The organism is Polaribacter sp. IC073 (assembly GCF_007997075.1).
Lineage (GTDB): Bacteria > Bacteroidota > Bacteroidia > Flavobacteriales > Flavobacteriaceae > Polaribacter.
Genome location: NZ_VORS01000002.1, coordinates 1 through 57671, shown reverse-complemented (window position 1 = coordinate 57671; position 57671 = coordinate 1). Strand labels below are relative to the sequence as shown.

General features: G+C 31.8%; 51 protein-coding genes and 1 tRNA gene (1 of these 52 running past the window's edge). 33 read left to right on the top strand and 19 right to left on the bottom strand.

Features of this window, described 5'->3' with window-relative positions:
* Positions 1 to 668, top strand: partial view of a LytR/AlgR family response regulator transcription factor gene (locus ES045_RS03125; protein ID WP_147112279.1) — the 3' portion only. 82 nt of this gene lie to the left of the window's left edge; only the last 668 of its 750 coding nucleotides appear in the window; its start codon lies beyond the left edge, outside the window; the stop codon is at positions 666 to 668.
* 49 nt (positions 669 to 717) lie between these two features.
* Here the strand turns inward: ES045_RS03125 and ES045_RS03120 are convergent.
* From ES045_RS03120 to ES045_RS03110, 3 genes are all read right to left on the bottom strand, one after another.
* Positions 718 to 793 (bottom strand) — tRNA-His (locus tag ES045_RS03120).
* 54 nt (positions 794 to 847) lie between these two features.
* Positions 848 to 1564 carry a bacillithiol biosynthesis deacetylase BshB1 gene (gene bshB1 / locus ES045_RS03115; protein WP_147112277.1) on the bottom strand — a complete coding sequence of 239 codons (717 nt, stop codon included), beginning with the start codon at positions 1562 to 1564 and terminating at the stop codon, positions 848 to 850.
* A 92-nt stretch (positions 1565 to 1656) separates the two neighbouring features.
* Positions 1657 to 2811, bottom strand: a complete 1155-nt coding sequence (locus ES045_RS03110; RefSeq protein ID WP_147112275.1) for a trans-sulfuration enzyme family protein — start codon at positions 2809 to 2811, stop codon at positions 1657 to 1659.
* A gap of 73 nt (positions 2812 to 2884) precedes the next feature.
* On the opposite strand from ES045_RS03110, the gene ES045_RS03105 reads away from it, so the two are divergent.
* From ES045_RS03105 to ES045_RS03090, 4 genes are all read left to right on the top strand, one after another.
* Positions 2885 to 3583, top strand: a complete 699-nt coding sequence (locus ES045_RS03105; RefSeq protein WP_147112272.1) for a Rossmann-like and DUF2520 domain-containing protein — start codon at positions 2885 to 2887, stop codon at positions 3581 to 3583.
* A 62-nt stretch (positions 3584 to 3645) separates the two neighbouring features.
* Positions 3646 to 4170 (top strand): KdsC family phosphatase, encoded by a 525-nt coding sequence (locus ES045_RS03100; protein WP_147112268.1) that lies wholly within the window; start codon positions 3646 to 3648, stop codon positions 4168 to 4170.
* Positions 4171 to 4242: 72 nt separating this feature from the next.
* A complete protein-coding gene (locus tag ES045_RS03095) occupies positions 4243 to 4665 on the top strand; it encodes a DUF2147 domain-containing protein (protein ID WP_147112264.1) in 423 nt (140 codons plus the stop codon).
* A 41-nt stretch (positions 4666 to 4706) separates the two neighbouring features.
* Positions 4707 to 5939: an ATP-binding cassette domain-containing protein gene (locus tag ES045_RS03090; RefSeq protein ID WP_147112261.1), complete on the top strand. Its 1233-nt coding sequence runs from the start codon at positions 4707 to 4709 to the stop codon at positions 5937 to 5939.
* A 2-nt stretch (positions 5940 to 5941) separates the two neighbouring features.
* Here ES045_RS03090 and ES045_RS03085 read toward each other — a convergent pair whose 3' ends face one another.
* Positions 5942 to 6583, bottom strand: coding sequence for a protein-L-isoaspartate(D-aspartate) O-methyltransferase (locus ES045_RS03085; RefSeq protein ID WP_147112257.1), 642 nt, complete (start codon positions 6581 to 6583; stop codon positions 5942 to 5944).
* A 236-nt stretch (positions 6584 to 6819) separates the two neighbouring features.
* On the opposite strand from ES045_RS03085, the gene ES045_RS03080 reads away from it, so the two are divergent.
* The 3 genes from ES045_RS03080 (at position 6820) to ES045_RS16545 (ending at position 9573) form a co-directional block, all read left to right on the top strand.
* Positions 6820 to 7779 carry a Gfo/Idh/MocA family protein gene (locus ES045_RS03080; RefSeq protein WP_147113407.1) on the top strand — a complete coding sequence of 320 codons (960 nt, stop codon included), beginning with the start codon at positions 6820 to 6822 and terminating at the stop codon, positions 7777 to 7779.
* A 263-nt stretch (positions 7780 to 8042) separates the two neighbouring features.
* Positions 8043 to 8930 carry a 3-hydroxybutyryl-CoA dehydrogenase gene (locus tag ES045_RS03075; protein WP_147112254.1) on the top strand — a complete coding sequence of 296 codons (888 nt, stop codon included), beginning with the start codon at positions 8043 to 8045 and terminating at the stop codon, positions 8928 to 8930.
* A gap of 4 nt (positions 8931 to 8934) precedes the next feature.
* Positions 8935 to 9573, top strand: coding sequence for an acyloxyacyl hydrolase (locus ES045_RS16545; RefSeq protein WP_147112248.1), 639 nt, complete (start codon positions 8935 to 8937; stop codon positions 9571 to 9573).
* A gap of 48 nt (positions 9574 to 9621) precedes the next feature.
* On the opposite strand, the gene ES045_RS03065 is transcribed toward ES045_RS16545, so the two are convergent.
* Entirely contained in the window at positions 9622 to 10095 is a 474-nt protein-coding gene (locus ES045_RS03065; RefSeq protein WP_147112242.1) for a Dps family protein, read from the bottom strand.
* Positions 10096 to 10202: 107 nt separating this feature from the next.
* Between ES045_RS03065 and ES045_RS03060 the strand changes: the two genes are divergently transcribed.
* Entirely contained in the window at positions 10203 to 11141 is a 939-nt protein-coding gene (locus ES045_RS03060) for a hydrogen peroxide-inducible genes activator (RefSeq protein ID WP_147112239.1), read from the top strand.
* A 199-nt stretch (positions 11142 to 11340) separates the two neighbouring features.
* Here the strand turns inward: ES045_RS03060 and ES045_RS03055 are convergent, their stop codons facing one another.
* Complete coding sequence (locus ES045_RS03055) at positions 11341 to 12960, bottom strand: ABC-F family ATP-binding cassette domain-containing protein (RefSeq protein ID WP_147112236.1); 1620 nt, start codon at positions 12958 to 12960, stop codon at positions 11341 to 11343.
* A gap of 187 nt (positions 12961 to 13147) precedes the next feature.
* On the opposite strand from ES045_RS03055, the gene ES045_RS03050 reads away from it, so the two are divergent.
* The gene (locus tag ES045_RS03050) at positions 13148 to 14542 is read left to right on the top strand and encodes a hypothetical protein (RefSeq protein WP_147112233.1); all 1395 of its coding nucleotides are present in this window, start codon (positions 13148 to 13150) and stop codon (positions 14540 to 14542) included.
* A 139-nt stretch (positions 14543 to 14681) separates the two neighbouring features.
* Positions 14682 to 16517 (top strand): DEAD/DEAH box helicase, encoded by a 1836-nt coding sequence (locus tag ES045_RS03045; RefSeq protein WP_147112230.1) that lies wholly within the window; start codon positions 14682 to 14684, stop codon positions 16515 to 16517.
* Positions 16518 to 16611: 94 nt separating this feature from the next.
* On the opposite strand, the gene ES045_RS03040 is transcribed toward ES045_RS03045, so the two are convergent.
* From ES045_RS03040 to ES045_RS03005, 8 genes are all read right to left on the bottom strand, one after another.
* Entirely contained in the window at positions 16612 to 17226 is a 615-nt protein-coding gene (locus ES045_RS03040; protein WP_147112226.1) for a LysE family translocator, read from the bottom strand.
* A gap of 104 nt (positions 17227 to 17330) precedes the next feature.
* Positions 17331 to 18365, bottom strand: a complete 1035-nt coding sequence (locus ES045_RS03035) for a quinone-dependent dihydroorotate dehydrogenase (protein ID WP_147112223.1) — start codon at positions 18363 to 18365, stop codon at positions 17331 to 17333.
* A gap of 129 nt (positions 18366 to 18494) precedes the next feature.
* Positions 18495 to 20921 carry a phenylalanine--tRNA ligase subunit beta gene (gene pheT, locus ES045_RS03030; protein WP_147112220.1) on the bottom strand — a complete coding sequence of 809 codons (2427 nt, stop codon included), beginning with the start codon at positions 20919 to 20921 and terminating at the stop codon, positions 18495 to 18497.
* Positions 20922 to 21198: 277 nt separating this feature from the next.
* Positions 21199 to 21777 (bottom strand): phosphatase PAP2 family protein, encoded by a 579-nt coding sequence (locus ES045_RS03025; protein WP_223267167.1) that lies wholly within the window; start codon positions 21775 to 21777, stop codon positions 21199 to 21201.
* Positions 21767 to 22921, bottom strand: a complete 1155-nt coding sequence (locus ES045_RS03020; protein ID WP_147112217.1) for a peptidylprolyl isomerase — start codon at positions 22919 to 22921, stop codon at positions 21767 to 21769. The genes ES045_RS03025 and ES045_RS03020 overlap by 11 nt, the downstream gene beginning before the upstream one ends.
* Before the next feature lie 4 nt (positions 22922 to 22925).
* Complete coding sequence (locus ES045_RS03015; RefSeq protein WP_147112214.1) at positions 22926 to 23654, bottom strand: FKBP-type peptidyl-prolyl cis-trans isomerase; 729 nt, start codon at positions 23652 to 23654, stop codon at positions 22926 to 22928.
* 11 nt (positions 23655 to 23665) lie between these two features.
* Positions 23666 to 24199: a gliding motility-associated peptidyl-prolyl isomerase GldI gene (gldI, locus tag ES045_RS03010; RefSeq protein ID WP_147112212.1), complete on the bottom strand. Its 534-nt coding sequence runs from the start codon at positions 24197 to 24199 to the stop codon at positions 23666 to 23668.
* Positions 24189 to 25217, bottom strand: a complete 1029-nt coding sequence (locus tag ES045_RS03005; RefSeq protein WP_147112208.1) for a DHH family phosphoesterase — start codon at positions 25215 to 25217, stop codon at positions 24189 to 24191. Before ES045_RS03005 ends, gldI begins: the two co-directional genes overlap by 11 nt.
* Positions 25218 to 25369: 152 nt before the next feature.
* Here ES045_RS03005 and ES045_RS03000 point away from each other — a divergent pair, with 152 nt between their 5' ends.
* The 12 genes from ES045_RS03000 (at position 25370) to ES045_RS02950 (ending at position 43822) form a co-directional block, all read left to right on the top strand.
* Entirely contained in the window at positions 25370 to 26329 is a 960-nt protein-coding gene (locus ES045_RS03000; protein ID WP_147112206.1) for an alkaline phosphatase D family protein, read from the top strand.
* Positions 26330 to 26380: 51 nt separating this feature from the next.
* Positions 26381 to 26800 carry a nucleoside-diphosphate kinase gene (locus ES045_RS02995; protein ID WP_147112203.1) on the top strand — a complete coding sequence of 140 codons (420 nt, stop codon included), beginning with the start codon at positions 26381 to 26383 and terminating at the stop codon, positions 26798 to 26800.
* A 266-nt stretch (positions 26801 to 27066) separates the two neighbouring features.
* A complete protein-coding gene (locus tag ES045_RS02990) occupies positions 27067 to 28968 on the top strand; it encodes a BspA family leucine-rich repeat surface protein (protein WP_147112201.1) in 1902 nt (633 codons plus the stop codon).
* A gap of 323 nt (positions 28969 to 29291) precedes the next feature.
* A complete protein-coding gene (locus tag ES045_RS02985; RefSeq protein ID WP_147112198.1) occupies positions 29292 to 33590 on the top strand; it encodes a BspA family leucine-rich repeat surface protein in 4299 nt (1432 codons plus the stop codon).
* A 26-nt stretch (positions 33591 to 33616) separates the two neighbouring features.
* On the top strand, positions 33617 to 33796 hold the full coding sequence (locus tag ES045_RS02980) for a hypothetical protein (protein ID WP_147112196.1): 180 nt from the start codon (positions 33617 to 33619) through the stop codon (positions 33794 to 33796).
* Between the two features lie 132 nt (positions 33797 to 33928).
* Positions 33929 to 35470: a T9SS type A sorting domain-containing protein gene (locus ES045_RS02975; RefSeq protein ID WP_147112194.1), complete on the top strand. Its 1542-nt coding sequence runs from the start codon at positions 33929 to 33931 to the stop codon at positions 35468 to 35470.
* A gap of 9 nt (positions 35471 to 35479) precedes the next feature.
* Positions 35480 to 35650 (top strand): hypothetical protein, encoded by a 171-nt coding sequence (locus ES045_RS16305; protein WP_189663015.1) that lies wholly within the window; start codon positions 35480 to 35482, stop codon positions 35648 to 35650.
* 46 nt (positions 35651 to 35696) lie between these two features.
* Positions 35697 to 37064 carry a fibronectin type III domain-containing protein gene (locus ES045_RS02970; protein ID WP_147112192.1) on the top strand — a complete coding sequence of 456 codons (1368 nt, stop codon included), beginning with the start codon at positions 35697 to 35699 and terminating at the stop codon, positions 37062 to 37064.
* Positions 37065 to 37115: 51 nt separating this feature from the next.
* The gene (locus tag ES045_RS02965; protein WP_147112189.1) at positions 37116 to 37520 is read left to right on the top strand and encodes a hypothetical protein; all 405 of its coding nucleotides are present in this window, start codon (positions 37116 to 37118) and stop codon (positions 37518 to 37520) included.
* Between the two features lie 21 nt (positions 37521 to 37541).
* Positions 37542 to 40541: an FG-GAP-like repeat-containing protein gene (locus ES045_RS02960; RefSeq protein ID WP_147112188.1), complete on the top strand. Its 3000-nt coding sequence runs from the start codon at positions 37542 to 37544 to the stop codon at positions 40539 to 40541.
* A gap of 26 nt (positions 40542 to 40567) precedes the next feature.
* Entirely contained in the window at positions 40568 to 40747 is a 180-nt protein-coding gene (locus tag ES045_RS02955) for a hypothetical protein (protein WP_147112185.1), read from the top strand.
* Positions 40748 to 40804: 57 nt separating this feature from the next.
* Positions 40805 to 43822 (top strand): FG-GAP-like repeat-containing protein, encoded by a 3018-nt coding sequence (locus tag ES045_RS02950; protein ID WP_147112181.1) that lies wholly within the window; start codon positions 40805 to 40807, stop codon positions 43820 to 43822.
* 939 nt (positions 43823 to 44761) lie between these two features.
* On the opposite strand, the gene ES045_RS02945 is transcribed toward ES045_RS02950, so the two are convergent.
* Together ES045_RS02945 and recF are read right to left on the bottom strand one after the other, a co-directional pair.
* On the bottom strand, positions 44762 to 45058 hold the full coding sequence (locus tag ES045_RS02945; RefSeq protein ID WP_147112178.1) for a DUF721 domain-containing protein: 297 nt from the start codon (positions 45056 to 45058) through the stop codon (positions 44762 to 44764).
* Positions 45059 to 45169: 111 nt separating this feature from the next.
* Positions 45170 to 46249 carry a DNA replication/repair protein RecF gene (gene recF, locus ES045_RS02940; RefSeq protein WP_147112175.1) on the bottom strand — a complete coding sequence of 360 codons (1080 nt, stop codon included), beginning with the start codon at positions 46247 to 46249 and terminating at the stop codon, positions 45170 to 45172.
* A gap of 113 nt (positions 46250 to 46362) precedes the next feature.
* On the opposite strand from recF, the gene ES045_RS02935 reads away from it, so the two are divergent.
* From ES045_RS02935 to ES045_RS02905, 7 genes are all read left to right on the top strand, one after another.
* Complete coding sequence (locus ES045_RS02935) at positions 46363 to 47127, top strand: tetratricopeptide repeat protein (RefSeq protein WP_147112172.1); 765 nt, start codon at positions 46363 to 46365, stop codon at positions 47125 to 47127.
* Between the two features lie 82 nt (positions 47128 to 47209).
* Positions 47210 to 47716, top strand: a complete 507-nt coding sequence (ribH, locus tag ES045_RS02930; protein WP_147112169.1) for a 6,7-dimethyl-8-ribityllumazine synthase — start codon at positions 47210 to 47212, stop codon at positions 47714 to 47716.
* A 147-nt stretch (positions 47717 to 47863) separates the two neighbouring features.
* Positions 47864 to 48139: a riboflavin synthase subunit beta gene (locus tag ES045_RS02925; protein ID WP_147112166.1), complete on the top strand. Its 276-nt coding sequence runs from the start codon at positions 47864 to 47866 to the stop codon at positions 48137 to 48139.
* Positions 48139 to 49953, top strand: coding sequence for a DNA mismatch repair endonuclease MutL (mutL, locus tag ES045_RS02920; RefSeq protein WP_147112163.1), 1815 nt, complete (start codon positions 48139 to 48141; stop codon positions 49951 to 49953). The genes ES045_RS02925 and mutL overlap by 1 nt, the downstream gene beginning before the upstream one ends.
* A gap of 2 nt (positions 49954 to 49955) precedes the next feature.
* Complete coding sequence (locus tag ES045_RS02915; RefSeq protein WP_147112160.1) at positions 49956 to 50687, top strand: rhomboid family intramembrane serine protease; 732 nt, start codon at positions 49956 to 49958, stop codon at positions 50685 to 50687.
* Positions 50687 to 51541, top strand: a complete 855-nt coding sequence (locus tag ES045_RS02910) for a rhomboid family intramembrane serine protease (protein WP_147112157.1) — start codon at positions 50687 to 50689, stop codon at positions 51539 to 51541. The genes ES045_RS02915 and ES045_RS02910 overlap by 1 nt, the downstream gene beginning before the upstream one ends.
* Positions 51542 to 52552, top strand: a complete 1011-nt coding sequence (locus ES045_RS02905; RefSeq protein WP_147112154.1) for an endonuclease/exonuclease/phosphatase family protein — start codon at positions 51542 to 51544, stop codon at positions 52550 to 52552.
* Between the two features lie 6 nt (positions 52553 to 52558).
* On the opposite strand, the gene ES045_RS02900 is transcribed toward ES045_RS02905, so the two are convergent.
* Positions 52559 to 53728, bottom strand: coding sequence for an NAD(P)/FAD-dependent oxidoreductase (locus ES045_RS02900; RefSeq protein ID WP_147112151.1), 1170 nt, complete (start codon positions 53726 to 53728; stop codon positions 52559 to 52561).
* Between the two features lie 389 nt (positions 53729 to 54117).
* On the opposite strand from ES045_RS02900, the gene mtaB reads away from it, so the two are divergent.
* Genes mtaB through ES045_RS02885 form a run of 3 tightly spaced genes read left to right on the top strand, consistent with a single transcriptional unit; the run spans position 54118 to position 57114 of the window.
* On the top strand, positions 54118 to 55452 hold the full coding sequence (gene mtaB, locus ES045_RS02895) for a tRNA (N(6)-L-threonylcarbamoyladenosine(37)-C(2))-methylthiotransferase MtaB (RefSeq protein WP_147112148.1): 1335 nt from the start codon (positions 54118 to 54120) through the stop codon (positions 55450 to 55452).
* Between the two features lie 56 nt (positions 55453 to 55508).
* Positions 55509 to 56168: an alpha/beta hydrolase gene (locus tag ES045_RS02890; RefSeq protein WP_147112145.1), complete on the top strand. Its 660-nt coding sequence runs from the start codon at positions 55509 to 55511 to the stop codon at positions 56166 to 56168.
* A 43-nt stretch (positions 56169 to 56211) separates the two neighbouring features.
* The gene (locus tag ES045_RS02885) at positions 56212 to 57114 is read left to right on the top strand and encodes a lytic transglycosylase domain-containing protein (protein WP_147112142.1); all 903 of its coding nucleotides are present in this window, start codon (positions 56212 to 56214) and stop codon (positions 57112 to 57114) included.
* Between the two features lies 1 nt (position 57115).
* Here ES045_RS02885 and ES045_RS02880 read toward each other — a convergent pair whose 3' ends face one another.
* Positions 57116 to 57313: a YwbE family protein gene (locus tag ES045_RS02880; RefSeq protein WP_147112139.1), complete on the bottom strand. Its 198-nt coding sequence runs from the start codon at positions 57311 to 57313 to the stop codon at positions 57116 to 57118.
* A 92-nt stretch (positions 57314 to 57405) separates the two neighbouring features.
* Complete coding sequence (locus tag ES045_RS02875) at positions 57406 to 57597, bottom strand: cold-shock protein (protein WP_100945515.1); 192 nt, start codon at positions 57595 to 57597, stop codon at positions 57406 to 57408.
* Between the last annotated feature and the right edge of the window lie 74 nt (positions 57598 to 57671).

The following is a 57671-nucleotide window of genomic DNA, read 5'->3' as shown; positions in this document are numbered from 1 at the left end:
AAGAAATTGAAATTATTGGAACTGCAAAATCTGTTGTGGAAGCTGCAAAATTATTGCAAAAAAAGGAACCTGATATGCTATTTTTAGACATTATGCTAGGTGACGGAACTGGTTTTGATATTCTAGAAATTTTTCCAAATTTAAACTCTAAAATAATCTTTGTAACTGCCAGTGATGCCTATGCAATTAAAGCTTTTAAATTTGCTGCAATAGATTACATTTTAAAGCCTTATTCAGATGATGACTTAGCAAATGCTATAGAAAAAGCAAAGAATCAACTACAACCAGAAAATGCCCAATTAAGCGTATTAAAACAAGCTATTATAACACCAAATGTAACGTTAGAGAAGATTTCATTGCATACTTCAGAAAAAATAATTGTTGCCAGTATAAGCAATATTATTCGTTGTAAATCAGATAATAACTACACTACTTTCTATTTTAAAAATAACGAAAAGCTACTCGTTTCTAAAACATTAAAATTTTATGCCGATTTACTAAAGGAAGTTGGTTTTTTAAGAGTGCATCAAAGTCATTTGATAAACACAAAATACATTAAAGAATTTATAAAGTCTGATGGCGGTTATTTAATTTTAACCGACAATTCTAATGTACCCGTTTCTGTTAGAAAACGAAATGAAGTTTTAGAAGTTCTAAGTTCTTTTTAAAATGGCAGCAACAAAAAAATCCTTCTCAAATGAGAAGGATTTAATTTTTGGGTGGAAGACGGGATTCGAACCCGCGACCCTCGGTACCACAAACCGATACTCTAACCAACTGAGCTACAACCACCATGTAATTTCGGGTGCAAATATACTTCTTTTTTACAATCTAAAACAATAAAAACTTAAATTAATTTACTTAAATTTTCTACAGCAACGTAACGCTCTGACGTAAAACCTTCTGCGTATTCAACACCAATCAACCTTCCTAAATCTCTTGCGCGGTAATTAATACTCTCTATAAAGTTTTTACTTGTAATTGGTGTTTCTGGCTCACTACTCTTAGGATCGTAAAACTGAGACGAATACGCTAAAACCGCATCCGTTTTTTTATCAATAAAACCAGTTACATCCACTACAAAATGCGGTTCTATATTTTTCCATTGAATATAATGATATACTTGTTTTGGTCGCCATTTTTCTTGTTGCTCCCCTGCTACTTCCGTTTCAATCTTTAGCAATCCGCTTAAAAAACAAGCATCAGAAACCAATTTACTTCCTTTTCCATGATCAATGTGTCGATCGTCAATTGCGTTACATAACACCATTTCTGGTTTATATTTACGAATCATTTTTATAATTTCTAACTGATGTTCTTTGTCGTTGGTAAAAAATCCATCAGCAAAACCTAGATTTTCACGCACAGCAACACCCATTATTTTTGCCGCATTATTTGCTTCAATAATTCTTAATTCTCCAGAACCACGCGTTCCTAATTCGCCACGCGTTAAATCTATTATTCCTACTTTTTTACCTAAAGAAACTTCTTTAGTAATTGTAGCGCCACAACCTAATTCTACATCATCTGGGTGCGCGCCAAAAGCTAATATATCTAGTTTCATTTATTTATTTTTTAATCATTACAAATAAAGGAACACTAAAGTAATCTTTTAATTAAATAGAGATTACTTCATTCCTCGCAGTACGAATTATTTTATTTACACTTCTCTAATGCCTGCTCAATGTCTGCAATTAAATCTTTTGTTTCTTCAATTCCAACAGAAAACCGAATTAAACCGTCTTTTATTCCTTGGTTTGCTCTTTCTTCCGCAGATAATAGTGCGTGCGAAGTTAGTGTAGGACTTAGCATTGTGCTTTCTACTCCTGCCAAACTCATCGAAGGTTTTATCAATTTTAAATTATTTTGAAATTCCATGGCGTCTATTCCTTCTTTTAGTTCAAAAGACAACATTCCACCAAAATTTTTCATTTGCTTTTTGGCTAATTTATAATCTGGATGCCCTTTTAAACCTGGATAATACACGTAAGAAACTTCCTGATTTACAGCCAAGTATTTTGCCATTTTTAAGGCATTTTTACTCTGACGCTTCACACGTAAATTCAAGGTTTTTAAGCTTCTTTCTAGCATCCAAACGGTCATATCACTCAAACTTCCACCTAGATTTTTGGCAGTATTCCAAATCTTATCAATATGTTTATTGGATGCAGCCACTGCACCAGCTAAAATATCTGAATGACCTCCCATATATTTTGTTGCAGAGTGCAGCATAATATCAATTCCGAAATCAGTTGGCGTTTGGTTTATTGGCGATGCAAACGTATTGTCTATCATTGTTACAATTCCTTTGGACTTTGCCAATTTAGAAACTGCTTTCATATCTGTAATTGTTAATAACGGATTCGAAGGAGTCTCTATATATATAACCTTGGTATTTTTTTTAATCTCTTTCTGAAAAGAATCGATAGATAAATCACTTGTAAACGAATATTCAATTCCGAATTTATCAAACTCTTCTACCACCAAATTATACGTTCCTCCATACAACGTTTGTTGCAAGACAATATGATCTCCTTTCTGTAAAAAAGCAAATAAAGTGGTGCTAACAGCTGCCATTCCAGAACCAAAAATTAATGCATTCTCTGTTTTTTCTAAAGCGGCAATTTTTTTCACCAATGCTTCTTGATTTGGCGTGTTTAAATACCTCGGATACCGTTTTACAGCTACACCGTCAAAAGCATAAGAAGTAGACATGTATATCGGTGAAACGGCTCCTTTAAACTGTTCATCTTTAACTTCCCCTATGTGCGTACAAATGGTATTTATTCCTAGTTTTTTTTTATCTTTCATTTATTGAATTTACATCAGCTAATTTAGTAAAAGCAATTCTAAATTTCTATAAATTTTCAATATCTTCGCTATAATGATATCAATTGTAATTATTGGAGATGGAAATGTAGCAAAACATTTAGTAAATGCTTTCTTAAAAGTTGATACTATTAATGTTACACAAATAAATTCAAGAAAATTAGAAAATATTCCGGAAGCAGACATTACCATTCTTGCTGTTTCAGATGCTGCGATTGCAGAAGTTTCATCAAAAATTAAAAACTCTTTTGTTGTACATACTTCAGGTAGTTTTTCTATGGATGATTTAAAAAACACAACAAACAAAGGTGTGTTCTATATGTTACAAACATTTTCTAAAGACAAAGAAGTCGATTTTTCTAAGGTTCCTTTTTGCTTGGAAGCACAAAATGAAGAGGATTATCTTTTACTTGAAAAACTAGCAAATTCGATAGGAAAAAAGACGTACGCTATTAATTCTGAACAAAGAAAAGCCATACATGTTGCTGCTGTTTTTGTAAATAATTTTACAAATCATCTTTATAAAATCGGAAATGATATTTGTATTGAGAATAAGGTTCCTTTTGAAATTTTACACCCTTTAATTGATGAAACAGCACAAAAAATAAAAACGCTTTCACCTAAGAAAGCACAAACAGGGCCTGCCGTTAGAAATGATGAGAAAACAATTGAAAATCATTTACATCTACTAAATAACGAACAGCAGAAAATCTATACTATTCTAACAAAATCTATTACAGATTCTTTAAAGTAGCTTCAATAATAATTAAATTAAAACAACGCTTTTAAAATTTAAAAGGTTTATAAATAAAAAATATGGAAATTAGTTACAAACAATTACTCCCTAAAATTAACACGTTTATTTTTGATGTTGATGGAGTTTTAACAAACGGAACGTTAACCATAATGCCAGATGGCGAATTGGTAAGACACATGAATGTTAAAGACGGTTACGCAATGAAAAATGCTTTGAATAAAGGATACAGAGTTTGCATTATTTCTGGTGGCACCAATGAAGGCGTAAGAAAAAGATTGACTGCCCTAGGAATTGAAGATATTTATTTAGGTGCTCACAACAAAATACAGCAATACAGAGAATTGGTTAAGAAATACAATTTGAAGCCGGAAAACGTATTGTACATGGGAGATGATGTGCCAGATTACCCGGTAATGAAAATTGTAGGTTTGGCTGCTTGCCCAAATGATGCTGTGCAAGAAATACAAAGTATTTCTAAATACATTTCTTATAAAAAAGGAGGAGAAGGTTGTGTTAGAGATGTCATTGAACAAGTTTTGAGGGTTCAGCAAAAATGGGATGAAAATTTTGATGCGAGTTTATAATTATTTTAACGGTATCTTTCTTTAATCTTTTATACTTTTCACTTGATAATTTCTCATAAATACTTCCTAGCCATGAAAAAAATACTTTTTACACTTTTATTTACAGCTGTTACGGTTTCTATAAATTCTCAAACAATTTTTGGAAAATGGAATTCTAAAAATGAAGACGGTAAAGTTGATTCTGTTTTAGAAATTTATGAAAAAAACGGAAGAGCATTTGCAAAAGTAGTAGAAATAATGAATCCTGCTAGAAAAGACGCACTTTGTGTGGGGTGTGAAGGGGAGTATAAAGACAAACCAATTTTACATTTAGACATATTATCTGGTCTAGAAAAAAATGATGATGCCTGGTCTGGTGGTCAAATTATAGATCCTAGAAATGGAAACACCTATAAATGTTACATCAAATTGATAAAGCCTAATAAATTAAAATTAAGAGGTTATGTTGGTGTTTCTCTTTTTGGTAAAACGGCTTATTGGGAAAGAGTGAAATAGATTTCGATTTAATACTTCTTTGATACACTATAAAATTAATTATGGAGAACTTCCATTTTGCTATAAAAAATAAAAGTCTTTCTACTAAAAGTATTTTCTTAGAAAATATATTAAATGACAGACATAATTTATCCCATTTAAAAAATAAGAAAGGCTTGTTGTTTTCTAATTCAGTTTTAGAAAAATTCATAGAAAAAGAAGCTAGACATCAGACACTAACCCTTACCATTAAAGAAAATAGAGGTATTCGTACTTTTTCTAGCGGAGAACAAAAAAAAGCATTGCTTGCTTATTTAATTCAACAAAAACCCCATTTTTTAATTTTAGACAGTCCTTTTGAGAGTTTAGATTCAAATGCTATTTCTAATTTAGAAAAGACGCTTCTAACCCTAGCTTCAGAAATCGTTTTAATTCAGCTTTTTAATAGAGAAGAAGAAATAACTTCTATAATAACTCACGTTTTAGAGGTCGAAAAAGATGTAATTATTTCTACTACTCCCATAGAAAAATATAATTTCACAGAAAATAATGTTGTTTTTAAAGGAGAAGTTCCTAAAGCTATTAATTGCTATGACAACATACCAAAACAATTAGTATCATTTAAAAATGTAAGTGTAAATTATGATGAAAATTGTGTTTTAAAGAACATAAATTGGACAATCAATAAAAATGAATTTTGGCAATTAATTGGCCCTAATGGTTCAGGAAAAACCACCATTTTATCGATGATTTATGGCAATAATATAAAAGCATACGGACAAGAAGTATACTTATTTGGTAAGAAAAAAGGTTCTGGAGAAAGCGTTTGGGACATAAAACAAAAAATAGGTTATTTTAGTCCGGTTTTGCTAGAATTATTTGAAAGAAAAGTAACGATATTAGAAATGATGCTCTCTGGTTTTTTTGATAGCATTGGCTTGTACAACACACCCACTACTTTACAAGTTAAAATTGCCGAAGATTGGATGCTATTATTAGGCTTAGATAATAATAAAAATAGTTTTTTTCAGAATGTATCTACTACAAAACAAAGGTTGATTTTAATTGCAAGAGCGATGATTAAACATCCGCCTCTATTAATTTTAGATGAACCTTTAATTAATTTAGACAACCAAGGAACTGAAATTGTTGTGACTTTAATAAATAAAATAGCCTTAGAAAGTGATACAACAGTTTTATTTGTTTCTCACAGAAGTGTAAAAAACTTACAGCCGAACTATACATACGAGCTAATGCCTTCAAAAAAAGGTTCTTTAGGACGCGTAAAAAAATAAGATTAATTTTTTTCTTCTAACATCGGCACAAAAGCAAAGTCTCCTAATTCGTGTTTTTCGAATTCTTTGGCAGATTTTCTAATAAAAAGTGTCATTATTTGTGTTTTATCACCAACAGGAATTAACAACATCCCTCCTATTTTTAATTGTGCTAATAACGGATTTGGAACAAAAGGTGCACCAGCAGTCACAATAATTTTATCAAAAGGCGCTTGTTCTTTTAAACCGATATAACCGTCGCCAAAAATAAATCGTTTTGGCTTATAACCAATTTTCGGTAAGAATAATGAGGTTCTTTTAAACAATTCTTTTTGTCTTTCTATAGAATATACAATAGCTTTTAACTCTAACAAAACAGCTGTCTGGTACCCAGAACCTGTACCAATTTCTAAAACTTTATCACCCGGTTTTATTTCTAACGTCTGCGACTGAAAAGCCACAGTGTATGGCATAGAAATAGTTTGTTCTGCCGCTATAGGAAATGCCTTGTCTTGGTAAGCATGTGCTTCAAAACTTGAGTCTATAAACAGGTGACGCGGAATTTCTCGTATCGCATTCAGTACTTTATTATCTGTAATACCTTTTGCTTGTAGCACAGTAGCAAGTTGATTTCTAAGTCCTTGGTGTTTTGAAGTGTCTTTCAATTTTAATCATTTTCTAAAGTCTAAAAATAAGAATAATTTGAATTACATTCTTATAAAATTGTATCTTTGTTTTCGTTGATAATTTCTGATATTTCTTCAGGAAATTCAAAACACAAAATATAACGTCATTACTAAGAATTTTCTGCTATAAACAGAAAACAATGAAGCATTTTCTTCGTTTGAAGATTTCTTCTCGAGGTTTAAAAAACTTTAACAATGACAAAAAACATACATATATGCTAAAAGCTGGAGTTTTAGGTGCGGGTCATCTTGGAAAAATTCATTTACGTTTATTACAACAATCAGAAAAATACGAATTGGTTGGTTTTTTTGACCCATTTACAGAAAATGCAGAAAAAGTAGCCAAAGAATTTGGTTATAAATTATTCGATTCTATTGAAGAATTAATTGCCGCAGTAGAAGTAGTAGATATTGTTACACCAACATTGTCTCATTTTGAGTGCGCTAAAATGGCTATTGAAAAAGGACGTCATATTTTTATAGAAAAGCCAATTACTAAAACGGTTTTAGAAGCAGAGGCTATAAACACGTTGGCTAGCCAGTTTCATGTAAAAGGTCAAGTTGGTCATGTAGAGCGATTTAATCCAGCATTTACAGCGGTTAAAGATAAAATTGATTCGCCAATGTTTATTGAAACACATCGATTGGCAGAATTTAATCCTAGAGGAACCGATGTTCCTGTGGTGTTAGATTTAATGATTCATGATATTGATATTATTCTTTCGGTCATAGACTCTAAAGTTAAGAATGTACACGCAAGCGGAATTTCTGTAATTTCTGAAACTCCGGATATTGCAAATGCAAGAATCGAATTTGAAAACGGTTGTGTTGCCAATTTAACGGCAAGTAGAATTTCTATGAAAAACATGCGTAAAACACGTTTTTTTCAGAAGGATGCTTATATTTCTGTTGATTTTTTAGAGAAGAAATCTGAAATTGTTAGAATGAAAGAGGTTCCTAATAATCCGGATGAGTTTGCCATGATTTTGCAAAATGCAGAAGGTGTTAAAAAACAGATTTACTTTGACAATCCTGAAATTGAAAACAACAATGCTATTTTAGACGAATTAGAATCTTTTGCAGATGCTATAAATAACAAAACAAAACCTGTGGTATCTTTGCGTCAAGGTGCAGAAGCTTTAAGAGTTGCACAAATGATTATCGATTGTTTTTAGTTGATAATTGCAAAGAATAAACCATACTTTTAGATTTAAAAAAAGTACCTAAATAAGTGCGTTAGGGATTGAAGTGGAAATCCTTTTTTTTTATATCACGTCATTACGAGGAAGTATGACGAAGTAATTTCTTTTTAATTAAGAGATTGCCACAGAAAGTGAAAAAACTTTCTTTGTAATGACGGCAATAAAAAAAAGATTGTAACCTAAAGCCCGACCTTTAGGTAACGCCCAAAAAAATATAAATATTTAAATTATTATTGATGAAAAACATAGCTGTAATTGGTGCTGGAACGATGGGAAATGGTATTGCTCATACATTTGCTCAATTTAATTATAATGTACATTTAATAGATATTTCTGATGCTTCCTTGGCAAAAGGAGTTGCAACTATTTCTAAGAATTTAGACAGAATGGTTGCAAAAGAGAAAATCTCTGAAGCTGATAAAAAACAAACTTTAGCCAACATTACAAGCTTTACGTCTATTACAGAAGGTGTAAAAAACATGGATTTAGTTGTAGAAGCTGCTACTGAAAATTTGGATTTAAAATTGAAAATTTTTAAAGAATTAGATACTGCTTGTGCCGAGAAAACAATTTTGGCTACAAATACGTCATCAATTTCTATTACTCAGATTGCCGCCGTTACCAACAGACCAGAAAAAGTAATTGGAATGCATTTTATGAATCCGGTGCCAATTATGAAATTGGTAGAGATTATTAGAGGTTACAATACGTCGGATGAAGTGATGCAAACTATTGTAGATTTGTCTAAGAAAATTGGCAAATCGCCGGTTGAAGTGAATGATTATCCTGGTTTTGTGGCAAACAGAATTTTAATGCCAATGATTAACGAATCTATTGAGACGTTGTACAATGGTGTTGCCGGTGTTGCAGAAATAGATACGGTAATGAAGTTAGGAATGGCACACCCAATGGGTCCTTTGCAATTGGCAGATTTTATTGGTTTAGATGTTTGTTTGTCTATTCTAAATGTATTGCATGACGGTTTTAAAAATCCTAAATACGCGCCTTGTCCTTTGTTAGTTAACATGGTAATGGCAGGGAAATTAGGTGTAAAATCTGGTGAAGGTTTTTATGATTATTCAGAAAATAGAAAGGCCGAGAAAGTTGCTAAAATGTTTAGTTAATTTAATGAAAAACAAAGTACTATTCTTTTTATTATTTGCTAGTTTTTTAAGTGCTGCACAAGCATCTAAAAAAGGAGTTTTGAGCGTTAAAAAAATAGGCTTTTTGTATAATAATGCAAATGAAAAAAACTTTATTTTTGATGATGAAGATTATTCCTACACTACAAATACCTATAAATTACAAGCTTTTTATAATTTAGGAAATTGGAAGTCTTTATATTTTGAGTTGATTGTACAACCACAATATCAAGTTATAAACCATCAATTGGATAATTCTTTTTTTGTCTTACCAGACGAAGAAAATGCTACCATGAAAATAGCTGAATTTACAACTCCAAAAACAATGTATTTATATGCTTTTGAATTGGGGTTTGTTCTTAAAAAAGAGCTTTTTAAAAAGCTAGATTTTTTAGTAACCATTGGTTTAGGACTGGCAACTGTAGATACTAGAACAGAACGTTTGGCAAAAGGCTTTACGTTTATAGAAAACGGTTCTTTAGGCTTATCTTATAAAACGAGTAACAAAACGTATGTCTACTTAGGTAGTAATATTGGTCATGTTTCTAACTTTGACACGCAAAAACCGAACAATGGATATTCTTTTGTTGGTTATGAAATAGGCGTTTCTTACGTACTAAAATAAAAAAAGGAACTCTGTTAGAGTTCCTTTTTAAATTATATGCTTTTCTTTTTATTTACCCAACCAAGAATTCAACATCCAAATTGTTTTTTCTTGTTCTGCTATAAAATCGCTCATCATAGAGTTTGTACCTTCATCATTTGCTTCGTCAGACATATCTAAAATTTCTCTCTCTATTTTTAATAATTCAGATAAAGAATTTACAACTAATTCTACCGCCTCAACATCATTAGAGATATCTCTACCAACAGCTACTGAAGATGTTGCTAAATAGTCTGAGAAGGTGTGTAAAGGTTTACCTTGCAACGTTAAAATACGTTCTGCAATATCATCTATCTTTACTTGAGAATCTGTGTAAAATTCTTCAAACTTAATGTGTAAATCAAAAAAGTTTTTTCCTTTAATATTCCAGTGTAAACCTCTTAAATTCTGATAATATATTTGAAAATTAGATAACAATCCATTTAAATTATCTACTAAATTTGCACTTTCCTTTTTGTCTAATCCTAATATTGACTTGTTCATTTTTATATGTTTTTTTATTTGATACTTCAAATTTAATAGAAATTTTCGACATTAAACTATAATAATTATTGATAGTTTTAATATCTTTATCAAAATATTTTATACGCATGACAATTACCCAATTAAAATACGTTTTGTCTGTTGCAGAATACCAGAATTTTACGGTAGCCGCAGAACATAGTTTTGTTACTCAACCTACGTTGAGTATGCAAATTCAGAAATTAGAAGATGAATTAGGCGTTAAGATTTTTAATCGTTCTAAAAAACCAATTGAATTAACAGAAGTTGGGAGTAAAATAGTAGAACAAGCTAAAGTAATTGTAGATGAAAGTAATCGAATTTTAGATATTGTACATCAACAAAAGGGATATATTGGCGGCGAATTTAAAATAGGAATGATCCCAACGATAATGCCTACACTTTTGCCAATGTTCTTGCAGAATTTTACAAAAAAATATCCGAAGGTTAAATTGGTGATCGAAGAATTAACAACAGAAGATATTATAAGAAAATTAACAGATGGTCATATAGACGTTGCTATTGCTGCAACACCTTTAGAGAATGAAGCAATAAAAGAAAGACCTTTATACTATGAGCCTTTTGTTGGTTTTATTCCACAAAACCATAGACTTTTTAATAACAAACAAATTTCTCCGGATGAATTAGAAATGGAAGATATTTTATTATTAGAAGATGGCCATTGTTTTAAAGACAACGTTCTTAATTTATGTAGAAACCATAAAATTGACAATAAGAAAAAATTTCAGTTAGAAAGTGGAAGTTTTGATACCTTAATTAAATTATCTAAAGAAGGTTTAGGAATGACTTTGTTACCTTATTTACATACTTTAGATTTAAATGACCTTGATAAAACACATTTACGCGAGTTTAAGAACCCGCCACCAGCAAGAGAAGTGAGTTTAATTTACCACAAATCTCAATTAAAAATGCAATTAATTGAAGCGTTAAAGAAGACAATTGATGGCGTTGTAAGAGGTGCTATTTCTTTTTCTGATGTGAAGATTATCAGTCCGATTAAGAAATAAAAGAAATATCGATTCGATTCTTTTATTAATAAAACTCTTATGCTATTTTATAGTATTGCTATTTTACTTCAATTAAAATAATGAAAAAAGACCTCACAAATTTTAAACATTTGTGAGGTCTAATTATATTTAAGTACCTGCTAATAGCTTGTTATTTCAGAAAAACATTCGCGTAATTAGTGAAATTTGTACCTGTTATTTAAGCATACATTTTATCTCGTAATTCTTTAATTTTAGGATCTGATACATATTCTTCAAAAGTAGTATATCTATCAATTGCTCCTTTTGGTGTTAATTCTATAATTCTGTTTGCAACCGTGTGTGCAAACTCATGATCATGTGTAGAAAACAAAATGGTTCCTTTAAAATTAATTAAAGCATTGTTTAAAGACTGAATAGATTCTAAATCTAAGTGATTTGTTGGCTCATCTAAAATTAAAACATTTCCTCTTTTCATCATCATTCTAGACAACATACAACGTACTTTTTCTCCACCAGAAAGCACATTACTTTTCTTTAGCGCTTCTTCCCCAGAAAAAATCATTTTCCCTAAAAAACCACGAATAAAAACTTCTTCGCGTTCTTCTTCTGTTTGCGCATATTGTCTTAACCAATCTACTAAATTTAATTCTCCGTCATTAAAAAACGTTGAGTTATCTAAAGGTAAATAAGATTGTGTTGTTGTAACTCCCCAAGAAAATTTACCAGCATCTGCTTTTTCGTTTTCTGTTACCACTTGATAAAAAGCGCTAATTGCTCTAGAGTTCCTAGAAATAATTGCAACTTTATCTCCTTTATTTAAATTAATGTGTACATCGTCAAATAATTTCTCATCTTCAAAGTTTTTAGACAAACCTTCCACATTTAAAATTTGATCTCCAGCTTCTCTATCTCTATCAAAAATAATGGCAGGATAACGTCTACTCGATGGTTTAATATCTTCAACATTTAACTTCTCAATCATTTTCTTACGAGAAGTTGCTTGTTTCGATTTTGCAACATTCGCAGAAAAACGTCTGATAAAATCTTCTAATTCTTTCTTTTTATCTTCTGCTTTTTTATTTTGTTGTGCTCTTTGTTTTGCGGCTAACTGGCTAGATTCATACCAAAAAGTATAATTCCCAGAATAATGATTTATTTTACTAAAATCGATATCTGAAATATGTGTACAAACAGCATCTAAAAAGTGTCTATCATGCGAAACTACAATTACAGTATTTTCAAAATTTGCCAAGAAATTCTCTAACCAAGAAATGGTTTCAAAATCTAAATCATTGGTTGGCTCATCCATAATTAAAACATCTGGGTTTCCAAATAAAGCTTGTGCAATTAACACACGTACTTTTTGCTTACCATCTAAATCTTTCATTAAAGTATAGTGCAAATCTTCTTTGATACCTAAATTAGATAACATTGCAGCTGCGTTAGAATCTGCATTCCAACCATCCATTTCTTCAAAGACAATTTGCAACTCTCCTATTTTCTCTGCATTTTCATCTGTATAATCTGCATATAGCGCGTCAATTTGTTTTTTAATTTTAAACAAATCTTTGTTTCCCATAACAACGGTTTCTAATACAGGAAATTCGTCAAACGCATAATGATCTTGCGTTAAAACAGACATTCGTTTTCCTTTATCTAAATGCACTTGCCCCGAAGTTGGTTCTTGTACGCCAGAAATAATTTTTAAGAATGTAGATTTTCCTGCTCCATTTGCTCCGATAATACCGTAGCAATTTCCGTGAAGAAATTTTGTATTCACTTCATCAAACAAAATACGTTTTCCAAATTGAACAGATAAATTAGAAACTGATAACATAAATAGACTTTTTTAATTTTGTGCAAAAGTACAAATTCCATTTTTCTTTACAACCTATAAATTCAATACTTTTATAAGGTATGCTTTTAAAACTTAGTAGGTTCTGCCATACTATTTTAACAGTGAATTAACAACCTTACCTATTTCAAATTTCTACATTTGCTATATGCTTTGTGTAGCTCTAAATATGACAAAAAAACTATATTCTTTTATCGCTTTATCTTATCTATTAGTAGCTTTAACAAGTTGTACTAGCAAAGAAAAAACTAGTACATATTTCGGAGGGAAAATAATAAACCCGAAGACTAAGTTTGTTGTACTTTATGCTAAAGACAAAGTTGTCGATACACTTTTACTAAATGATAGGAATAAATTTTTAGGAACGTATGACAATTTAGATGAGGGTTTGTATTATTTTGAGCATGGTAACGAGAATCAATATATTTATTTGGAACCAAAAGATAGCTTAATGCTACGTTTAAATACCTGGAATTTTGATGAATCTATCGTTTTTGCTGGTAAAGGAGCTGAAAGAAATAATATTTTAATTGATATCTTTTTAGAAAATGAAAATGACAGAAAAGAATTTTATCAATTAAATAGATTAGAGCCTGCGGAGTATATTAATAAAATGGATTCGATTATAGGTTCTAGATTGATTACTTATAATGATTATACAGAAAGGCATCCAAATGAAACTAGTAAATATTTAGAAATCTTAAAAACATCTCTAACCTACTCTATTTATTCTAGAGTAGAAAGATATCCTATAAACCATGTTTACATTTCAAGAAAAGATAATTTCCCTGAGATTAATGCTTCTTTTTATAAATATAGAACTGAGCTAGATTACAACAACAATTCTTTAATGTATTATACACCTTATGCAAGATATATAACAAATTATCTATATAATGTTACGTATTCTATGGGCCATGAGCCTATGAAAGACGGGTTTTCATCTGATTTTACTGTAGACTTATTAAATACTATTGATGCTAAGATTAATTCTAAAGACTCTAAAAATGCATTCTTAAAAAGAACGGTTTTAGATCACTTTTACAGAAAGTCTAGCTGTAATATAAATCAGAAAGCTTTTGATGTTTTTTTCTCTTTATCTTCAAATAAGGAAGACAAAACTCTTGTTAAAGATATTTTAGCTGATAATAAAGTTATACATAAAGGTGATGAAATAAAAGGTTTTACAATTTCAGATTTCACAAATCAAGCAATAGATATTGAAGATTTTACAATTAATAAAAATTCTGTTTTATTATTTTGGAGCGAAGAGTACATGTCCAAATCTTTTATCAGTTCGAGAATTCCTTTTCTACAAAAAAAATATCCTTTGTTAAATTTTGCAGTTATAGAGATTGATGGAGACAATACAAATAGAATTAAAAATGTAGATATTAAAAATCAATATTTTATAAATTCTAAAGCGCTTAAAGATAATTTTCTTAGAAGTAAGATGAATCGAACAATTCTTGTAAATAAAAACGGAATTGTAGAGAATGGATATGCTGCAATTTCTTCTGGAAACATCTACAAACAGCTAAAAGAATTAAGTAAAATAAATTAAACCTACCAAAAGGCGATATTTCGTAATTTTCTTGTACCTTTGCACGATTTTAATTTTGAGGGAACTCAATAGAAAATCAAGTCGAATTTTATAATTGGATTTGCAGGTCGGCGTTCTGTGAATCTACAAAAACACAGTAATGTCAACATTTTTAGAATTAGGTTTAAAAGAACCGATCAACAAAGCATTAACAGATTTAGGATACGAAAAACCAACTGTTATACAAGAAAAAGCAATTCCACAAATTATTTCATCTAAGAGTGATTTAAAAGCATTTGCGCAAACAGGTACCGGTAAAACTGCTGCTTTTAGTTTGCCAATATTAGAGCTTTTAGATAGTAATAGCGGTAATGTACAAGCTATTATTTTATCACCAACAAGAGAACTTGCAGTTCAAATTGGTAATAACATTAAAGATTTCTGTAAATATTTACCAGATGTTAAAGTAACTACCGTTTATGGTGGTTCTAGCATGGAAGATCAAATTAGATCTTTAAAAAGAGGTTCACAAATTGTTGTTGGAACTCCTGGTAGAACAGTAGATTTAATTAAAAGGAGAGCTTTAAAATTAGGAAACGTTCAATGGTTAGTCTTAGATGAAGCTGATGAAATGTTAAATATGGGTTTTAAAGACGAATTAGATAAAGTCTTAGAAGCAACACCAGACACAAAGCAAACATTATTGTTTTCTGCAACTTTTCCTAGAGAGGTTGAGTCGATTGCAAGAAACTATATGACAGATCCAGTAGAAATTACTTCTGGTCAAAAAAATCAAGGTTCAGATAATGTAAGTCATGAATATTATTCAGTTACAGAAAGAACGCGTTACCCAGCTTTAAAAAGAATAGCAGATTTAAACCCTGATATTTATGCAATTATCTTCTGTAGAACTCGTAGAGAAACACAAGAAGTTGCAGATACCTTAATTAAAGACGGTTATAGTGCAGATGCTTTACATGGAGATTTATCTCAAGGGCAAAGAGATTCTGTAATGGGTAAATTCAGAAAGAAAACAATTCAAATCTTAGTTGCTACAGATGTTGCAGCTCGTGGATTGGATGTTACTGAATTAACACACGTAATAAACCATAAATTACCAGATCAGATAGAAAACTATACACACAGAAGTGGTAGAACTGGTAGAGCTGGTAACAAAGGTATTTCTATTGTTTTAGTGAATGGAAAAGAGAAAGGAAAATTACGTCCTATCGAAAAAATCATTCAAAAGAAATTTGTAGAAGCAAAGGTACCTTCTGGAAAAGATATTTGCCAAAATCAATTAATGAGTTTAATTGATAAAGTTGTAAATATCGAAGTAAATGAATCTCAGATTAATGAGTTCTTACCTAGTATTTATGAAAAATTAGAAACTTTAAATAGAGAAGAATTAATTCAGAAATTTGTTTCTTTAGAGTTCAATACCATGTTAGCATATTATGAAAATGCTAAAGATTTAAATGATTTATCTTCAAGAGATAATTCTAGAGCAAGAACAGAAAACGAAAATATGACTCGTTTTTTCATCAACATTGGTAGAAAAGACAATTTAAACCCAGGTAAATTAATTGGTTTAATTAACGAGCAAAATATTGGTGATAAAGTAGAAATAGGTTCTATAGATATTTTAGATACTTTTTCTTTCTTTGAAATTGATAAAAACTTCGAAGACAAAACATTAGAAGCTTTTTCTTCTAATCAACCAGATTTTGACGGAAGATCTGTAAACATCGAAATCACTAAAAAAGAACGTTCTGGTGGCGGAAGAAGAGGTGGTAAAAAACCTTTCGCTAAAAAAGAAGGCGGTGGCTTTGGTAGACGTAGAGAAGGCGGTTCTTCTTCTTCTTCTAGAAGAAGTGATTCTGGAAGCAGGGGCGGTTCTTCTGATAGACGTTCATCTGACAGACCAGACAGAAGTTCTGGTAGTGGAGAAAGAAAATCTTCTGGCGGTTTCGGTAGAAAACGTAGAGATAGCTAGGAATATAAGCTATAAAAATAAAAACCTCATAAACTGTAAATGTTTATGAGGTTTTTTTATGAAAAAAAATGAACTTAAATACTTGCGTAGTTACTTACAGTAAAATAAAAATAGCTATTAAAATAAAAACAACAATCTGTGTCCATTTTAGATAATGGCCTATTTTTTTATGCTCTTTTATGGTTTTAGAAATAGCACCTGCAAGTATTGCTATCATAAAAAAAATAATGAAAGAAACGATCATAAAAATAAAGCCTAAAACGTAAAATTGAAGTATTGTATTTAACGTTTCACTAAATAAAAACCCAGGAAAAAAGGCTAAGAAAAATATAGATACTTTCGGGTTTAAAACATTCATTATAAACCCTTGTTTAAATAACTGCTTTGTTGTTTTTTTTGGTACAATTTCTTCGGATAAAGAAATACTTACATCAGACTTGTACACTCTGTATGCCAAATACAGCAGGTAAATTGCTCCGAAAATTTTAATTGCAGTAAATAAGTTTTCAGATTCTTTTATAATTGCAGAAACCCCAAAAGCAAGCAATGTTGTGTGTATTAGACAACCAGATATTAGTCCGAAAACGGTTGCTAAACCATACTTTTTGCCATTCACAATACTTTGCGTTAAAACAAAAATATTATCTGGCCCTGGAGATATCGCTAAAATTGATGTTGCAAGTGCAAAAGATAAAAGTGTTTCTATCATTAAAGTAAAAGTACACTTTTTGGTTTTCTTGTGAAAACAAGAATTTCAACAAAATTTAAAGAAACTTCAAAACTAGGCAAAAACCAACAACCTAAATTATTCTATCAAGAATTCTTAAGAAGTGCCTTGTTAATTTTCTTAATCAAACTGGGTCCTTCATAAATAAAACCTGTATAAATTTGGACTAAATCTGCACCTGCTTCAATTTTTGCTAAAGCGTCTTCTGCAGAATGAATACCTCCTACTCCAATAATTGGAAAAGATTTATTAGAGGTGTCCGCTAAATATTTAATGACTTCGGTACTTTGATTTCGTATTGGCTGCCCACTAACACCACCGTTTCCTATTTGCTGCAACCGTTCTTTTGAAACTTTTAAATTGTCTCTTGTGGTAGATGTATTTGAAGCAATAACACCTTCTATTTTAGTTTCTGCAACCAAGGCTATAATTTCATCTAACTGAGCATTGTTTAAATCTGGTGCAATCTTTAATAAAATTGGTTTCTTTATTTTAAAATGATTGTTCTCTTTTTGACATGCTGTAATTAACGCTACCAAATATTCTTTGTCATTTAATTTTGCGTGACTCCCAACATTCGGACAACTAACATTTAATACAAAATAATCTACAAATGGGTGTAATTCTTTAAAAACTGCTAAGTAATCTTGCGTATAATCTGCTGGTGCTGTGTCTGTATTTTTACCAATATTACCTCCAATAATTACTTTATGCTTGTTCTTTTTTAAGTTTTTAATCGCCTCTTCTACACCATCATTATTAAAACCCATTCGGTTAATAATTCCTTGATCATCTTTTAAACGGAACAATCTTTTCTTCGGATTACCGACTTGTCCTTTTGGAGTTACTGTACCAATTTCTATAAAACCGAATCCGAAATTTGCCAACTCATTATATAAAACGGCATTTTTATCAAATCCTGCAGCTAAACCAACCGGATTTCTAAAAGTTAATCCGAATAAAGTACGCTCTAACTTTTTATCGTTTATTTGATATAGGTTTCTAAAAATTGAAGCTACAAAAGGAATTTTACATAAAAACCGAATCAGTGAAAACGTAAAATAATGAACCTTTTCTGGATCAAATAAAAATAAAATAGGACGGATTAATAATTTATACATAATTAGAATTTATAAGGTCGAGCGCAATCGAAACCTAAAAGTAGTTTTTAAATTTTAATAACCTCTCGACTGCGTTCAAAGAGACTTTATTGGTTATAAAAAAAGCCCCAAATAAATGGAGCTTTTAAATTATCTTAAAACAGCATCTAAATTCTTTTCGAATGTTTGCTGTAATTTTTGCATTATTTTATCAATCTGCTTGTCTGCCAAGGTTTTAGTTTCATCTTGAATTAAAAAACTAACAGCATATGATTTCTTACCTTCTGGTAGTTTGTCTCCTTCATACACATCAAATAAGTCTACTTCTTTTAACAAACTTTTTTCAGATTGAAAAGCCAAGTTATAGATTTCTTTAAATTCTATTTTTTGATCTAACAATAGTGCTAAGTCTCTTTTTACAGCAGGAAATTTTGGTAAACCAGCTACTTTTATGTTTTTATTACCAGTCAATTTTAAAATAGTATCCCAATTAAAATCTGCGAATAAAACCTCTTGTTTAATTCCGAATTCTTTTAACAAACTGTTCTTAACAACGCCAAATTCTACCAATTTCATTTTTCCCAAACTCAACGTAATTCCTTCAGAAAAAACATCTTGTTTTGTGGGTGTTGTTTTTAATTTATCGATTCCTAACCTGCTTAAAACATTGGTAATAATTCCTTTTAAATAAAAGAAATCTGAAGTTTTATTTTCATTTTTCCAATTATCACCTGTTCTGTTACCCGTTACAAATAAAGTTAAATGCTTGTCTTCTTGGTATTTTTCATTGTATTTATGATAGGTTTTACCAAACTCATAAAATTTTAATGACTTATTTTTTCTATTAATGTTGTAGGAAATAGATTCTAAACCACTAAATAACAAAGACTGTCGCAGAACTTTTAAATCGTTGCTTAACGGGTTTAGCATTGCTACATTTGCTTCTTCATTGATGTTCTCTGACAATGTTGCATAGGCAGGTTTTGTCAAAGAATTTGCCATGGTTTCATTAAAACCTAAGGCAGTTAATTGATTTGCAACAATATTTTCAATCTTAGTATCTTTATTAGAATCTAAAGAAATAGACGTATTTAATTTATGAGAAAACTCAATATTATTATATCCATAAACCCTTAAAATTTCTTCGATAATATCTGCTTCACGCTGAACATCTGTTCTATAAGAAGGGATCGTTAAACCTAAACCTCCTTCTGTTTCGCTATTAATTTTAATTTCTAAGGAAGCTAAAATTTTCTTAATCGTGTCTTTCGGAAGTTCCTGACCAATTAATCTGTATGAATTTTTGTACGAAAGAAAAACTTGATAATCTTCAATTCTCTCTGGATAGAAATCAGAAATATCAGAACCCATTTTTCCACCAGCATATTCTTTAATTAATAAAGCAGCACGTTTTAAGGCGTATTCTGTCATATTAATATCAATTCCTCTTTCAAAACGAAAAGAGGCATCGGTGTTTAGTGCATGCCTTTTAGCTGTTTTCCTAACAGATACAGGATTAAAATAAGCACTTTCTAAAAATATTGATGAGGTATGTTCTGTTACTCCAGATTTACTTCCTCCAAAAACTCCTGCAATACAAAGCGGATTCGAATCTGCATCACAAATCATAATGTCTTCCGAAGATAGTTCTCTTTCGATAGCATCTAAAGTTGTAAACTTAGTCCCTTCTTCTAATGTTTTTACAAGAATTTTATTTCCTTTAATTTTTTGAGCATCAAAAGCATGTAAAGGTTGTCCTAATTCATGCAGTACATAATTTGTAATATCTACAATGTTGTTTTTTGGTGTTAAACCAATTGCTTTCAATCTATTTTGAATCCATTCTGGCGAATCTTTTATAGTAACATCTGTAATTGTAATTCCGCAATACCTTGGTGCCAATTCTTTCTTTTCAACTTCAACATCAAAACGCAAGGTTCTTTCATCTACATGAAAATCGCTTACAGAAGGAGAAATTAACTCTAAATTAATGTCTTGCTGCATTAAACCTGCACGCAAATCTCTGGCAACCCCAAAATGGCTCATGGCATCAGATCTATTAGGTGTTAGTCCAATTTCAAAAATCTCATCCATTTCTATATTAAAAACTTCTGCAGCAGTAGTACCTACGGTTAAGTCTTCATCAAGAATCATAATACCATCATGACTAGAACCTAGACCTAATTCATCTTCGGCACATATCATTCCGTGGCTTTCTTCTCCTCTAATTTTTCCTTTTTTAATTTTAAAGCCTTCACCTTTATCATCGTATAAAGTTGTACCTATTGTTGCAACAGGCACTTTCTGGCCAGCAGCAACATTTGGCGCCCCACAAACAATTTGTACAGGTTCACCAGCCCCTAAATCTACCGTTGTAATCTTAAGTCTGTCTGCGTTTGGGTGTTGTATACAGGTTAAGACTTTACCTATAACAATACCTTTTAAGCTTCCTTTAATAGACTCTTTGATTTCAATACCTTCTACTTCTAAACCTAAATCGGTTAATAATTCACCTGTTTTTACAGCATCCCAGTCTGTTTGTAAAAATTGCTTTAACCAATTGTATGAAATTTTCATATACTTCTTTTGATATTTTCAACGGCAAATTTACTGATTTTTATGGTTTTTAGAGTCCCTTTTTTAAGTTAAAAACACAAGTTTGTTTTTAATAAACAAAGAAAATTGTTCCCTTGAATACAAACAAGATTTTCTTCACTCTTTAGATTTACTTCTATTTAAAATGATCATTAAAAAATTTCTGTTTTTCAATTTTTTCATTTCTGTAAAAGAGCTAAAGAAAACTAGTTCATAAATTATAATAACTACGCCGAATAAGTTAAAAGTGAAGTGCTTACTATTTTATAGTAGGAAATATTTTTTTATCAACCTTTTTGAAAAGATAATAATAAATAGTTGCAAAAAGTGTTCCTATAATAATTCCTACAAAAATATCTATAGGAAAATGTACGCCTAAATACAATCTACTGTAAGCAAATATTAAAGGAAATAATAATATGAAGTAAATATATTTGTATTTTTCTCTTAATAAAAGTACAACAAAAACAGAGAAAAAAGTTGATGTTGTTGCATGACCAGACGTAAAACTAAAACTCTGCGGTTTTATAAAGGTTCTTAATGAATATTTTATATCAAAATCGTTATTAGGTCTTAATCTTTCTACAGAATTCTTTATTAAGTTGGTAAATTGGTCTGAGAAAGCTACTAGAATAATCATGGCAAGTATCATAAAACCACCTCTTTTCCATCCAAAAGATTTTATCACTAAAAAAATAATGAAAATAAATAAGGGTGCCCAATTAAATTGATGCGTAATTGCCAACCAAAATGCGTCCCAATTTTCGTTTCCTAAATTGTTTAAGAAAATAAGTAATTCTTTATCTTTTTGAATAATGTCTAACAAATTATTTGCCAATTTTTAAGATTTCTATATCAAAAACTAAATCTGATTTTGCTGGGAATGGTCCGAATTTTTGATCTCCAAAACCAATAGTATAAGGAATAAATAATCTAGATCTCTCTCCTTCTCTCATCGATAAAACACCTTCTTTTAAACCACTTATCATGGGTCTTGCATCATCATTTAAATCAAAAACAATGGGTTTGCCAATATCTTCTGAAGATTGCATTCTTTTACCATCTGCAATGTACAACGTATAGTTTGCAGTAACTGTTTTAGAAGCTAAAACTCTTTTACCTTTCGTTTCTTTTATTTTTAAAATTCGCAAACCTGTACCTGTTTTTATAGCTTTAGATTCTTCTTTTTCTAATAAAAAAATTTTCTTAGCTTCTAGGTATTTAGCATATCTTTTTTCTTCAACTTTGTTTTCTTCTTTAACTTTATCTTCTTGAGATTTGTTAAAACTTGCTACTTCGGTATCAAAAACTTCTGCTGCATTAAAATCTTCTGCTTTAGAACCTATTCTAATAATATTTACGGTATTTATAGTATCATTTTGTGATATTTTAAAAACAACAGCCATTCTAGTAGAATCAATTGCATTTTTTAACAGCAAAGAATCTATGTAATTTTTCTGTAATTTTTTTAATTGAAAAGGGTTTACAATCGTTTTACCAAAAACACTATGCTTACCATTTAAATGTGGTATGCCTCTATGGGTTATAAAAAACTGACTATTATTTGTTTTTGGCCCTCCGTTTGCCATCGAAAGAATTCCTTGGTCATCATGTGTGTAAGTAAGTTTTCCGTTTGCTGTTCTAGGAAATTCGTCACCAAAAACATAGCCTGTACTTTTTCTTCCTTCCGAAGTAAAACCACCACCTTGAATTACAAAGTTAGAAACTACTCTATGAAAAATAATTCCTTCATAAAAGTTTTTTCCTTTTAAAGAATCTAACAATTCACTGTGTGTACCCTCAACTAAAGCAACAAAATTTGCTACAGTTTTAGGTACATCATCAGCATATAATTCTAACAAAATATTTCCTTTATTGGTTTCAATTTCTGCGTACAAACCTTCCTTTAAGTCTTTATACTTTTTTGGTGTACAAGAAATAAATACTGCAAATACTATGGAAACAAAGAAAATATTTTTCATCTTTTTATTTTATAACTTCTAATAATTCAATTTCAAAAATTAAAGTAGAAAAAGGTTTAATTTCTGCACTTTTTTGTTGCGGTCCGTAAGCCAATTCTTGAGGGATAAAAAACTTGTATTTTGCTCCTTCATTCATTAATTGCACACCTTCAGTCCAACCTTTAATTACTTGGTTTAAACCAAATTCAGAAGGTGTTCCTCTTTCAACAGAGCTATCAAAAACTTTTCCTTCTATGTTTGTACCGTGGTAATGTACTTTTACTCTAGAAGTTGGTCCTGCTGGTTTTTCCCCCGAACCTTCTTTAAGTACAATATATTGTATGCCACTTTCTGTAGTTTTTACACCTTCTTTAGATTTGTTGGCTGCTAAAAATGCTTCACCTGCTTTTTTATTTTCACCAAACTTAGCTTCTGCTGCTTTTGCTGCTTTCTCTTGCTGCTCTATCATTTGAGCTTGCTGTTTCTTTTGAAAATAAGAGCTTAAAATTTTTTGAATATCTTTTGTTTCTATTAATAAATTAGTAGAATCTAAACCGTTTCTAATACCTTGACTTAAAACATCTTTATCAACTTCACTAAAAGTAGATTTTAATTGACCAGACATACTTAGGCCTACTGCATAACTTACAGAATCTAATTCTGTATCTAAAGATTTTACTTCTTTCACTTGGTTTCCGCAAGAAAACATTGTTACTGTTATTGCTGCTACTGCTAAATTTTTTACAATTCTCATTTTTAATTAATTTATTTAATATTTAATAACGTTACTCTACTCTTTATTGTTTTGTTAATTCCTATTTTATTTCCATCACCGGAAATACCAAAAGCATTGTAAGACGGAAAGACAAATGTAATTGTTTCTCCTATTTTCATCAACTTTATTCCTTTCTGAATTCCAGCTATAAAATCTTCTTTGTCTACTTTGTAGTTTTTTGTTCCTAAGACTTCTTTACTGTATATAATAGTATTATTTAAATCTCTAATATCATACTGCAATTCAACAATATCACCTATTTTAGGCATTGCTAAATCTGCTTCAACTTTAGTTATATACGTGTACCAAAAACCGTTAGAAGACGTTTTGTACTCGTTGCTAGTGTCTTTTTTAATAAACGCTATAATTTCATTTTTTTCTAATTGAAATAATCTTTTGGTCGTTTCAATATTATCTTGAAAAATAGTAGTTGAAGGTTTTGGGTTGATTGGTCTTCTAGGTTTAGAAGTAGTACAACTTACTAAAAATAAAATTCCGAAAATTAAATAGCAACTATGCTTCATAAGAGTTATTTAATTCGGTTGTATAGCTTGGTAAAAGTTCTTTAAAGAATGTAGTCGATTCCTCTAAAGAGCCATCGAACCTGCCTCCTGCTGCATTGTCATGACCACCACCATTAAAGTGTTTTCTAGAAAATTCATTTACAGAAAAATTACCTTTAGATCTAAAAGATATTTTTATCATACTTTGTTCTGTATCTTCAATAAAAATAGCTGCAAAAATAATTCCTTTTAAAGAAAGCGCATAATTAACAACACCTTCTGTATCTCCTTTTTGAAAATCGAACTTCTTTTTTTCTGCTTCTGTTAACGTAATAAAAGCTGTTTTGTATGCTGGTAAAATTTGCAAATTGCTAAGTGCTTGTCCTAACAACAGCAACCTTCCGTAAGAATTTGAATCGTACACATTGTTATGAATCTTATTGTTCTCTGCGCCTTTATCAATTAAATCTGCAATAATTCTGTGTGTTGTACTAGTAGTAGATCGAAATCTAAAAGAACCTGTATCTGTCATAATACCCGTGTACAAACACGTTGCAATATCAGCATCAATTAAATCTAAATCATTATTCATTTCAATAAACTGATACACCATCTGGCAAGTAGAACAAATTTCTACATCAGAATACATATATTTTACATCGTCTGGTTGTTGATGATGATCTATCATTGCAAAATCATTCGGATATTTTTCGAGCGTCTTTTGCATGTCATGACCAACTCTGTGCAACGCATTAAAATCTAATAGAAAAATAATTTCTGATGCATTTATTGCCTTTTTAGATTGACTATTTTGCCAATCGAAACGATAAGTGTTCTCTGAACCTGGCAACCAGTGTAAAAATTCTGGATACTCATTTGGCACCACAACAGTAGCTTTATGACCTTTTTTTGACATATAATATTGCAAGCCTAAAGTAGCTCCCATTGCATCTCCATCTGGGTTTCTGTGCCCAATTATTACAATATTCCTTGGTTTTTTAAGAAATAATTTTAAATCGTCAAATCCTTTTAAAATCATAGTTTGCGAATATACAATTTAATAATAGTGTTCAAAATAAATTTCGCTTTACATTTGTAGTAATCTTAAACCATTTAGTCTTGAAGAATCTTATAAAAATTATCTGTTTCATCCTTCCAATTATTTTAACTTCTTGTACAAGTTCTAAAAGAATGAAATTTAATAAAAAAACTGATTTCACCATTGCTTTTGGCTCTTGCAGTAAACAAAATATAGAAAATATTTTATGGAAAGAAATCAAAAAGAATAAACCAGACTTGTGGGTTTGGGGTGGAGATAATATTTATTCTGATACCCATGACATGAATAAATTAAGAAAAGATTACGAAACTTTAAGAAACCAGAAAGGATATTTAGAATTGGTAAACAATTTACCAATAATGGCTACTTGGGACGATCATGATTACGGCAAGAACGATAGCGGTGTTGAGTCTCCTGTAAAAGAAGAAGCACAAGAATTATTTTTAGATTTTTTAAATATTGATAAAAATAGCCCTAGAAGAAGTCAAGAAGGCATTTATCATTCAGAAATTTTTAACACAGCAAAAGGAAGTATAAAAGTAATTGTTTTAGACACCAGATATTTTAGAACAGCATTAACCAGATCTTCAAAAAATAAAAAGAGATTTACACCAAATACGTACGGAAACGGAACTGTTTTAGGTAAAACTCAATGGCAATGGCTTACAAATGAATTAAATAATTCTAAAGCAGATTTTAATATTATTGTAAGTAGTATTCAAGTTTTAGCTGCCGAACATGGTTTTGAAACTTGGGGGAATTTCCCTCATGAAGTTGCTAAATTAAAAACAACTATTACTAAAAGTAACGCTAAAGGTGTTTTACTACTTTCTGGTGACAGACATATTTCAGAATTTTCTAAAACGGATGTTACAGGTCTTTCTTTTCCAATCATAGATTTTACTTCTAGCGGATTAACGCATTCTTACAAAGGTTTTACTTCAGAAAAAAACCAATACAGAGTACAAAATGTTATTTCTAAAATTAGCTTTGGTATCTTAAAATTTGATTTTAAAGCCCATAAAATCACAATGCAGATGCGAGGTAAAAATAATAAGCTATTACAAGAATTATCTCAAACTTACCCATAATTTATTGTTAATATAAAAAAGTGTACTTTTGCAAAAAATATAAAAAATACAATGGCAACAAATAGAACATTTACAATGCTTAAACCAGATGCTGTAGAAAACGGACATACTGGTGCAATTTTAGACAAAATTAACGCTGCAGGATTTAGAATTGTAGCTTTAAAGAAAACACAAATGACAAAAGCAGATGCTGAAACTTTTTATGCGGTGCATAATGAGCGTCCGTTTTTTGGTGAATTAGTAGAATTCATGACACGTGGACCAATAGTAGCTGCAATCTTAGAAAAAGACAATGCTGTAGAAGATTTTAGAACTTTAATTGGTGCTACAAACCCTGCGGATGCTGCGGAAGGAACAATTAGAAAAATGTTTGCAACTTCTATGGGAGAAAATGCTGTACATGGTTCTGATTCTGATGAAAATGCACAAATTGAAGGAAACTTTCACTTTTCTGGAAGAGAGCAATTTTAAGGATTTTTAATTCTTAGTTTACCATATATTTAAAAACTCACAACCTAATTGTTGTGAGTTTTTTTTTATTTAAAATTTTAAAGAGTAAAGTTTAAAAATTACATTCTAGTCTTCTTTCTTATAACTTTTACACTATTTTATCTTTTAAAAATAAAATGATGCCTTTCCGAATTAAAAAAAGTTATCGGTTTTTTAAGGCTCATAAAGAATATTCGCCTTACGTTTGTTATTAGAAATTCTCATAAGTACTTTTTTTCTTAAAATATATGCCCCTAAAATATTTAATATTTATAGTCGTTTTTACTTACTCTCTTTTTACAACCAATGCACAAAATAATAACTTTACGTCTTCTTGGAATATACCGAAGGGCACTTTTGAGCTGCCTCTAAAAGAGTACACAAATATTACAATTCATTGGGGAGACGGCAGCGCTACAACCCATAAAAACGGCGTTTTCCCAACACACACTTACAAAGTATCTGGCAGCTATAACATTAAAATTGGTGTAAATGATGCAGCCAAAGATATTGGAAGCATGTTTCTAAACGGGAATCATCCTTCTAGAACGATGCTTTTAGATATTTCTAATTGGGGCGAAGGAATATGGAATTCTTTTTTTGGCGCTTTTTTTGGAGCCAACTACTTAACAGTCTCCGCAACAGATGAACCAAACCTTTCTAAAACAACTTCGATGTTTAGAGCATTCCAAAATTGTTCTTCTTTAGTCGGAACAACTTTTAAGAATTGGGACGTAAGCACCATAACAAACATGAGGTATCTATTTGCAGGTGGCAGTAAATACAAGAATATTAATAATTTTATGATTTTTAACGGAGATGTTTCTGGCTGGAACACCGCCAATGTTGCCAATATGCGCGGAATGTTTGGTAACTGCATCGCCTTTGATGTTGGTGGAACTCAAAGTTTAAATAATTGGAATACTGCTGCGGTTACTGATATGCAATTTATGTTTTCAGTTGATGTTATAGATGTTTTATTTAAAGTAAATGTTTCAAGCTGGAATACAGCTAACGTTACTAATATGATGGCTATGTTTCAGGGTAGAGCGGCATTTAATTGTGACATAAGTAATTGGAGTACTCAGAAAGTAACGGATATGTCATACATGTTTTTTGAGGCGTCGGCATTCAATAAAAATATTAATAGAAACGGTAATTCCTGGAATACAGCTGCGGTAACTAATATGTATAGAATGTTTTATAGCGCCCACTCATTTAATGGAGATATAACAAATTGGAATACGACTTCTTTACTTAATACAGAGTCCATGTTTGAAAATGCCTTTACTTTTAACCAAAATATCCGAAGAGATGGAGATATTTGGAATACGGCTGAAGTAACTAATATGAAATGGATGTTTTATTATGCGGAAGCTTTTAATGGGGATATAACAAACTGGAATACCGCTAAAGTTACCGACATGGAACTGATGTTTTATGGAGCCAAAGCCTTTAAAGAAAAACTTGAGATAGTTTCTAATAGTTGGGACATGAAAAGGGTTAGAATTAAGGAAGTAAATAACAATCTTTTTCCATACAAAGGAGAAAATTTAAATAAAAAAAGTACTACGTTCATTTTTAAAGAATATCTAAATTATGTGCTAGTATTCGTCTTCATCCTTATAATTAGTATTCTTTATCTATTTCGAAAAAAAATATTATCAAAATATAAAAAAAATAGCCAGTATGTTTTTAGTGATTTAATTTTAACAAAAACCTGGTCAATTTCACCTTTAAATGCTGATTTATCAGAAATTGAAGCAAAAATATCCGAGCGTTACACTAAAAATGAAATAATTAAAGTGTTTCATCTATTTGAGCAAAACATATTTAAAGACAATATATTTGAAAAAAAAGGGGTCAACGTTAAAGAGTTTTCAAGAGTAACAGGTGTTCCATTAACGCATTGTTTTTATTTGTTAAAGTTTCATATTACTAGTCCTAGTTTTACAAAATTTAAAAATTATTCAAGAATTGAAGTTGCCGTTAAATTAATTGAAAATAGTTATTTGGTTAAAGGAACTTTTGAATCTTTATCTGTAGAAGTAGGGTTTGAATCTTATAGTACTTTTTACAATTCCTTTAAAATACACACATCATTAACTCCAAGCGAATATGTACGTTTAAACAAAATAGAGCTTACATAAAAATTCAAATTAAGTCAATTAACGCTTTTGCTTTTTCTGCTATCAAATAATTATATACTTGTTGTCGAAGCAATTTTTAACTTTAATAGATAGAATAAAACAAAACCACTTAATATTTAGCAGCATTTTTTCTATATTCATTTCTATAACACAAGAATTTCAAAATTTTTTAGCAGTATAAAATAAGTGAAGGCTATCCATTTCTTTTTTTATCTCTTTTTATACTTGTTGAAAACTCAATATATCTTTTGAAAACCCAATAGTGCACATAAAGTATTTTTTTTAGGGCTTAAATCCCGCTAGTTTAGCAAAAAGCCCTCATCATGAAAAGAATACTTCAACTACTATTTCTAGTTGCTATTTTAATTAATTCAACCTTAAATGCAAAAACAACAGTTTCAAAAACTTTAAGTTTTACCAAAGAAAACAAGTTTTACCATCTAGAAAGTGAGTCTATTAAAATTGATGAAGCAAAAGAAACTTCTATTTTAATAGCATTGCCATTTATTACAACTTGGGAAACAACTTCCCCAAACGAAGTGGTAAAAATACCCTTGTCTGGTTCTTATACTATAGACTGGGGAGACGGAACAACTGAATCTTTAACCGATACTGCAGAACACACCTATACAACAGCAGGAAGCTACGATGTTTCTATTAATGGCGCCGCCACTAAAATAGATTTTAAAAGCCTACCACACTCTAAAGATAAAATAAAAGACATTAAACAATGGGGAGATATTACTTGGGGAGCAGACTTAAGTTTTGCTTTCCAGGCATGTACCAAATTAAATAGTACAGCAACAGACGCGCCTAATTTAAATAATGTTACCAATATGAAAGGTATGTTTAACGCTGCTTCCGCATTTAATGGAGATCTATCGTCTTGGGATGTAAGTAGCGTTACCAATATGTCATTTATGTTTTTTAAAGCCACAGTATTCAATCAAGATATCTCTTCTTGGAATTTTAGTGCTGTTAACAATCTCTTCCTTTTCCTTGAAGACGCAACAAGCGTATCAACAAGAAATTATGATAAACTTTTAAGAGCCTGGGATGCGATTGCTCTTTCTTTACCTTCGGATGTAAATATAGGAAATGTCTCAACTTTAAAACATTGTACAGGTGCAAAGGCGAGAGCAACATTGGTAGGTAAAAAAGGATGGATCATTGATGATGGTGGTTTAGACTTCTCTTCTTCTTCCGCATTTATTACCACTTGGGAAACAACCTCCTCAAACGAAGAAGTACAAATACCTATGTCTGGCACCTCTACAGTAGATTGGGGAGACAAGACAAAACCTACTGAAGAAACGGGTGTCGCAACACATACTTATAAAGCAGCAGGAAGCTACAATGTCTCTATTAATGGAGAAGCTACAAGAATAGATTTTGAAAGTTTACCCCACTCTAAAGATAAAATTAAAGATATTAAACAATGGGGAGATCTTGATTGGGAAGCAAATTTAACGGGTGCTTTCTTTGAATGCACACAATTAAACAGTACCGCTACAGATGCACCTAATTTAAGTAAGGTTACCCTTATGACCAGTATGTTTTGGGGTGCTACAACATTTAATGCAGATCTTTCTTCTTGGGATGTGAGTACTGTTACAGATATGGCTCAAATGTTTCGTTTAGCTCCTGCATTTAATGGAGATATCTCTTCTTGGAACGTAAGTAAAGTTACCAGCATGTTCGCCATGTTTGACAAAGCAACTGTTTTTAATAGAGATATATCTTCTTGGGATGTGGGCGCAGTTACCTCTATGCAATATATGTTTGAGGGTGCTACAAAATTTAATGCAGATATTTCTTCTTGGAACGTAAGTAAGGTTGTTTATATGCACTATATGTTTCAAGATGCTACAAAATTTAATGCAGATATTTCTTCTTGGGATGTGAGTAAGGTTATTCGCATGCACTATATGTTTAATAATGCTTCCTCATTTAATAGAAACCTTGCTACTACAGCTAATTCTTGGGATGTTAGTAAGGTAACAAATATGAGCAGCATGTTTAGTGGTGCTTCCGTATTTAATGGAAATATCGCTTCCTGGGACGTAAGTAAGGTAACGAACATGAACAGAATATTTTATGAAGCTTCAGCATTCAATCAAGATATTTCTTCTTGGAATGTAAGCGTGGTTACCGATATGAGCAGGATGTTTCAAGACGCTTCTGTATTCAATGCAACTATTTCTTCTTGGGATGTGAGTGCGGTTACCGATATGCAATTCATGTTTCATAAAGCCTCCGCATTTAATGCTGATATTTCTTCTTGGAATGTGAGCAATGTTACCAATATGAGTAATATGTTTCATAAAGCCTCTGTATTTAATAGAGATTTATCTGCCTCTTCTACTGCTTGGAATGTTAGTAAAGTAACTAATATGAGTTATATGTTTCAAGATGCATCCATTTTTAATGGAGATATTTCTTCTTGGGATGTAAGTAAAGTTAACAATATGCAATGGATGTTTAGAGGAGCTTCCGCATTCAATCAGGATATTTCTTCTTGGAAAGTGAGTGATGTTATAAAGATGGAAGTTATGTTTTATGAAGCTTCAGCATTCAATCAAGATATTTCTTCTTGGAATGTTAGTAATGTTAATAATATGAGTTATATGTTTTTTGGAGCTTCCGCATTCAACCAAGATCTCTCTTCTTGGGATGTTAGTAATGTTACTAATATGTCTCTAATGTTTTACCAAGCTTCAGCATTTAATGGAAATATTTCTTCTTGGGATGTTGGTAATGTTACCAATATGTTTGGCATGCTTGCATCAAATTCAGCATTCAATCAAGACCTCTCTTCTTGGGATTATAGTGCTGTTACCAGTCTGAACGCATTCATTCAAGAAGCTACAAACTTATCAACAAAGAATTATGACAAACTTTTAATAGCTTGGGCTTCCAATGCTTCTTTACTTAATAATGTAAACTTAGGAAACGTGTCTACCTTAAAACATTGTGCAGGAAAAACGGCCAAAGCAACATTAGTAGCAAAAGGTTGGACTATTGGTGATGGAGGTTTGTCTACAAACTGTAATACTTGGTCTGGAACAACAGATACAGATTGGGCAACAGCAAGTAACTGGAGTTCGGGCGCAATACCAACAGCTGCAAACGCTGTTGTAATTCCTAATACGACAAAAAAACCTGTAATTGATGCAAGTACTATTGCGTTATCCAAAGATGTAACCATCCTAAAAGAAGCTACATTAACAGTTAATTCTCCCGGCGGACTTACTATAAGTGGTAACCTTAATCAAAACGGAACTTTTACTATAAATTCTGGTGGTTCTCTTAAAGTAAACGGAACTTCTACAGGAACTGTAATTTATAATAGAAATTTATCAACTACAAATTGGTATTTAGTGGCTTCCCCTTTTGCGGGCGAAACTATAGAAAACTTAAGAACGAATAACAGTCTTGCTGCCGGTAGTGATACCAATATTGGTTTAGCAAGTTATAATAATACATTAAACTCTAATAGATGGATATATCAAAATACGTCTTCTACAGGTAACATAAATGTTGGGCAAGGATATTCTGTAAAATTAGCAACTGCAGGTAATCTTTCTTTTTCAGGAACTTTAAATACGGTTAGCAAAATAAGTACAATAACACAAGCATCAAGTAATTTTAATTTAGTTGGAAATCCGTTTACTGCCTATTTAAATCTTGGTGATTTCTTTGCCGATAATGTTACTGATGGTATTTTATCCGAAGCTTCTGCCTGGTTTTGGGATCAAAGTTCTCGTGAATACGAGACAAAAACTTCTGGAGTAGATGGCAATTTTGAAATTGCGCCAGCACAAGCATTCTTTTTAAGTGCGGGTAGTGCATCAGCAGTTGCAACTTTTGATATTGCAGACATCACACATCAAAAAACAGATAACTTTCAAAAACAAGCGGATACAAGACCTCAAATTAAATTATTTGTAAAAGAAGGCAAGAACACCAAATACACACGTATTTTCTATATAGAAGGAACTACTACTAGTTTTGACAATGGGTATGATGGAACTATTTTTGGAGGTGCCAATAATTCTTTTCAACTATACACACATCTAGTAGCAAATAATAATAATAGCGGCCAAAAGTTAGGTGTACAAGTGTTGCCAAACTCAGATTATGAAAACATGCTTATTCCTTTAGGCTTAAAAGCCGATGCTGGAAAAAAAGTTACCTTTTCTTCGGAATCTTTAAACCTTCCTAATGGTATTAAATTATTCTTAGAAGACAAAGAAACGAACACATTTACACGTTTAGATCAAGTTGGTACTAACTATTCTTTTACTCCAAAAATCACTCTAAACGGAACTGGTAGATTTTATCTGCACACTTCAAATAGCGCTTTAAGTGTTAACGAAACGAGTGTCTTAAAAAATATTACAGTTTATAAATTGAATCCTGATACTTTAAGAATAACTGGGTTGCCAATAGGTACATCTTCTATAAAACTATTTAACCTTCTTGGTAAACACGTTTTAAATACTTCTTTTGAGTCCAACGGATCTTACAATGCGACTTTACCTAAAAGAACTGCTGGAGTTTATATCATTCAAATTGAAAATGAAGCAAGTAAACTGATTAAAAAAATAATCTTAGAATAAAACCCAAGACTTACAGACAAACCATCATGAAGAAAAAAATAAGACAGTCAGAAAATAATGTGGAAGAAATTACGCGTAAAGACGCCATTAAAAAGATAGGAAGTTATGGCAAGTATGCAGCATTAACTGCTTTGGGTACGTATCTAATTCTTAATCCTCAAAAAGCACAAGCTACAAGCCCCGAAGCTCCTGGAAAAGACTTTTAAATTTGATTGCATCCTAAATTCTTGAAATTTTTATTTTTTTGAGATGTACGCATAATAAAGAAAAACTATAAATTTATGTTTAAACACACCCTTATTCTAACCTTTTTGTGATCAAATAAAATTAACACAATTATGAAATTAAAAATAGTATACATTCTTTTATTTTTCCCCTTTGTTTTATTGGGGCAAAATTTAACAGTTGCCAGTGGTGGCAGCATTACGATACCCAAAGATAGTTATGTTTTTGTTGGCGGTAATTTCACCAACACCGCAGGCACAGTTACTTTAAATTCTGATTCGGATGAATTTTCGTCGTTATTGGCAAGTGGTGTTACCTCTGGTAATATTACCTATAATCGCTATGTAAATAGAGTGGGTGCTGGAGAGTGGGATTTAATAGGTGCGCCAGTATCTGGTATGGCATTTACTTCTCTAATAACAGATATCAATATTGCAACAAACGGAAGTTTTTACGCAGTAGGTTCTTATGACAATACCTTAGATACTTGGACAAACGTTACTAATATAATCACGGGTAATTTAGCATTAGGGCAAGGATACCAAATGGCAACCACAAGTGGTGGCACACTCTCTTTTACAGGAACTATTGCCAACGGAGACCAAACTGTTGCCATAAACAATAACGATGCAGCAAATTTAGGTGCAGGAAGGCGTTGGAATTTAATTGCCAATCCATTTGCGTCCTATCTTAATGGAAATAGTAATGCTGATGGAACTAACAATTTTTTAACGGTCAATACAGCAGCAATAGACGATAATTTTGAGGCTATCTATGGTTGGAAAGCTGATGGAACAGGATATGAAATTTATAACAATACAAGCACAGCCGCGCACATAGCTCCGGGGCAAGGTTTTTTTGTAGCCGCTGCAGGAAGTGGAGCGGATCAAACAATCACTTTTACCAAAGCCATGCAAACACTTACAGGAGTTGATGATTTTGTTACCGCAAAATCTGCTGGAACAAGTTACGAATTGGTTTTAGACATGCATAGTGATGCCGTTAAAGTGGCAGACACTAAATTTTATTTTAAAGAAGGATTGACTTTAGGGTTAGATCCAGGGTATGATGCAGGTGCATTCAACCAATCTTCAGGTTTCAGCTCAAGACTTTTAGAGCAAGACAACGGTGTTGGTATGGGTATCAATGCGATGCCTATAGAGGCTATAAGTAATGTAATAGTTCCTCTTTCGATAGACCAAGAAGCGGGTATTTCTCTTAAAATTCAAATAGCGAATAGTACGATGCCAGAGGATGTTAATGTGTATTTAGAAGACACAATAGACAACACGTTTACACTTCTTACCAATGAGAGTTTTGAGCTCTTAACGCAAACAACCTTAAGTGGTGTGGGTCGGTTTTTCCTTCACTTTACTGCAAGTACCCTTTCTACAGATACAGTAAGCAGTAGCTCATTATTAACCGCATATAAAGGAAAAGGAAACGCCTATATCTCTGTAGAAGGATTACAGCAGTTCTCAGAGCCAGCATTGCTTACTCTTTACAATGTATTAGGGATGAAAATACTTTCAAAAAACATCCAAAACCCTTCACAGAAAGAGATGCTTTCTACAGTAGGGATGAAGACCGGAGTCTATATCCTAAAAGTGCAGGCAGCAAACATTGTTTTCACTAAAAAATTAATAATAGAATAAGAACACTTTATGAAAAAAACAGAAAACACACCTGCCGGTACCAATGATATCAGTAGAAAAGAGGCCGTAAAGAAAATGGGCAAATATGCTGCATTAACAGCTATGGGCACATTTATGATTCTAAGTCCTAAAAAGGCACAAGCGACATCTGCACCTCCGGCGCCTGGTAGTAATTGGTAATAAAACAACGACTAAAAGATAAAACAAACTATTAAAAAATAAACCAATGAAACAAATATTTATATTTATAGCGGCAGTATTAGTAACTACAGCAACGTATGCCCAAGTGGGTATAGGCACAGCAACACCAGACGCTTCAGCAGCCTTAGACATTACTTCTACTACAAAAGGGTTATTAATACCAAGAATGTCCAATGCACAGCGTTTAGTTATTGCAAGCCCAGTTGCAGGGTTACAGGTCTTTGTTACAGATTTTGATGGAGGTAGATTTATGTTTTATGACGGGACAGAATGGGGTACACTTTCTTTTACAGAGAAACGTCCAGAAGCTCCCGCAATTACAGAGGTGGTATCAAGTATCGCACAAGCTACCGTTTCATTTACACCTCCATCAAGTGATGGAGGATCTGCAATAACCTCTTACACGGCAACGTCAACTCCAGGAGATTTAACTGGCACTGTAAGTCAAGCAGTTGGTGGTGATGTCACAGTAACAGGTTTAACCAATGATACCGCGTATACCTTTACAGTTACGGCTACCAATGCCATAGGTACAAGTGTTGCTAGTGCTACTTCAAGTCCAGTAACACCAGAGGCAGTAGCACCTTCTTCCCCAGCAATTTCAGAAGTGGTATCAGGTAACGCACAAGCTACCGTTTCCTTCACAGCACCATCAAGTAATGGGGGTTCTGCAATAACCTCTTACACGGCAACCTCAAGTCCAGGAGGTTTTACAGAAACAGTAAGCCAAGCAGGAAGTGGTACTATAACAGTAACAGGTCTTACCAATGGCACAGCCTATACCTTTACAGTTACCGCAACCAGCAGCATTGGAACAAGTTTGGCAAGTGCTGTTTCAAATGCAGTGACACCATGGTCGCCGTCGCCGTCAGGGCCTGTAACTTACACCATACTAGATGAATATACAGACCGAAAACCATCAGGAACTAGTTACACTAACCTTACATATTATAATCAATACATTGATGCAGGATCAATTGATGACTCTCCATTTGTTATCACAAAGCAAACAGCGCATGAAGGCGGAATTTTATTTTATGGTACTACAGAATTAAATTCAAGAAATTCAGAAAATACTTTTCGACTTAATGCTAGTACTGGCAATTTTGATTTTATTTCGTTTAATCTTAGTGATTTGGAATCAAATATAGATTACGGTACTGAAAGTATGACAACACTTCCAAGAATAACGCTAACCTCAAGTTCTGGATCAACGGTAACCTATGAAGCTACAGTTGATACTTATTTAAATCCAGGTGGATCTACTTATTATAGGTATATGTTTATGGAGAGTGGAGTTAAATCATTAAACTGGGATAACGTTGAATGGGTAGATATTAAAACACAATATTCAAAAGCTAAAACAAAAGATTTCATTCTGAAAAGACTGTAAGGGTTGTTTTTAAAAAAGTGTTACTGTATAGATACAATTAAAAAAAAACTAATGAAACATATATTTACATTTTTAGCGGCAGTATTAGTAACTGCAGCAACGTATGCCCAAGTGGGTATAGGCACAGCAACACCAGACGCTTCAGCAGCCTTAGACATTACTTCTACTACAAAAGGGTTATTAATACCAAGAATGACTAATGTGCAGCGTTTAGCTATTGCAAGCCCAGTTGCAGGGTTACAGGTCTATGTTACAGATTTTGATGGAGGTAGATTTATGTTTTATGACGGAACAGAATGGGGTACACTTTCTTTTACAGAAAAACGCCCTGACGCTCCCGCAATTTCAACAGTTAAACCTGGTGACGCACAAGCTACCGTTTCATTTACAGCTCCAACAAGTATTAGGTCTTGGTGTTTGTCATTCATTTCAAAACCCTCGATGACCAAATATTAATACACAAATATCAAATAATATATGAATACAATTACCTCTTTTCTTAAAGCATCTCTTGTGGTCTCTTTTTTTTGCACCCTATCTTTACAAGCACAATTTACATTCGACTCCAGCTCACCCGCAGCTGTGGCAAATAATATCGCTTTAGATGCGAACATTACCTTAAATTTTAGTGATAATACAAAAGCTACTAGTATTACGGCAACAAACATTCGTATTACAGGAAGATATACCGGTAGTATTGCGGGCGCCTTTTCTGGTGGTGGCACCAAAACTGTTGTATTTAACCCAACCACTAACTTTAAACCCGGCGAAGTAATTACGGTAACGCTTACGGCCGCTGTCTTAAACAGCACAGATGCTGTTTTAACAAACCCTACAAGTTTTAGTTTTACCACTAAAAGTGCGTTAAGTTCTTTTACACCCTCTTGGACTAAGAGCTTCGTTGAAGATATTCCTCAATACGTTACTGATGGGCCAGAGGGCACACTTTTTAGCATAACAGCCGACATAGATGGAGATGGAGATATGGATATTGTATCTTGTAATTTTTGGACTACTGAGTTAACTTTTCATAAAAACGATGGCAATGCAAACCCTAGTTTTACCTCTATAACTATATCAGAAGATAATGCGGGCGTAAAACCAATGGTTATTTTTGCGGCTGATATGGATGGAGATGGTGATTTAGATATTGTTACTGCAAATGGAGGTAATGGTCCTGTTATTATATCAGTAAGAGTGCATTTCAACCTTGCGGGTGATGGTTCTAAGTGGTCATGGGGTAGCGGTGGTACTGGAAGGAGAGGAGATTCTTATCTTTATTTTAAGCCTTCTGTTTTTGTAGCTGACATGAATAATGACGGCAAAATGGATATTATTGTTTCAAGTCAAGGTCAAAATCTTAATAGTAGAGGAGGACTCAAGTTGTATATACGTAAACCAGAGACGGCTTATAGATGGGAAAAAGTGAAAGATATTGAAACATCAGGTATAAATGGTTTTTTTGTCGCCGATATGGATAATGATGGTGATATGGATATTATTAGGGGAGGAAATGGAACTGTTTGGCATGAAAATGATGGCAGTTCAGATCCAAGTTTTACTAAAAGAAAAATTACAGATATAGGTGCGGACAATGTTTTTGCCGCCGATATGGATAATGACAATCATATAGATATTATTACAGTTAGTGGAGACCGTATCCGTTGGTATAAAAATGATGGGCTTGAAGACCCAACCTTTACCGCTGCAAATATTAATAGATTGGGCTACAAGACTATTTCTGCAGCAGATATTAACAATGACGGCCATATGGACATTCTTTCGGGTAAATCTTGGCATCTAAATGATGGGAATGCAAATCCGTCTTGGACTGCCGCACAATTTAGAAATGGTACAAATGACATAAGGTCTATTTCTGCCGCTGATATGGATGGCGATGGAGACATGGATATTCTTGCTACTTCGTATGACGATGAGAAAATATATTGGTATGAAAATAGCATCACCAATACTTGGGATGGTAGTGCTGGAAATGCTTGGGGTACGGGTGAAAATTGGGATACGGGTGTAATTCCAACAACCGTAGCACCTTTTGAAAAGATTGTAATTCCGGGTAATTTAACTAATTACCCAACAGCAGCTAATGCGGTAGTAGTTACTTCTGTGGATATGACTTCGGGTAGTTCTTTAATTGCTTCAAATACATTTTCGGGAGAAATCAACTATAAGCGGAGTATAGGGAGTACTAATTGGCAATTTATTTCTTCGCCTGTTAGCGGGCAAGATATTGACGCTTTTATAGGAGCGCAAAGTGTGGCTGCTGGTACTGATGACAATAGAGGTTTATCAGATTATAACAATACTACAGAAGCGTTTACTTATTGGCAAGCAGGAACTACCAATTCTGGAAATTTTGTTTTAGGCGATGGGCGCGCAATTAAACTATCAGAAACCGAAGACATTACTTTTACAGGCACTCTTTCTACTGAAAAAGTAGACATTGCAATAACATCAAACACAAACGGCTTTAACTTAATTGGCAACCCGTATCCTTCTTATATTGCTGCAAATACAGGTGCAGATGCAGTTAACAATCTTTTAACAATAAATGATGTAGATAATGATTTTTTAACTGAAGCTACATTGTGGTTATGGAACCAATCTAACGAATCTTACACAACCAAAAACTTAGCTTCTGCAGCTTTTTTTATTGCGCCTGGGCAAGGTTTTTTTGTAAGTGCTAATGGCGATAAAACGTTCCGTTTTACAGAAGCAATGCAAAGCCATCAAGGCACAGATACCTTCCTGAAAACAAACAACAACAGACCAGAAATAAAAGTATCAATATCTAACGGAACCGTTTTAAAACATGCAGAAATCTATTATATAGCAGGAACCACAACCAGTTTTGACAACGGATATGACAGTTCTATTTTTGGGGGAGCCAATCAAGATTTTAGTATTTATACGCATGCTGTTGCAAATAGTACGGGTAGAAAACTAGGAATTCAATCGTTACCAAACTCAAATTATGAAAGCATGGTAATTCCCATTGGTATAACAACTGCTGCCGATATAGAAATTACTTTTTCTATAGAAACTTTAAACTTACCAAAAGGTCTTAAAGTGTATGTAGAAGATAGAGAGAACAATACTTTTACGCAATTAGATGAGCTTCATAAAACGTACTCTTTTACAGCTACAAAAGCGCTAAATGGAACAGGTCGTTTTTACGTACACACCTCAAGTAATGCTTTAAGTTTAGAAGACTCCAAAAGTATCTCTAAAAAAATCACTACTTATCAATTAGATAAAAATACTTTAAGAGTAACAGGATTGATAGATGGAGAGTCTTCATTAAAACTCTTTAATTTACTTGGTAAAGAAGTTTTAAATACCACTTTTAATTCTAACGGAACTTACAATGTCTTTTTACCTAAAAGAGCAGTTGGTGTATACATCGTAAAAATTGAAAGTAAAAATAATAAACTTACCCAAAAAATAATTTTAGAATAACCCCCAAATCTTAAAGTTAACAGCACATGAAGACTTCTACAAAAAACACTCAAAATAAAGAGCAAGAAATTACGCGTAAAGACGCCATTAAAAAGATAGGAAGTTATGGCAAGTATGCAGCATTAACTGCTTTGGGTACGTATCTAATTCTTAATCCACAAAAAGCACAAGCTGCAAGCCCAGAAGCTCCTGGAAAAAACTTTTAAATTTGATTGCATCCTAAATTCTTGAAATTTTTATTTTTTTAAGATGTACACATAATAATGAAAAACTATAAATTTATGTTTAAACACACCCTTATTCTAACCTTTTTGTGCACACTATCTTTACAAGCACAATTTACATTCGATTCCAACACACCCGCAGCTGTGGCAAATAATATCGCTTTAGATGCGAACATTACCTTAAATTTTAGTGACAATACGAAGACTGCTAGTATTACTGCAGCAAATATTGTTATTACAGGAAGATACACTGGTATTATTGCAGGTGTCTTTTCTGGTGGTGGCACCAAAACTGTTGTCTTTAACCCTACAACTAACTTTAAACCCGGCGAAGTAATTGCCGTAACGCTTACGGCTGCTATCTTAAACAGCACAGATGCTGTTTTAACAAACCCAACAAGTTTTAGTTTTACCTCCAAAAGCGCGCTGAATGCTTTTACGCCTTCTTGGACCGATAACTATGTTGCAGATGATGCTATTGAGAGTAGCTATACTTTACCAGTTGATATTGATGGAGATGGAGATATGGATCTTGTTTCTGGTGGGTTTAGATATCAAAAAATAAGTTTACATAAAAATGACGGCAATGCAAACCCTAGTTTTACCACTACAATTATAGCAGAATACGGTGCGCCAACAAAACCAAGACAGGCTTTTGCCTCCGATATAGACAATGATGGAGATATGGATATTATTACACTTAATGTTAATACGGGTAAAACTATTATAGAGATAATAACTCTAAAGAATAATGGTGACGGTTCTTCTTGGGAAAAAAATTTATATCACTATTCCGGAAGAGTTCCTGCTGATCTAAAAGGCATCCCATCTATTTTTATGGCTGATATTGACAATGACGGAGATGTGGATTTAGCAGTTGCTTCAGCCAATTACGCAGGTAAAAGTTATTGTATGTGGTTTGAAAATATAAGTGGTACTTTTTTACAAGAAAATGCACATCGTATTAAATATAATTCTGATTATAAAAATTCTATTTCTCTAGCTGATATTGATAATGACGGTGATATAGATGTAATTGTAGCTTCTTCAAATACCAATACTATTTCTTGGTATAAAAATGATGGTAGTGCAGACTTTTCAAATCAAATAGACATTACAACCAGTGCAACTTTAGCGCAAGCTATTTATGCAGCAGATATGGATAATGATGGTGATATAGACATTATTGCCGTAAAAAAAAACACCATCTCTTGGTATGAAAATGATGGCAGTGCAGACCCAACCTTTGCGGAGGAAAATATTGCTACGGGGGTGCCAAGCAGTAGTGAAATGTGGCTTTTGCATAATAATTCCATAGCTATTTCTGCCGCAGATATTAACAATGACGGCCATATGGACATTCTTTCAGCTAAATCTTGGTATCTAAATGATGGGAATGCAAATCCGTCTTGGACTGCCGCACAATTTAGAACTAGCACAAACGACATAAGATCTATTTATGCCGCTGACATGGATGGTGATGGAGACATGGATATTCTTGCTACGTCGTTTGATGATAGCGAGATATCTTGGTATGAAAATAGCATCACCAATACTTGGGATGGAAGTGCTGGAAATGCTTGGGGTACGGGTGAAAATTGGGATACGGGTGTAATTCCAACAACCGTAGCACCTTTTGAAAAGATTGTAATTCCGGGTAATTTAACTAATTACCCAACAGCAGCTAATGCGGTAGTAGTTACTTCTGTGGATATGACTTCGGGTAGTTCTTTAATTGCTTCAAATACATTTTCGGGAGAAATCAACTATAAGCGGAGTATAGGGAGTACTAATTGGCAATTTATTTCTTCGCCTGTTAGCGGGCAAGATATTGACGCTTTTATAGGAGCGCAAAGTGTGGCTGCTGGTACTGATGACAATAGAGGTTTATCAGATTATAACAATACTACAGAAGCGTTTACTTATTGGCAAGCAGGAACTACCAATTCTGGAAATTTTGTTTTAGGCGATGGGCGCGCAATTAAACTATCAGAAACCGAAGACATTACTTTTACAGGCACTCTTTCTACTGAAAAAGTAGACATTGCAATAACATCAAACACAAACGGCTTTAACTTAATTGGCAACCCGTATCCTTCTTATATTGCTGCAAATACAGGTGCAGATGCAGTTAACAATCTTTTAACAATAAATGATGTAGATAATGATTTTTTAACTGAAGCTACATTGTGGTTATGGGACCAATCTAACGAATCTTACACAACCAAAAACTTAGCTTCTGCTGCTTTCTTTATTGCGCCTGGGCAAGGTTTTTTTGTAAGTGCTAATGGCGATAAAACGTTCCGTTTTACAGAAGAAATGCAAAGCCATCAAGGTACAGATACCTTCCTAAAAACAAACAACAACAGACCAGAAATAAAAGTATCAATATCTAACGGAACCGTTTTAAAACATGCAGAAATCTATTATATAGCAGGAACCACAACCAGTTTTGACAACGGATATGACAGTTCTATTTTTGGGGGATCCAGTCAAAACTTTAGCCTATACACGCATGCTGTTGCAAATAGTACGGGTAGAAAACTAGGAATTCAATCGTTGCCAAACTCAGATTATGAAAGCATGGTAATTCCCATTGGTATAACAACTGCTGCCGATATAGAAATTACTTTTTCTATAGAAACTTTAAACTTACCAAAAGGTCTTAAAGTGTATGTAGAAGATAGAGAGAACAATACTTTTACACGTTTAGATCTTACTGGCACTAACTATTCCTTTACGCCAAAAGAAGCTTTAAACGGCGTTGGCAGACTTAATCTACATACCTCAAACAGTACTTTAAGTACAGACGAAACTAGTGTCTTTAAAGATGTTACAGTTTATAAATTGAATTCTGAAGTCTTAAGAATAACAGGGTTGCCAAAAGGAAAATCTTCTATAAAACTATTTAATCTTTTGGGTCAGCAAATTTTGTCTACTTCTTTTCAATCTAACGGAACTTACAATGCGGCTTTGCCTAAAAGAGCGGCAGGAGCTTATATTTTTCAAATTGAAACAGAAAAAGGAAAATTAAATAAAAAGATAATCTTAGAGTAAAAAGTGATTAATATTTAGGTATACAAGATACGAAAGAAGAAATTACACGTAAAAAAGTTATTAAAAACACAGCACAGTTAACATAACTGTGCTGTATTTAAGCCGTTAAGCATCTATCTAATTTAAACCCTCAAAGAACACAAGTTGTACGCACCAAAGCTACTGGAGTAAGATTTTAAAGTACGCTAATAGAAAGTACACAAGAATTTGAAAACGATGAAAACTTTGCTCATTTAATTGTTTTCAGTTTTATGGCGTGTAACTCTAGACCTACTAGAACATTCATCATTAAATTAGAAAGAACATAATTTCTTAAAAGATGTTGCTGAAGAATGGCGAGGTTTTTTTGGCTGAATCAAAATATACTCAAAACTACAGTGACTTAAATGCTTTACTAACTGAAAGACTTACATCAGATAATACTGTTTCCTAAAAGGCTGGCTTATATATGTCATGCTATATTGATACAATAATTATTATGACGACTATTCTATTGTTAGAGTATATGCGAAGTATTTAAAATTTATATTTTAGAGTTTTCTAAAAAGGAAAACCAACAAAAGAAGAAAATAACAAACTCTCATTTAATTCAAGTGTTATTTCTCATTCACAACTTTTGAAAAATTATTGTCTTTGGAATTTTGTTTTTAGTAGAATCGTGGAAATTAATAATACACGATGTCTAAGTGATGCGCCACAGAAAAAAATAGCCGAAAAGATACTGAATAAGATAAAACGTATTTTAGAAAACAGGTACTAGAAAACCTATGATAAATGATTATAGGTTAAGAAATAAAGTCAGTGACCAAAACCATATAAATTAATTACAGGTTTTAGCCTATAAATAAAAGTCCTCGCAGCTTTTCTATTCGATTTTAATTTGCAAAATTACGTGCTTAAAACGTAAAAAATAGATACAAACCCATTCGCAAAAAAAACTTAAACCAATAACAATTTAGAAATCACTTCCTCTCCTATCTCTTCATTCATCATTTTTACAATTTTCTCTTTTCCGTAGCTTAATTCTTCCCGCAATACAGAAGATGTTAAGTGTATTACTAAGGTTTTGTTTTGCAGTTTTACAGAAGTTGTGTGCGTTGCCACACCTTGCCCCATCATTTTAGTCCAAGTTTCTTCAATTTTTAATTTTTGCATTCCTTTTGTCAAATTATTTTCTTTGATAAAAAGTTGCATTAAATCTTCTATAGAAAAAGAATCGTTTTCTCTTTTAGACATTGTTCTTTGGCTTTTGGCTGATTGTTATTTTTATAAAAATATTTATATTTTCAATTAAAAAGACTTCGACGAGCGCTGTCTGACTGACTTTAAAAATTTAAAAACTAAAAATTATAACTTAAATATTTGATACGGTTTGTTACTCTGTTTTACAATATTCTCGGTTCTTTCTGAATGCGTATCTGTAATAAAAATTTGTCCGAACTCATCATTATTTACTAAATTGATAATTTGTAAAACTCGTTTTTCATCTAATTTATCAAAAATATCATCTAATAATAATATAGGAACTACCTTATTTTGTTGCTTGATAAACTCAAACTGCGCAAACTTCAACGCAATTAAATACGATTTTTGCTGTCCTTGTGATCCAAATTTCTTAATAGGATATTCACCAATATCAAAACTTAAATCGTCTTTATGAATACCAGACGACGTGTACTGCAATATTTTGTCTTTTTCTAAAGACTTCTGTAATAAGTCTTTCATTGAAAAATCATGTAACTGACTTTTATACAAAAGATTCACATGTTCTTTGTCATCTGAAATCACCTGATACTTTTGGTTAAAGATAGGAATAAATCCCTCTAAAAAAGATTTTCTAACCTCATAAATTCTAGACCCGTATTCAGAAAGTTGCTCGTCATACACGCTTAAATTTAAAGCATCGAAAGTTCTATTTGCTGCAAAGTATTTTAACAACGCGTTTCTCTGACTTAATACCTTATTATAGGCTAATAAATCTTTTAAGTAATTCTTATTTTGTTGAGAAATGACACCGTCTATAAATTTTCTTCTCGTGTCACTTCCTTCTGTAACTAAATCTCTATCTGCAGGTGAAATAATAACCAAAGGTAATTGCCCAATATGATCCGAAAATTTCTCATAATTCTTCCCATTTCGTTTTAAAACCTTCTTTTGTCCTTTTTTTAAACTGCAAACAATTTTCTCATTTCTATCATTTAAAACATAGTCTCCTTCTATCATAAAAAAAGATTCACCATGTTTTATATTCTGAATTGCGACAGAATTAAAATAACTTTTAGCAAAAGACAAATAATAAATAGCGTCTAGCACATTGGTTTTACCAACACCATTATCTCCCACAAAACAATTTATTTTCTGCTGAAAATCAAAAGATTGCGATTCTAAATTCTTAAAATTAAGTAAAGAAAGTTTCTGTAAATACATGAATAAAAAAGGGTCTTTAAAAGGATTTGCAAATTATTGAAAATTTTGCGAATTATGTCCTTTTAAAATCCAATTAAAAAAACTATTTTTGCGGCACTAATTTTTAAGGAAACATGGCAACTTACAAGAAGAAATATAAAGCAGAAGGTAAAAAAGAACAACAACAGGTAGACGAATCTGAATTCGAAACTGCTGGTGTTTTAAACACTTTAGATGAAACTGCTTCGAGATCTGAAAAATGGATCGAAAAAAACAGCAAACCTTTATTCTATGCTTTAGTTAGTGTAGTAGTTATCTTTTTAGCATACTTAGGATATACTAAATACATCTCCGAGCCAAATGAAATTGAAGCTTCTAACGAATTGGCTTTTCCAAGAAAATATTACGACCAAGCTGCTACAGCAGGTTCTGGAATCGATTCTTTGTTAACTTTAGGTTTAGAAGGTGCAGATGGTAAATACGGTTTCTTAGACATTGCAGATTCTTTTAGCGGAACAAACGCAGGGAATTTAGCTAATTACTATGCAGGTGTTTCTTATCTAGAGATGAAACAGTATGACAAAGCAATTGAGTATTTAGAGAGATTTAATTCTGATGACGAAATGTTAGGTCCTGTTACTTTAGGTGCTGTTGGAGACGCTTTTGCAGACATCAACCAACCAGAAGATGCTTTAGACTATTATGTAAAAGCTGCGAATAAAAAAGACAACAACTTTACTTCTCCTTTATTTTTATACAAAGCAGGAATGACTGCCATGGAATTAAAGAAGTTTGATAAAGCGGAATCTTTATTTATTAAAATAAAAGAAAACTACCCAACATCTGACCAAGGCAGAGATGTTGAGAAATTTATAAATGCTGCTAAATACGCTCAATAATTAGTTTTGAGTTTTAAGTTATAAATTTTTAGTTAAACTTTATAACTAACAACTAAAGACTAAAAACTAAGAACTTAAAAATATGGCAACAACAAACTTATCATATTACGATAAAGATACAATCCCAAATGCGAAGTCTTTTCGATTTGGGATTGTTGTTTCTGAATGGAATCCAGAAATTACAAAGAATCTTCAAAATGGCGCAATTGAAACTTTACTAAACTGCGGTGCTTCCAAAGAAAATATTGTTTCTTGGGATGTCCCTGGAAGTTTCGAATTGGTTTATGGCTGTAAAAAAATGATTCAATCGCAGCAAGTAGACGCTGTCATTGCAATAGGAAATGTAATACAAGGAGAAACAAAACATTTCGATTTTGTTTGTGAAGGTGTTACACAAGGTATTGTAGATTTGAATATTAAATATGATGTTCCTGTAATTTTCTGTGTCTTAACAGACAATACAAAACAACAATCTTTAGACAGATCTGGCGGAAGCTTAGGTAATAAAGGAATAGAGTGTGCTGTTGCTGCAGTAAAAATGGCTGCCTTAAAAAATATAGATAGAAAAAACGAAAACATCGGTTTTTAACACCTATACATTCTTCATTTATTTAAGAATACTTTTAACATCAATTTTAGTAGGTTTCCTTTAAATTCTTTAAATTTGAAATGCTTTTACAATTGGTATGAAAATTGATTTATTTTAAAAATATATGCACCAATTATTTCTAAAATTATGGGATTTTTAAAACGTACAAATAAGAAATTTGATTATCAGCCTCTGTATTATAAAGGAAAAGGAAGTCCTTTTAAAATAGAGCACAAACTAGATCTATACAGAACTACAACAGGTAAAAACAAAAGCTTAAAAGGTAAGTTTGGTGATGCTATTGGCGATTTAAAAAATCCTAATAAAACAACTAACAAAACACTTTTAATTATTATTGCCGTTTTAGTTTTAATCTTTCTTTACATCATCGATTTCGATTTATCTATATTCATAAATAAATAATGTCTGATATTATTCAACTTTTACCAGATCATGTAGCAAACCAAATTGCTGCAGGTGAAGTGGTACAGCGTCCTGCTTCTGTAGTAAAAGAACTACTAGAAAATGCAATTGATGCAGGTGCAACCAATATAAAATTACTAATAAAAGATGCTGGTAAAACCCTTGTTCAAGTAATTGATGACGGCAAAGGAATGAGCACAACAGACGCTAGAATGAGTTTTGAACGTCATGCGACTTCTAAAATACAGAAAGCAGAAGATTTATTCAATTTAAATACCAAAGGTTTTCGAGGGGAAGCTTTGGCTTCTATTGCTGCCATTGCACATGTAGAGTTAAAAACAAAACCTACCGACGAAGAACTAGGAACGTGTATAAAAATTGAAGGAAGTAAAATAGTTTCTCAAGAATTTGTTTCTACCGGTAAAGGGACTAGTTTGGCGGTAAAAAACTTGTTTTATAATATTCCTGCAAGAAGAAATTTCTTAAAATCAGATACCGTAGAAACGCGTCATATTATTGATGAATTTCAGCGTGTGGCTTTGGCGCATTCAGATATTTCCTTTTTATTACATCACAATAATAACGAAGTATATCACCTTAAAAGCGGGAATCTTCGTCAGCGTATTGTGGCTGTGTTTGGAACTAAAATGAATGAAAAATTAGTTCCTATTGACGAAAAAACAGACATTGTCGCTATTGAAGGTTTTGTTGCAAAACCAGAATTTTCTAAAAGAAAACGTGGCGAACAGTTCTTTTTTGTAAATAACCGATTTATAAAAAGCTCGTATTTGAATCATGCTGTTGTAAGTGCTTTTGACGGTTTACTTGAACAAGGAGCACATCCTTCTTACTTCTTGTATTTAACCGTTCCTGCAAATACAATTGACATCAACATTCACCCTACAAAAACAGAAATAAAATTTGATAACGAGAAAGCTTTGTACGCCATGTTGCGTGCAACAGTAAAACATAGTTTAGGACAATATAATGTTGCACCAGTTTTAGATTTTAATAGAGACGCAGGTTTAGATACACCATATGCTTTTAAATCGGATGCTAAACCGGGAGCTGTGCCTAAAATTTCAGTGGATCCAGACTTTAATCCTTTTAGAGAAGAACATCAAAAAGAAATGAATTTTCCTTTTAAAAGGGAAAAGCAAACAGAAAGTTGGGAATCTTTATATACTTCTGTAGACAGCACTTTAGAGCAGCAAAATGCCAGTTTGTTTGAACATCAACAAGAAGAAAAAACACAAAAAACATTTCAAATTCAGCGTAAATATGTCATGAGTTTGATAAAATCTGGTGTGGTTTTAATAAATCAATCTTTAGCACATCAAAGAGTACTTTATGAGCAATTTTTAGAGAGTATTACCGTTAAAGAAGCAAATAGTCAGCAATTATTATTTCCTGTAAAAATATCTTTTTCTTCCGCAGAAATAGAAATGATTTATACAATAAAAACAGAATTAGAAAATGCTGGTTTTTCTTTTGATGAATTTACAAAAGACAGTGTGACTATTAAAGGGATTCCTGTCTCTGTAACCGAGAGTAAAATCACTATTATTTTAGAAGAATTGTTAAATGATATTAATTTAGAAGTACCAGATGCTAGTTTTAGTCATTTTGATGTAATGGCTAAGTCATTTGCAAAAACATTGTCTATAAAAACAGGCACACTTTTATCTGAAAGAGAGCAAGAAAGTTTGGTAAATAACTTATTTTCTTGTAAAGAACCAACTGTTTCTCCTTTCGGTAAAGCAACATTTAAAACACTAACATTAAACCAAATAGACAATCTATTTAATAGTTAAATATGGGTAAACTTACAGACGGTATAAAACACATTATCATCATCAATGTAATCTTATTTGTAGCTCCGCAATTGTTGCAATTAGATGTTACAAATATTTTGGCACTCCATTTTCCTAAGAATGAACATTTCGGAATTTGGCAATATGTTACACACATGTTCATGCACGGTAGTTTGCCGCATATCTTATTTAACATGTATGGTTTATGGGCATTCGGAACACCTTTAGAGCAAATGTGGGGGAGAAAAAAGTTCTTATTCTTTTACTTTTCTGCAGGTCTTGGTGCAGGCCTAATTTATACCTTGGTAAACTATTATCAGTTTAATGGTATTTACGACCTTTTTATAAATGCAGGACTTAACAATGCTGATGTAATTTCTATCTTAGAAAAAGGAACTACTGCTGGTTACAATTTAAACGATGCCATTACACAAACTCAGTTTGATAAAATTTACAGCTTATACCACACACCTGCCGTTGGTGCTTCTGGTGCAGTTTACGGAGTTTTAGTAGCTTTCGGACTATTTTTTAAAGACGCAAAATTAGCTTTGATCTTTTTACCAATTCCAATCGCTGCAAAATACTTTATTCCTATTATGATTTTAGGTGATTTATTCTTCGGAATGACAAAGTATTCTGTTGGTAATATTGCCCATTTTGCACATATTGGTGGTGCTTTAATAGGATTTATTATTGCTTACTATTGGAAAAGAAATCAATTTAAAACGAATTAATGAGTTTTATAGACACCTTAAAATACAAGTACAAATCGGGTACAATAATTGAGAAATTAATATACCTAAATGTTGGTGTTTTTGCACTTACGCTATTAATTACCGTTTTTCAAGGCTTATACAAAGGGCAACAGAATTTTTTGATGCAATGGTTTTCTTTAGATGATAATCTAAATGAATTCATAACAAAACCTTGGTCTATCATTTCCTACGGATTTTTACATGCAGACTTTATTCATCTTCTTTTTAACATGATTACGTTGTACTTTATTGGCAATCTTTTCATTCAATATTTTACACAGAAACAAGCCTTAACTTTCTATATTTTAGGAACTTTATTTGGCGGAATGTTATATTTAATAAGTCAGAATTATTTTCCTCTTTTTGAAGGAATGAATACAACTTTAGTGGGCGCTTCTGCAGGTATTTCTGCAATATTTATTGGTATTGTAACATACATGCCAAATTATCAAATTAAAATTCCCTTGTTAGGATTTTTAAAAATATGGCATTTGGCAGTAATTTGGTTGGCTTTTGATGTCATAGGACTTGTTGGTGAAAATGCTGGTGGTAGTTTTTCACATTTAGGCGGAAGTTTATTTGGTTATTTATATGTAAACCAAGCTAGTAATAAAAAAACAGTGTTTTCTAACATGTTTTCATCCTTTTTCAAAAGAAAAGAGAAACCATTAAAAACAGTTCATAAAACTGCTAAAAGAAAACAAAATACAGTTAAAACTCCCGGACCAAACCAAGCACAAATAGATACAATTTTAGATAAAATCAGTAAGTCTGGTTACGATACGTTGACCAAAACTGAAAAAGAATTTTTATTTAAACAAGGAAAGAGATAAATGAAGAACTTATCCTTTTTAGACAAAATTCTTTATCTAGCAAACTCATTAATTGCAACGCTACTTTTATTATCTTTTCTGTTGCCTTTTGTTTCTCCAAGAACAATACCTGCTTTTGCAATATTAAGTCTTTTTGTTCCAATTTTATTGATTATAAATGCTGCTTTCGCAATATATTGGCTTGTTAAATTAAAAAAACAGTTTCTTTTATCTGCTATTATTTTAACCGCAGGATGGCTTTTTTCAAGTCCGTTTTATAAAATTTCTGACAATAATTCTTCATTGAATTCAGACTTAAAAGTGATGAGTTACAATGTGAAAACATTTGACCTTTTCAATAAAAAAAATGATACCGAAGAATCTAAAAATGGTTTCGATTTTATAGCTACCAAAAACCTTGATGTTTTAGTCCTGCAAGAATATTATCAATCTTCAAAAGTAAAGCTATCTTTTCCATATAAATATGTACAATTTAAATCTAAAAACGGAAAATATGGATTGGCAATTTATTCGAAACACAAAATAATAAATTCTGGTTCTTTAAATATTCAAAGCAAAGGTAATAACATTATTTTTGCAGATATCTTGAAAGGAAAAGACACGATTCGCATATACAATGCGCATTTCGAATCTTTAAGAATTAAGCCGAATGAAGAGAATTTTGGACAAGAAAATTCTGAAAAATTAATAAAAAGAATGGCTAGTTCATTTAAAAAACAAGCAGCACAAACTGCCTTATTTTTAAAGCATGAACAACAATGGAAGGGTAAAAAAATAATTTGTGGAGATTTTAATAATACTGCCTATTCTTGGATGTATCATGAGATTTCTAAAAACAAAAAGGATGCTTTTATAGAAGCTGGTAAAGGTTTTGGAAAGTCATACAATTACTGGTTTCCGTTAAGAATAGATTTTATTTTAACAAATGAAAATGCCATTGTAAATCAGTTTTTAACTTTTTCTGAAGAATATTCAGACCACTTCCCTATTCAGGCTAAAATAAACTGGTAGGAAAAATTAGTAACTTCTTTTCTTTATTATTTTATATGATTTTAGCTGAATTATTTTTTTAGACAAAATTACAATTCCTAAAAAAATACTTTTAAACCTTGCCATTCTTAAAGAAAAATGACTAAATTTTAATAATTTTCCAAATTCTTTATGAAGATCAGCTTCATATTTCTTTAGTGAAGATTTAGAGAAATTATTGTCTTCTAAACACCTTTCTATATTTTTTGCAGCAATTATACCAGACATCATTCCTGTACCTACGCCTTCTTTGTAAAAAGCATTTGCCAAACCTGCTGCATCCCCTACTAGTAAAAAACGATCTCCAATAATATTTTTATTTCCGAAATAAAATGGAATTGTACCACCTCGCCAAGAACCAACCTTAGTGGCATTGGCAAATTTATTTTTTATATTTTTGTTTGTTTTTATAATATCTTCAATTTCTGCCACTAAATTAATGCCCGAATTCTTAATTAGATCTGAACGACCACCAATACTAACATTTACTTGTCCGTCAATTAATGGAAAAATATAGAAAAATAAGAGCGTTTTCTTATAAATCAACCGTATCTCTGCTTCGTTTTCTAAAGGTATATTTTCTACATCTTTAAAATATGCACTTATAAAAGTTGACATTAATTTTGAATCTAGCTTATTCTTTGCTAATTTTCTAGATACAATAGATTTTGCCCCATCTGCTCCAACAACTATCTTAGAAAAGATCTCTTTACCGTTTTTTAATTTAATAGAAATACCATCTGGCTTTGTCTCTATCTCTTTTACACCATTACCAAAATCTTTAGATGCATACGTATTAGATAAATGATGAACCAAAAAATAATCGAAATCTATACGTTTTGCATAAGTAATAATTATATTTCTATTTTCACTTTCCTTAAAATCTATATGAACATTACTATTTATATGCAGCCTTACTTTATTACTATGTAAAAACTTAGGATGTTCTAGGAAACTACTAAACAGTTCTTCTCCTAAAATCTTCATCGCTTTATAAGCATACAGAATTAAACCATCTCCACAGGTTTTATCACGTGGAAAAATCGATTTATCTACAATATAGTGTGGTATCTTTAACTTCGTTAACATTAAGGAAGTTGCCGCTCCAGAAGGTCCTGCTCCAATAATACAAACATCTGTTTTATAAACTTGACTCATAGTAACAACAAATATAATACATATCAATTTTTCAAAACTATAATTGCACTCAACATTGCAATATGTAATTGATAGTTTTATTTGTTTCAACCAATATTATTCGCTTTCTTTTTAAAACTGTGCATAACATCATTTAAATTAGTGTACCCAAGTTTACCTTAGTACTTTCTGTTTAAACTAGTTTTCTTCCTCCTTACAATTACAAATTGACTCATTATTTTTATTAATTCACTTTATAATAAAATAGGATAATTTTAAAACATACTACTTCAAAAAAAATATTCACAAAAATCTTAGAACCTATCTAAACTCAATTTACTAATAAGTAGTCTTTCTCTTTCAAAAATCCTGAATAAAACCGTACTTTTGCCAATGCAAAATACCCCAAAATGAACGCAGAAAAAAAAGTTGCTTTTTATACTTTAGGTTGTAAGTTAAACTTCTCTGAAACATCTACTATCGCTAGAAATTTTGTAAATGAAGGTTTTGAGCGTGTAGAATTTGAAGAGAAAGCAGATGTTTATGTTATAAACACTTGCTCAGTTACAGACAATGCAGACAAACGTTTTAAGACGATTGTTAAAAATGCGTTGAAAAAAAATGAAGACGCTTACCTAATTGCTGTTGGGTGTTATGCGCAATTAAAACCAGAAGAATTAGCTGCAGTAGATGGTGTAGATTTGGTTTTAGGAGCTACAGAAAAATTTAATGTAACTTCTTACATTAACGATTTAACTAAAAATGATATTGGCGAAGTCCATTCTTGTGAGATCTCTGAGGCAGATTTTTACGTTGGTTCTTATTCGATTGGAGACAGAACTCGTGCCTTTTTAAAAGTACAAGATGGCTGCGATTATAAATGTACCTATTGTACAATTCCTTTGGCAAGAGGAATATCAAGATCAGATACCTTACAAAATGTTATCGATAATGCCATAGAAATTTCTTCTAAAGGAATTAAAGAAATAGTCTTAACAGGCGTAAATATTGGCGATTATGGGAAAGGTGAATTTGGTAATAAAAAACACGAACATACTTTTCTAGAATTAGTAAAAGAATTAGATAAAGTAGCAGGAATTCATCGTTTACGAATTTCCTCTATAGAACCAAATTTATTAAAAGATGAAACCATCGATTTTGTTTCGAAATCTTCTTCATTTGTACCTCATTTTCATATTCCTTTGCAATCTGGTTCTGATGAATTGTTAAAGAAAATGAAACGGAGGTATTTAAAAAACACCTATACAAACAGAGTATCAAGAATAAAAGAGGTAATGCCAAACGCTTGTATTGGTGTAGATGTTATTGTTGGTTTTCCTGGTGAAACTGAAGAACTTTTCTTAGAAACATATAATTATTTAAACGATTTAGAAATTTCTTATCTGCATGTTTTTACTTATTCTGAAAGGCCTAATACTGAAGCTGTAGAAATGGACGGCGTTATTCCTAAGAAAGTAAGAGCAAAAAGAAGTAAAATGTTACGTGGTTTGTCTGCTAAAAAAAGACGCGCTTTTTATGAATCTCAACTAGGAAATACGTTAACGGTTTTATTTGAAAGTGAGAATAAAGAAGGTTACATACATGGTTTTACAGAAAATTATGTAAAAGTAAAAACACCCTGGAATCCCGAATTAGTGAATACTTTACACGAAATAACGTTAACCGAAATTGATGAAGATGGTTCGGTACGTTTGAATTTTGTAGAAGAATTAGTTAAAAATTAACACCTCAGTGCACTTAAAATAGCACCTCTTTTTATACTTTTACCGAAAAACATCACTTGAAGAAAATCCCTATTTACTTTATGCCTGGTTTGGCAGCTGGACCAGAAATATTTGAGAACTTAGAATTAGATTTAGAAAAATATACGCTTCATTATTTAAAATGGATAAAACCTCTTGCAGTAGAAGAAGATATCGACAATTATGCGTGTAGATTAAGTGATGAAATCAAAGAGAAAAATCCTGTGTTGGTAGGCGTTTCCTTTGGAGGAATTTTGGCACAAGAATTGGCCAAATTTGTAAACCCAAGAAAGGTTATCATTATCTCTAGCGTTAAAAATCAAGATGAATTGCCAAAAAGATTCAAATTTGCAAAATTCACAAAAATTTATAAATTTTTTCCAACCAAAGTTATCGAAAACTTTGAAGATTATACCGTCTATTTTTTAGGTAAATCTCTAACAAAAAAAGCGAATTTGTATAAAAGATATCTTTCTGTTAGAAATAAAAGATATCTAAAATGGTCTATTTATAATGTTATCAAATGGCAACAATTAAAACCAGTTGAAGACATTGTTCATATTCATGGCACAGAAGACACCGTTTTCCCTATTAAAAACATTAAAAATGCAATAGAAATCGAAGGAGGAACGCATGTAATGATTTTAACAAAGGCTAAAAAAATATCAAAAATTATTGATGACGTTTTAACTTGTTAATACACGTCGCTTTTCATACATTTATATCATAAAATTGCAAAACATGAAATATTCTCAACGTATTCTTTCGCTATTAAGTGTAACTATTGTAACACTACTTTTTTACAATGGCATTCACAAATCGGACTCAGATCCTGAAACACAGACACATAAAACATACAAAATTAAGACACTAGGAATTCCTAACGGACTTAATTTAGCAGGAGAAAGGGTTCCTATAGAAATTAATGATGTAAAAGAAAGAATGGAAAGAGAGTTGTTGGTAAATACGTACTGGCAATCTAACGGAATTTTACTTATTAAAAGAGCCAACAAATACTTTCCTATTTTAGAACCTTTATTAAAGAAACACAACCTACCAGATGATTTTAAATTTTTAGCCTTGGCAGAAAGTGGTTTTACAGATGAAACATCTTCTGCAGGTGCAGCAGGAATGTGGCATTTTATGAGAACCACTGGTAAAGAATATGGTTTAGAGATTAATGATAATGTAGATGAACGTTATAATATAGAAAAATCTACTGAAGTGGCTGCAGAGTATTTAAAAAAATCGAAAGCACGTTTGGGTTCTTGGACCTTGGCAGCTGCCGCTTACAATGCTGGTAATTATGGTATTTCTAGAAGAATAAAAGCACAACAAGTAGATAACTATTATGATGCATTGTTGCCAAATGAAACGGAAAGATATATTTTTAGAATATTAGCTTTAAAAGAAATTATAACGAATCCTAAAAAATATGGTTTTGTTTTCGAGGAGAAAGACTTATACACTTTTGAAGAAACTAAAACCGTAAAAGTAGATACTGTAATTTCTAATTTAACGGTATTTGCTAAGAAGTTTGGTATGAATTATAAAGAGCTTAAGATTCATAACCCATGGTTACGTGAGAATAAATTAAACAACCGAAGTAGAAAGTTGTACGAAATTAAGGTTCCTGTAAAATAATTTATTCAATAATATTTTGAACTCTACCAACTAAACCAGATTCTAACTGAACTTTAATTCCATAAGGATGGTTTAAAGATTTTGTTAGAATCTTGCTTACTTTCCCTTGACTTAATTCACCAGAAATTTGATGATGTTTTTGTACTATTTCTACAAATAATCCTATTTGTATATTTTTTCTTTGTCTTCCGTCAATCATACTTAAACTTTAAAATGATAAAATAAAAAAAGCCTATCAATTATTGATAGGCTTTTAGATAAAAAATTAACTAGTAATAAAATAATATATAATTATATAACTCTTACGTTTACTGCGTTTAATCCTTTTTTACCATCTTGTAAGTCAAATTCAACTTCATCGTTTTCACGAATTTCGTCAACTAATCCTGACACATGTACAAAATGTTCTTTGTTGTTTCCTTCTTCAGTAATAAATCCGAATCCTTTAGACTCATTGAAAAATTTTACGGTACCTTTATTCATAATAGTAATATTAAATGTGTTGCTTGTTTAATTACTAACAACGTTTATTGAACTGCAAATGTAATGCCATTATT

Coding starts and splice junctions, on each gene's coding strand:
- ES045_RS03090 (WP_147112261.1), top strand. CDS start 4,707: ATGGAGAACTTCCATTTTGCTATAAAAAATAAAAGTCTTTCTACTAAA.
- ES045_RS03015 (WP_147112214.1), bottom strand. CDS start 23,654: ATGAGAATTGTAAAAAATTTAGCAGTAGCAGCAATAACAGTAACAATG.
- ES045_RS02950 (WP_147112181.1), top strand. CDS start 40,805: ATGAAAAACTATAAATTTATGTTTAAACACACCCTTATTCTAACCTTT.
- ES045_RS03095 (WP_147112264.1), top strand. CDS start 4,243: ATGAAAAAAATACTTTTTACACTTTTATTTACAGCTGTTACGGTTTCT.
- ES045_RS02990 (WP_147112201.1), top strand. CDS start 27,067: ATGCCCCTAAAATATTTAATATTTATAGTCGTTTTTACTTACTCTCTT.
- ES045_RS03020 (WP_147112217.1), bottom strand. CDS start 22,921: ATGAAAAATATTTTCTTTGTTTCCATAGTATTTGCAGTATTTATTTCT.
- gldI (WP_147112212.1), bottom strand. CDS start 24,199: ATGAAGCATAGTTGCTATTTAATTTTCGGAATTTTATTTTTAGTAAGT.
- ES045_RS03110 (WP_147112275.1), bottom strand. CDS start 2,811: ATGAAAGATAAAAAAAAACTAGGAATAAATACCATTTGTACGCACATA.
- ES045_RS03045 (WP_147112230.1), top strand. CDS start 14,682: ATGTCAACATTTTTAGAATTAGGTTTAAAAGAACCGATCAACAAAGCA.
- ES045_RS03040 (WP_147112226.1), bottom strand. CDS start 17,226: ATGATAGAAACACTTTTATCTTTTGCACTTGCAACATCAATTTTAGCG.
- ES045_RS02875 (WP_100945515.1), bottom strand. CDS start 57,597: ATGAATAAAGGTACCGTAAAATTTTTCAATGAGTCTAAAGGATTCGGA.
- pheT (WP_147112220.1), bottom strand. CDS start 20,921: ATGAAAATTTCATACAATTGGTTAAAGCAATTTTTACAAACAGACTGG.
- ES045_RS02980 (WP_147112196.1), top strand. CDS start 33,617: ATGAAGAAAAAAATAAGACAGTCAGAAAATAATGTGGAAGAAATTACG.
- ribH (WP_147112169.1), top strand. CDS start 47,210: ATGGCAACAACAAACTTATCATATTACGATAAAGATACAATCCCAAAT.
- ES045_RS03050 (WP_147112233.1), top strand. CDS start 13,148: ATGACAAAAAAACTATATTCTTTTATCGCTTTATCTTATCTATTAGTA.
- ES045_RS02880 (WP_147112139.1), bottom strand. CDS start 57,313: ATGATTGACGGAAGACAAAGAAAAAATATACAAATAGGATTATTTGTA.
- ES045_RS16545 (WP_147112248.1), top strand. CDS start 8,935: ATGAAAAACAAAGTACTATTCTTTTTATTATTTGCTAGTTTTTTAAGT.
- mtaB (WP_147112148.1), top strand. CDS start 54,118: ATGAACGCAGAAAAAAAAGTTGCTTTTTATACTTTAGGTTGTAAGTTA.
- ES045_RS03075 (WP_147112254.1), top strand. CDS start 8,043: ATGAAAAACATAGCTGTAATTGGTGCTGGAACGATGGGAAATGGTATT.
- ES045_RS02970 (WP_147112192.1), top strand. CDS start 35,697: ATGAAACAAATATTTATATTTATAGCGGCAGTATTAGTAACTACAGCA.
- ES045_RS03055 (WP_147112236.1), bottom strand. CDS start 12,960: ATGTTATCAGTTTCTAATTTATCTGTTCAATTTGGAAAACGTATTTTG.
- ES045_RS02985 (WP_147112198.1), top strand. CDS start 29,292: ATGAAAAGAATACTTCAACTACTATTTCTAGTTGCTATTTTAATTAAT.
- ES045_RS02975 (WP_147112194.1), top strand. CDS start 33,929: ATGAAATTAAAAATAGTATACATTCTTTTATTTTTCCCCTTTGTTTTA.
- ES045_RS02885 (WP_147112142.1), top strand. CDS start 56,212: ATGAAATATTCTCAACGTATTCTTTCGCTATTAAGTGTAACTATTGTA.
- ES045_RS02935 (WP_147112172.1), top strand. CDS start 46,363: ATGGCAACTTACAAGAAGAAATATAAAGCAGAAGGTAAAAAAGAACAA.
- ES045_RS02905 (WP_147112154.1), top strand. CDS start 51,542: ATGAAGAACTTATCCTTTTTAGACAAAATTCTTTATCTAGCAAACTCA.
- ES045_RS02955 (WP_147112185.1), top strand. CDS start 40,568: ATGAAGACTTCTACAAAAAACACTCAAAATAAAGAGCAAGAAATTACG.
- ES045_RS03060 (WP_147112239.1), top strand. CDS start 10,203: ATGACAATTACCCAATTAAAATACGTTTTGTCTGTTGCAGAATACCAG.
- ES045_RS03035 (WP_147112223.1), bottom strand. CDS start 18,365: ATGTATAAATTATTAATCCGTCCTATTTTATTTTTATTTGATCCAGAA.
- ES045_RS02915 (WP_147112160.1), top strand. CDS start 49,956: ATGGGTAAACTTACAGACGGTATAAAACACATTATCATCATCAATGTA.
- ES045_RS02900 (WP_147112151.1), bottom strand. CDS start 53,728: ATGAGTCAAGTTTATAAAACAGATGTTTGTATTATTGGAGCAGGACCT.
- ES045_RS03065 (WP_147112242.1), bottom strand. CDS start 10,095: ATGAACAAGTCAATATTAGGATTAGACAAAAAGGAAAGTGCAAATTTA.
- ES045_RS02995 (WP_147112203.1), top strand. CDS start 26,381: ATGGCAACAAATAGAACATTTACAATGCTTAAACCAGATGCTGTAGAA.
- ES045_RS02925 (WP_147112166.1), top strand. CDS start 47,864: ATGGGATTTTTAAAACGTACAAATAAGAAATTTGATTATCAGCCTCTG.
- ES045_RS03000 (WP_147112206.1), top strand. CDS start 25,370: ATGAAATTTAATAAAAAAACTGATTTCACCATTGCTTTTGGCTCTTGC.
- ES045_RS03100 (WP_147112268.1), top strand. CDS start 3,646: ATGGAAATTAGTTACAAACAATTACTCCCTAAAATTAACACGTTTATT.
- recF (WP_147112175.1), bottom strand. CDS start 46,249: ATGTATTTACAGAAACTTTCTTTACTTAATTTTAAGAATTTAGAATCG.
- ES045_RS02960 (WP_147112188.1), top strand. CDS start 37,542: ATGAATACAATTACCTCTTTTCTTAAAGCATCTCTTGTGGTCTCTTTT.
- mutL (WP_147112163.1), top strand. CDS start 48,139: ATGTCTGATATTATTCAACTTTTACCAGATCATGTAGCAAACCAAATT.
- ES045_RS02945 (WP_147112178.1), bottom strand. CDS start 45,058: ATGTCTAAAAGAGAAAACGATTCTTTTTCTATAGAAGATTTAATGCAA.
- ES045_RS02965 (WP_147112189.1), top strand. CDS start 37,116: ATGAAACATATATTTACATTTTTAGCGGCAGTATTAGTAACTGCAGCA.
- ES045_RS02910 (WP_147112157.1), top strand. CDS start 50,687: ATGAGTTTTATAGACACCTTAAAATACAAGTACAAATCGGGTACAATA.
- bshB1 (WP_147112277.1), bottom strand. CDS start 1,564: ATGAAACTAGATATATTAGCTTTTGGCGCGCACCCAGATGATGTAGAA.
- ES045_RS03080 (WP_147113407.1), top strand. CDS start 6,820: ATGCTAAAAGCTGGAGTTTTAGGTGCGGGTCATCTTGGAAAAATTCAT.
- ES045_RS03005 (WP_147112208.1), bottom strand. CDS start 25,217: ATGATTTTAAAAGGATTTGACGATTTAAAATTATTTCTTAAAAAACCA.
- ES045_RS03105 (WP_147112272.1), top strand. CDS start 2,885: ATGATATCAATTGTAATTATTGGAGATGGAAATGTAGCAAAACATTTA.
- ES045_RS16305 (WP_189663015.1), top strand. CDS start 35,480: ATGAAAAAAACAGAAAACACACCTGCCGGTACCAATGATATCAGTAGA.